The 55916-nt window shown below is 72.9% G+C and carries 51 protein-coding genes, 5 tRNA genes and 1 pseudogene (2 of these 57 cut by a window edge); 25 read left to right on the top strand and 32 right to left on the bottom strand.

The features are described from left to right. From leuC to IE295_RS13305, 3 genes are all read left to right on the top strand, one after another. A protein-coding gene (gene leuC, locus IE295_RS13315; RefSeq protein ID WP_190063803.1) for a 3-isopropylmalate dehydratase large subunit crosses the window boundary here: on the top strand, positions 1 to 881 show its 3' portion. 520 nt of this gene lie to the left of the window's left edge; the window shows 881 of its 1401 coding nt (coding positions 521–1401); the start codon falls outside the window, past its left edge; the stop codon is at positions 879 to 881. 11 nt (positions 882 to 892) lie between these two features. After that, complete coding sequence (gene leuD, locus IE295_RS13310; protein ID WP_190063802.1) at positions 893 to 1507, top strand: 3-isopropylmalate dehydratase small subunit; 615 nt, start codon at positions 893 to 895, stop codon at positions 1505 to 1507. Positions 1508 to 1723: 216 nt separating this feature from the next. Next, positions 1724 to 2653, top strand: coding sequence for a LysR family transcriptional regulator (locus IE295_RS13305; protein WP_190063801.1), 930 nt, complete (start codon positions 1724 to 1726; stop codon positions 2651 to 2653). A gap of 96 nt (positions 2654 to 2749) precedes the next feature. Here the strand turns inward: IE295_RS13305 and IE295_RS13300 are convergent, their stop codons facing one another. From IE295_RS13300 to IE295_RS13290, 3 genes are all read right to left on the bottom strand, one after another. Then, positions 2750 to 3715, bottom strand: coding sequence for an alpha-ketoacid dehydrogenase subunit beta (locus IE295_RS13300; RefSeq protein ID WP_263453359.1), 966 nt, complete (start codon positions 3713 to 3715; stop codon positions 2750 to 2752). Between the two features lie 16 nt (positions 3716 to 3731). Continuing rightward, a complete protein-coding gene (pdhA, locus tag IE295_RS13295; RefSeq protein ID WP_190063799.1) occupies positions 3732 to 4820 on the bottom strand; it encodes a pyruvate dehydrogenase (acetyl-transferring) E1 component subunit alpha in 1089 nt (362 codons plus the stop codon). A 485-nt stretch (positions 4821 to 5305) separates the two neighbouring features. Beyond that, positions 5306 to 7591: an NHL repeat-containing protein gene (locus tag IE295_RS13290; RefSeq protein WP_229922956.1), complete on the bottom strand. Its 2286-nt coding sequence runs from the start codon at positions 7589 to 7591 to the stop codon at positions 5306 to 5308. A 715-nt stretch (positions 7592 to 8306) separates the two neighbouring features. Between IE295_RS13290 and IE295_RS13280 the strand changes: the two genes are divergently transcribed. From IE295_RS13280 to IE295_RS13270, 3 genes are all read left to right on the top strand, one after another. Further along, positions 8307 to 9689 (top strand): family 2B encapsulin nanocompartment shell protein, encoded by a 1383-nt coding sequence (locus IE295_RS13280; protein ID WP_190063798.1) that lies wholly within the window; start codon positions 8307 to 8309, stop codon positions 9687 to 9689. Further along, positions 9676 to 11052, top strand: a complete 1377-nt coding sequence (locus IE295_RS13275; RefSeq protein ID WP_190063797.1) for a cysteine desulfurase — start codon at positions 9676 to 9678, stop codon at positions 11050 to 11052. Before IE295_RS13280 ends, IE295_RS13275 begins: the two co-directional genes overlap by 14 nt. 163 nt (positions 11053 to 11215) lie before the next feature. Then, on the top strand, positions 11216 to 14206 hold the full coding sequence (locus tag IE295_RS13270) for an AfsR/SARP family transcriptional regulator (RefSeq protein WP_190063796.1): 2991 nt from the start codon (positions 11216 to 11218) through the stop codon (positions 14204 to 14206). Between the two features lie 51 nt (positions 14207 to 14257). Here IE295_RS13270 and IE295_RS13265 read toward each other — a convergent pair whose 3' ends face one another. After that, positions 14258 to 14632: an STAS domain-containing protein gene (locus IE295_RS13265; RefSeq protein ID WP_190063795.1), complete on the bottom strand. Its 375-nt coding sequence runs from the start codon at positions 14630 to 14632 to the stop codon at positions 14258 to 14260. Between the two features lie 528 nt (positions 14633 to 15160). Between IE295_RS13265 and IE295_RS13260 the strand changes: the two genes are divergently transcribed. From IE295_RS13260 to IE295_RS13230, 7 genes and pseudogenes are all read left to right on the top strand, one after another. Continuing rightward, entirely contained in the window at positions 15161 to 15325 is a 165-nt protein-coding gene (locus tag IE295_RS13260) for a hypothetical protein (protein ID WP_190063794.1), read from the top strand. A 59-nt stretch (positions 15326 to 15384) separates the two neighbouring features. Next, positions 15385 to 15678: a Dabb family protein gene (locus IE295_RS13255; RefSeq protein WP_190063793.1), complete on the top strand. Its 294-nt coding sequence runs from the start codon at positions 15385 to 15387 to the stop codon at positions 15676 to 15678. 151 nt (positions 15679 to 15829) lie between these two features. Further along, entirely contained in the window at positions 15830 to 16729 is a 900-nt protein-coding gene (locus IE295_RS13250) for an RNA polymerase sigma factor SigF (protein ID WP_372478805.1), read from the top strand. 201 nt (positions 16730 to 16930) lie between these two features. Next, positions 16931 to 17764, top strand: coding sequence for an RNA polymerase sigma factor SigF (locus tag IE295_RS13245; RefSeq protein ID WP_071964858.1), 834 nt, complete (start codon positions 16931 to 16933; stop codon positions 17762 to 17764). Between the two features lie 65 nt (positions 17765 to 17829). After that, positions 17830 to 18603 (top strand): hypothetical protein, encoded by a 774-nt coding sequence (locus tag IE295_RS13240; RefSeq protein WP_190063791.1) that lies wholly within the window; start codon positions 17830 to 17832, stop codon positions 18601 to 18603. A gap of 138 nt (positions 18604 to 18741) precedes the next feature. Then, the gene (locus IE295_RS13235) at positions 18742 to 19191 is read left to right on the top strand and encodes a MarR family winged helix-turn-helix transcriptional regulator (RefSeq protein WP_190063790.1); all 450 of its coding nucleotides are present in this window, start codon (positions 18742 to 18744) and stop codon (positions 19189 to 19191) included. Positions 19192 to 19282: 91 nt separating this feature from the next. Beyond that, positions 19283 to 20887: pseudogene (locus IE295_RS13230) on the top strand (MDR family MFS transporter); the annotation flags it as partial. A gap of 496 nt (positions 20888 to 21383) precedes the next feature. Here IE295_RS13230 and IE295_RS13225 read toward each other — a convergent pair. The 3 genes from IE295_RS13225 to IE295_RS13215 form a co-directional block, all read right to left on the bottom strand. Beyond that, positions 21384 to 22037, bottom strand: a complete 654-nt coding sequence (locus IE295_RS13225; protein WP_308013103.1) for a TetR/AcrR family transcriptional regulator — start codon at positions 22035 to 22037, stop codon at positions 21384 to 21386. 688 nt (positions 22038 to 22725) lie between these two features. Continuing rightward, positions 22726 to 24234: an MFS transporter gene (locus IE295_RS13220; RefSeq protein ID WP_190063787.1), complete on the bottom strand. Its 1509-nt coding sequence runs from the start codon at positions 24232 to 24234 to the stop codon at positions 22726 to 22728. Between the two features lie 84 nt (positions 24235 to 24318). Beyond that, positions 24319 to 25104, bottom strand: coding sequence for a response regulator transcription factor (locus tag IE295_RS13215; protein ID WP_190063786.1), 786 nt, complete (start codon positions 25102 to 25104; stop codon positions 24319 to 24321). A 99-nt stretch (positions 25105 to 25203) separates the two neighbouring features. Here IE295_RS13215 and IE295_RS13210 point away from each other — a divergent pair, with 99 nt between their 5' ends. Continuing rightward, the gene (locus IE295_RS13210) at positions 25204 to 26082 is read left to right on the top strand and encodes a TIGR03620 family F420-dependent LLM class oxidoreductase (protein WP_190063785.1); all 879 of its coding nucleotides are present in this window, start codon (positions 25204 to 25206) and stop codon (positions 26080 to 26082) included. A gap of 83 nt (positions 26083 to 26165) precedes the next feature. Here IE295_RS13210 and IE295_RS13205 read toward each other — a convergent pair whose 3' ends face one another. The 4 genes from IE295_RS13205 to IE295_RS13190 all read right to left on the bottom strand — a co-directional run bounded on the left by IE295_RS13205 (position 26166) and on the right by IE295_RS13190 (position 27586). Next, entirely contained in the window at positions 26166 to 27041 is an 876-nt protein-coding gene (locus tag IE295_RS13205; protein WP_190063784.1) for an amidohydrolase family protein, read from the bottom strand. Between the two features lie 61 nt (positions 27042 to 27102). After that, positions 27103 to 27176 (bottom strand) — tRNA-Met (locus IE295_RS13200). A gap of 29 nt (positions 27177 to 27205) precedes the next feature. Then, positions 27206 to 27278: transfer RNA gene (locus IE295_RS13195), tRNA-Arg, on the bottom strand. A gap of 217 nt (positions 27279 to 27495) precedes the next feature. Beyond that, positions 27496 to 27586, bottom strand: a tRNA-Ser gene (locus tag IE295_RS13190). A 219-nt stretch (positions 27587 to 27805) separates the two neighbouring features. Here IE295_RS13190 and IE295_RS13185 point away from each other — a divergent pair. Beyond that, complete coding sequence (locus IE295_RS13185; RefSeq protein ID WP_190063783.1) at positions 27806 to 28282, top strand: SSI family serine proteinase inhibitor; 477 nt, start codon at positions 27806 to 27808, stop codon at positions 28280 to 28282. 213 nt (positions 28283 to 28495) lie between these two features. Then, positions 28496 to 33133 carry a response regulator gene (locus IE295_RS13180; RefSeq protein WP_190063782.1) on the top strand — a complete coding sequence of 1546 codons (4638 nt, stop codon included), beginning with the start codon at positions 28496 to 28498 and terminating at the stop codon, positions 33131 to 33133. Positions 33134 to 33187: 54 nt separating this feature from the next. Here IE295_RS13180 and IE295_RS13175 read toward each other — a convergent pair whose 3' ends face one another. After that, complete coding sequence (locus tag IE295_RS13175) at positions 33188 to 33784, bottom strand: TetR/AcrR family transcriptional regulator (protein WP_190063781.1); 597 nt, start codon at positions 33782 to 33784, stop codon at positions 33188 to 33190. Positions 33785 to 33892: 108 nt separating this feature from the next. On the opposite strand from IE295_RS13175, the gene IE295_RS13170 reads away from it, so the two are divergent. Next, positions 33893 to 35134 (top strand): MFS transporter, encoded by a 1242-nt coding sequence (locus IE295_RS13170; protein WP_190063780.1) that lies wholly within the window; start codon positions 33893 to 33895, stop codon positions 35132 to 35134. A 25-nt stretch (positions 35135 to 35159) separates the two neighbouring features. Here IE295_RS13170 and IE295_RS13165 read toward each other — a convergent pair whose 3' ends face one another. From IE295_RS13165 to IE295_RS13155, 3 genes are all read right to left on the bottom strand, one after another. Beyond that, positions 35160 to 35507: a DoxX family protein gene (locus tag IE295_RS13165; RefSeq protein WP_190063779.1), complete on the bottom strand. Its 348-nt coding sequence runs from the start codon at positions 35505 to 35507 to the stop codon at positions 35160 to 35162. A gap of 176 nt (positions 35508 to 35683) precedes the next feature. Then, entirely contained in the window at positions 35684 to 35860 is a 177-nt protein-coding gene (locus IE295_RS13160) for a DUF397 domain-containing protein (RefSeq protein WP_190063778.1), read from the bottom strand. Between the two features lie 11 nt (positions 35861 to 35871). Next, the gene (locus IE295_RS13155) at positions 35872 to 36726 is read right to left on the bottom strand and encodes a helix-turn-helix domain-containing protein (RefSeq protein WP_190063777.1); all 855 of its coding nucleotides are present in this window, start codon (positions 36724 to 36726) and stop codon (positions 35872 to 35874) included. 265 nt (positions 36727 to 36991) lie between these two features. Here IE295_RS13155 and IE295_RS13150 point away from each other — a divergent pair, with 265 nt between their 5' ends. Beyond that, positions 36992 to 37411 (top strand): ATP-binding protein, encoded by a 420-nt coding sequence (locus IE295_RS13150; RefSeq protein WP_190063776.1) that lies wholly within the window; start codon positions 36992 to 36994, stop codon positions 37409 to 37411. On the opposite strand, the gene IE295_RS13145 is transcribed toward IE295_RS13150, so the two are convergent. Beyond that, a complete protein-coding gene (locus IE295_RS13145) occupies positions 37406 to 37840 on the bottom strand; it encodes an ester cyclase (protein ID WP_190063775.1) in 435 nt (144 codons plus the stop codon). The two genes, IE295_RS13150 and IE295_RS13145, sit on opposite strands and share 6 nt — an antisense overlap. 89 nt (positions 37841 to 37929) lie before the next feature. On the opposite strand from IE295_RS13145, the gene IE295_RS13140 reads away from it, so the two are divergent. Further along, a complete protein-coding gene (locus tag IE295_RS13140) occupies positions 37930 to 38556 on the top strand; it encodes a TetR/AcrR family transcriptional regulator C-terminal domain-containing protein (RefSeq protein ID WP_190063774.1) in 627 nt (208 codons plus the stop codon). 51 nt (positions 38557 to 38607) lie between these two features. Here IE295_RS13140 and IE295_RS13135 read toward each other — a convergent pair whose 3' ends face one another. Continuing rightward, positions 38608 to 39501 carry a sigma-70 family RNA polymerase sigma factor gene (locus IE295_RS13135; RefSeq protein ID WP_190063773.1) on the bottom strand — a complete coding sequence of 298 codons (894 nt, stop codon included), beginning with the start codon at positions 39499 to 39501 and terminating at the stop codon, positions 38608 to 38610. A 99-nt stretch (positions 39502 to 39600) separates the two neighbouring features. Between IE295_RS13135 and IE295_RS13130 the strand changes: the two genes are divergently transcribed. Further along, complete coding sequence (locus tag IE295_RS13130) at positions 39601 to 40062, top strand: carboxymuconolactone decarboxylase family protein (protein WP_190063772.1); 462 nt, start codon at positions 39601 to 39603, stop codon at positions 40060 to 40062. Between the two features lie 41 nt (positions 40063 to 40103). On the opposite strand, the gene IE295_RS13125 is transcribed toward IE295_RS13130, so the two are convergent. From IE295_RS13125 to IE295_RS13105, 5 genes are all read right to left on the bottom strand, one after another. Continuing rightward, positions 40104 to 40835: an SDR family oxidoreductase gene (locus IE295_RS13125; protein ID WP_190063771.1), complete on the bottom strand. Its 732-nt coding sequence runs from the start codon at positions 40833 to 40835 to the stop codon at positions 40104 to 40106. 176 nt (positions 40836 to 41011) lie between these two features. Next, positions 41012 to 41428 (bottom strand): lasso peptide biosynthesis B2 protein, encoded by a 417-nt coding sequence (locus IE295_RS13120; RefSeq protein ID WP_190063770.1) that lies wholly within the window; start codon positions 41426 to 41428, stop codon positions 41012 to 41014. Further along, the gene (locus tag IE295_RS13115) at positions 41425 to 41685 is read right to left on the bottom strand and encodes a lasso peptide biosynthesis PqqD family chaperone (RefSeq protein WP_190063769.1); all 261 of its coding nucleotides are present in this window, start codon (positions 41683 to 41685) and stop codon (positions 41425 to 41427) included. Before IE295_RS13115 ends, IE295_RS13120 begins: the two co-directional genes overlap by 4 nt. Then, on the bottom strand, positions 41682 to 43544 hold the full coding sequence (locus IE295_RS13110) for an asparagine synthase-related protein (RefSeq protein WP_224323000.1): 1863 nt from the start codon (positions 43542 to 43544) through the stop codon (positions 41682 to 41684). Before IE295_RS13110 ends, IE295_RS13115 begins: the two co-directional genes overlap by 4 nt. 22 nt (positions 43545 to 43566) lie before the next feature. After that, a complete protein-coding gene (locus tag IE295_RS13105; RefSeq protein ID WP_190063767.1) occupies positions 43567 to 43716 on the bottom strand; it encodes a lasso RiPP family leader peptide-containing protein in 150 nt (49 codons plus the stop codon). Positions 43717 to 43963: 247 nt separating this feature from the next. Here IE295_RS13105 and IE295_RS13100 point away from each other — a divergent pair, with 247 nt between their 5' ends. Continuing rightward, positions 43964 to 45616, top strand: a complete 1653-nt coding sequence (locus IE295_RS13100) for a long-chain fatty acid--CoA ligase (protein WP_190063766.1) — start codon at positions 43964 to 43966, stop codon at positions 45614 to 45616. 93 nt (positions 45617 to 45709) lie between these two features. On the opposite strand, the gene IE295_RS13095 is transcribed toward IE295_RS13100, so the two are convergent. The 6 genes from IE295_RS13095 to IE295_RS13070 form a co-directional block, all read right to left on the bottom strand. Continuing rightward, positions 45710 to 46252 carry a SigE family RNA polymerase sigma factor gene (locus IE295_RS13095; RefSeq protein WP_190063765.1) on the bottom strand — a complete coding sequence of 181 codons (543 nt, stop codon included), beginning with the start codon at positions 46250 to 46252 and terminating at the stop codon, positions 45710 to 45712. 116 nt (positions 46253 to 46368) lie between these two features. Further along, entirely contained in the window at positions 46369 to 47211 is an 843-nt protein-coding gene (locus IE295_RS13090) for a DUF1906 domain-containing protein (RefSeq protein ID WP_190063764.1), read from the bottom strand. A 54-nt stretch (positions 47212 to 47265) separates the two neighbouring features. Then, a complete protein-coding gene (locus IE295_RS13085; RefSeq protein ID WP_190063763.1) occupies positions 47266 to 48420 on the bottom strand; it encodes a lipid-transfer protein in 1155 nt (384 codons plus the stop codon). Beyond that, a complete protein-coding gene (locus IE295_RS13080; protein WP_190063762.1) occupies positions 48417 to 48863 on the bottom strand; it encodes a MaoC family dehydratase in 447 nt (148 codons plus the stop codon). Before IE295_RS13080 ends, IE295_RS13085 begins: the two co-directional genes overlap by 4 nt. Beyond that, on the bottom strand, positions 48860 to 49774 hold the full coding sequence (locus IE295_RS13075; RefSeq protein ID WP_224322999.1) for a bifunctional MaoC family dehydratase N-terminal/OB-fold nucleic acid binding domain-containing protein: 915 nt from the start codon (positions 49772 to 49774) through the stop codon (positions 48860 to 48862). Before IE295_RS13075 ends, IE295_RS13080 begins: the two co-directional genes overlap by 4 nt. Before the next feature lie 167 nt (positions 49775 to 49941). Next, entirely contained in the window at positions 49942 to 50253 is a 312-nt protein-coding gene (locus IE295_RS13070) for a hypothetical protein (RefSeq protein WP_190063761.1), read from the bottom strand. A 671-nt stretch (positions 50254 to 50924) separates the two neighbouring features. On the opposite strand from IE295_RS13070, the gene IE295_RS13065 reads away from it, so the two are divergent. From IE295_RS13065 to IE295_RS13050, 4 genes are all read left to right on the top strand, one after another. After that, positions 50925 to 51584 carry a GGDEF domain-containing protein gene (locus IE295_RS13065; RefSeq protein WP_190063760.1) on the top strand — a complete coding sequence of 220 codons (660 nt, stop codon included), beginning with the start codon at positions 50925 to 50927 and terminating at the stop codon, positions 51582 to 51584. A 434-nt stretch (positions 51585 to 52018) separates the two neighbouring features. Then, complete coding sequence (locus tag IE295_RS13060; RefSeq protein WP_190063759.1) at positions 52019 to 52978, top strand: SGNH/GDSL hydrolase family protein; 960 nt, start codon at positions 52019 to 52021, stop codon at positions 52976 to 52978. Between the two features lie 202 nt (positions 52979 to 53180). Further along, positions 53181 to 53867 carry an HNH endonuclease family protein gene (locus tag IE295_RS13055; protein ID WP_372478804.1) on the top strand — a complete coding sequence of 229 codons (687 nt, stop codon included), beginning with the start codon at positions 53181 to 53183 and terminating at the stop codon, positions 53865 to 53867. Beyond that, the gene (locus tag IE295_RS13050) at positions 53864 to 54136 is read left to right on the top strand and encodes a hypothetical protein (RefSeq protein WP_190063758.1); all 273 of its coding nucleotides are present in this window, start codon (positions 53864 to 53866) and stop codon (positions 54134 to 54136) included. Before IE295_RS13055 ends, IE295_RS13050 begins: the two co-directional genes overlap by 4 nt. Before the next feature lie 48 nt (positions 54137 to 54184). Here IE295_RS13050 and IE295_RS13045 read toward each other — a convergent pair. From IE295_RS13045 to IE295_RS13030, 4 genes are all read right to left on the bottom strand, one after another. After that, positions 54185 to 54258 (bottom strand) — tRNA-Lys (locus IE295_RS13045). A 187-nt stretch (positions 54259 to 54445) separates the two neighbouring features. Next, positions 54446 to 54532 (bottom strand) — tRNA-Ser (locus tag IE295_RS13040). Between the two features lie 163 nt (positions 54533 to 54695). Beyond that, positions 54696 to 54911 carry a hypothetical protein gene (locus IE295_RS13035; protein ID WP_190063757.1) on the bottom strand — a complete coding sequence of 72 codons (216 nt, stop codon included), beginning with the start codon at positions 54909 to 54911 and terminating at the stop codon, positions 54696 to 54698. Positions 54912 to 55070: 159 nt separating this feature from the next. Next, on the bottom strand, positions 55071 to 55916 hold the 3' portion of the coding sequence (locus IE295_RS13030; protein ID WP_224322998.1) for a trypsin-like peptidase domain-containing protein. The gene runs 786 nt beyond the window's last position; 846 of the gene's 1632 nt are visible here — the last part of the coding sequence; the start codon falls outside the window, past its right edge; the stop codon is at positions 55071 to 55073.

Raw genomic sequence — 55916 nt, 5'->3', positions numbered from 1 at the left:
TGCCGGCCGGCGTCACGGCCAAGGACGTCATCCTCGCCCTCATCGCGAAGATCGGCACCGCGGGCGGCCAGGGCCACATCATCGAGTACCGGGGCGACACCATCACGGCCCTGTCGATGGAGGCCCGGATGACCCTGTGCAACATGTCCGTCGAGGCCGGCTCCCGGGCGGGCCTGATCGCCCCCGACGAGACGACGTTCGCCTACCTCGAGTCCCGTCCCGGCATGCCCCAGGGCCCCGACTGGGACGCGGAGGTGGCCTACTGGAAGACCCTGCGCACGGACGCGGACGCGGTGTTCGACAAGGAGGTCCACCTCGACGCCGCCACCCTGAGCCCGTACGTCTCCTGGGGCACCAACCCCGGACAGAGCATCCCGCTCGACGGCCACGTGCCCGCGCACACCGACTTCGAGGGCGAGGAGGAGCGCACCGCCGCCGAACGGGCGCTGGAGTACATGGACCTCAAGCCCGGCACGGCCATGCGCGACATCGCCATCGACACCGTCTTCCTCGGCTCGTGCACCAACAGCCGCATCGAGGACCTGCGGGCGGCGGCTGACGTGCTCAAGGGCCGCCGCGTGGCGGACGGCCTCCACATGGTGATCGTCCCCGGCTCGGCGCAGGTGCGCCGGCAGGCCGTCGAGGAGGGCCTCGACCGGGTCTTCGCCGAGGCGGGCGCCGACTTCCGGGCCGGCGCGGGCTGCTCGATGTGCGCGGCCCTCAACGAGGACCGGCTGCGCCCGGGCGAGCGCGCGGCGTCCACCAACAACCGCAACTTCGAGGGACGGCAGGGCAGGGGCTCCCGGACGCACATCGTCTCGCCCCCGGTCGCCGCCGCCACCGCCGTGGCCGGCCGCCTCGCCGCCCCCGCCGATCTGTGAGGTCCACGTTCATGGAGAAGTTCACCGTCCACACCGGCACGGCCGCGCCGCTGCGGCGCAGCAACGTCGACACCGACCAGATCATCCCGGTGCGTTTCTGTGCCAGCACCACCCGCGACGGCCACGCGGACGCGCTCTTCGCCGACTGGCGCGGCGACGACCCGTCGTTCGTCCTCAACCAGCCCCAGCACGCGAAGGCGACGGTGCTGATCGCGGGCAACGACTTCGGCACCGGGTCCTCCCGCGAGTACGCCGTGTGGGCCCTGCAGGACTACGGCTTCAAGGTGGTCATCGCCCCCCGGTACGGGGACATCTTCCGCGGCAACTCGCTGATGAACGGGCTGCTGACCGTCCAGCTCCCGCTCGCCACGGTCGAGGAGCTGTGGGAGACCGTGGAGTCGGCGCCCGAGACGCAGGTGACCGTCGACCTCGAGCGGCTGGAGGTCCGCTGCGCGGACCGCGTCCATCCGTTCACCCTGGACGAGGACGCCCGCGACCGGATGCTCGCCGGACTCGACGCCATCGCCGCGACCCTGCTGCACGAGGAGGCCATCGCGGCGTACGAGCGCGGCCGCCGGCCGGCCCTGCCCACCACCGTCGCCGCCGCGGTGGCTCCCGGCCGCTGAGCGGTAAACGACCCGGTCCACAAAGAATCACGCGATAAAGCCCCTTTTCCCCTTTCGGCTTAAGCCCCGCTTAAGCGGCGCGAAAGATGTTTCTTTCGCGATACATGAGCCTCGCTCACAGATACTCGAGCAGGTATCCTGGACGGGCCGAGCTGAACTTGAGGGGGGTTGGCTCCGTGCGCCGCGTCATCCTGGCGTGCGGAGCCATATCGTTTTATGAAGCTTTCGCAATGCGCCGCCTTTGCAGCGATTATTGACACGGGCAGCTTCACTGCTGCGGCCCGGGCACTGGACATCAGCCAGTCCGCCGTGAGCCATGCCATATCGAGCCTGGAAAAAGAGCTCGGGGTCGGCCTCATGAAGCGGGACAGAACCGGAATCGAGCTTACCGAGACGGGACGTCGCGTATTGGCACATACCCGTGCCGTGCTCATGCACTCGGAGCAGATGCGCCACGCCGCGAACAACTCGCCCGCGGACCTGCGGGGGCGGATCCGGATCGGCACGAGCCAGAGTTTCGCGTGCCGGCTGCTGCCCGCTCTGATGACCGCTCTCCGTACCCGACATCCGCAGCTGGAAATCGAGTTGCGCGACGGCCCGGATATGCAGATCGCCGATTGGCTGCGTGGTTACGCCATCGATGTCGGCATCGTGACGCTGCCCAAGAAGGAACTCTCCACCATCCCGCTGCTGCAGGACCGGATGTACGCCGTCCTGCCCACCGGGCACCGTTTGGCGCAGAATGCCGGACTGCGCGTCCAGCAGCTCTCCACCGAACCGCTCCTGCTGCCGGTGGGCGGAATGGAGGCCATGGTCCGGGCGATGTTCCGCACGGTCGGCCTCGAGCCCGACATCGCCTATCGGGTGCAGGACGTGAACGCCCTGCTCGCCATGGTCGCGGGAGGACACGGCATCACGGTGCTGCCCTCCCTGGCGATGCCCGTCATGCCGGCCGGCCTGCGCGTCGTGCCGCTGACGCCCACGGTCTCCCGGAAGCTGGCCATCGGGATGAGCCCCCGGTCCAACAACTCGCGGGCGGTGGCCGCCTTCATCTCCGTCGCCCAGACCCTCGCCAACCGCGAGGACTGGACCCTGCCGCCCAGCAGGACGGGCCGCCCGGCGAACCCGCTGGCCGCCCGGTCCTAGGGCCCGGCCGTACGGGCCCGCCGCGACCACCCGGCCGCGGCGGGCCCGCAGGCCTGTCCGGGAATCGGCAGCTCCGAGAAGCGGCGTGCCCGCGCGTCAGTACGCGAGCACCTGGTCGACGCTGTCGAGCACCCGGTCCAGGCCCGGGAGGTAGTCGTCCTCCAGCCGGGACGGCGGGTACGGGGCGTGGAAGCCGCCGACCCTGAGGACCGGTGCCTCCAGGTGGTAGAAGCAGCGCTCCTGGACGTGGGCGGCGACCTCGGCACCGGGCCCGACGAAGACGGGGGCCTCGTGGACCACCACCAGCCGCCCGGTCTTCTCCACCGACGCCCGCACCGTGGCGAAGTCGAGCGGGGAGAGCGAGCGGAGGTCCACCACCTCCAGCGAGGTGCCGTCCTCGGCCGCCGCGGCGGCCGCCTCCAGGCCCACCCTGACCGTGGGGCCGTAGGTGACGAGCGTGGCGTCGGTCCCGGGTCTGACGACGCGGGCCTTGTGCAGGGGCGCGGGCGCCGCCGAGGTGTCGACGGGCGCCTTGTCCCAGTAGCGGCGCTTCGGCTCGAAGAAGATCACCGGGTCGTCGCTCTGAATGGCCTGCCGCAGCATCCAGTAGCCGTCCTCGGCGGTGGCGGGCGAGACCACCTTGAGTCCGGCGGTGTGCATGAAGTACGCCTCGGGCGACTCGCTGTGGTGCTCGATCGCGCCGATCCCGCCACCGTAGGGGATCCGCACGACGACCGGCAGCCGGACGGTACCCAGGGAGCGGGCGTGCATCTTCGCCAGCTGGGTGACGATCTGGTTGAACGCGGGGAAGACGAACCCGTCGAACTGGATCTCCACCACGGGCCGGTATCCGCGCAGCGCGAGCCCGATCGCCGTGCCGACGATGCCGGACTCGGCGAGCGGCGAGTCGGAGACCCGGGCCTCGCCGAAGTCCTTCTGCAGGCCGTCGGTGACGCGGAAGACGCCGCCCAGCCTGCCCACGTCCTCGCCGGAAATCAGCACCTTCTCGTCGTCCTCGAGCGCCCTGCGCAGGGAGGCGTTGAGGGCGCCCGCGAGCGTCATCTCCTGGGACACCACGTCAGTTGCCCTCCTCGAACGAGGCCTGGTACTCAGCGAAACGGTTCTGCTCTTCCGTGACGAGCTCGTGGCCGTCGGCGTAGACGTGCCGGAACATCGCCGCGCTGTCGGGGTCGGGCATGGCCCGCACGCCCTCGCGGATCCTGCGCGCGAGCCGCTCGCCCTCCTCCGCCACCTCGGCGTAGAAGGCGGCGTCGGCGTACCCCTCCTGGGACAGGTGCCGCTCGAGCCGCAGGATCGGGTCCTTGGCCTCCCACTCCCGCCGCTCGGCGTCCTCCCGGTAGCGCGTGGGGTCGTCGGAGGTGGCGTGGGCGCCCATGCGGTAGGTCAGCGCCTCGATGAGCATCGGCCCCTGGCCCGAGCGGGCCCGCTCCAGGGCGTCCCGGGTGACCGCCAGACAGGCCAGCACGTCGTTGCCGTCGACGCGCACGCCGGGGAAGCCCCAGCCGGCGGCCCGCCGGTGGATGGGCACCCGGGTCTGGCGCTCGGTCGGCGTGGAGATGGCCCACTGGTTGTTCTGGCAGAAGAAGACGACCGGGGCGTTGTTGACCGACGCGAAGGTGAAGGCCTCCGCCACGTCGCCCTGGCTGGAGGCGCCGTCGCCGAAGTACGACAGGACGGCGGTGTCCGCGCCGTCGTGGGCCACGCCCATCGCGTAGCCGGCCGCGTGCAGCAGCGGCGGGCCGATGACGATCGTGTAGAGGTGGAAGTTGTTCTCGTTGGGGTCCCAGCCGCCGTGGTTGACGCCACGGAACATGCCGAGCAGCTTGAGGGGGTCCACGCCCCGCGTCCAGGCGACGCCGTGCTCGCGGTAGCAGGGGAAGACGTAGTCGTCGGGCCGGGTCGCACGGCCGGAGCCGATCTGCGCGGCCTCCTGGCCCAGCAGCGACGCCCACAGGCCCAGTTCGCCCTGGCGCTGCAGCGTGACGGCCTCGCTGTCGAAGCGGCGCGTCAGCACCATGTCCCGGTAGAGCCCGCGCAGGGCTTCCGGTCCGATGTCCAGGGAATAGCGCGGATGATCGATCCGCTGGCCCTCCGGGCTCAGCAGCTGGACGAGCTCCGGCTCGTCCACGAGGTCTTTCGCACCCAATTCTGCTCCTCCTTATGTCCTGCCGTCGGGATCCGCCGTCGGCAGGGCCCCTGCCGGCGGGCAGGGGAGGCGGCCACCCGGAGCCGGAGAGTCCGCACGGTCTGCGCGCCACACACCGGTCCCGGGCGTTTCAAGGCTCAGGCGAGAGGCGTGGCGCAATGCGCCCCACCCGCACCGTTGGACACTAGCGGAAGAGACCTTGAACTGCGCTTTTGTTCGGCAGTCCTATTAAATTGCCGGTCGTCCAGGACGGCCCGAGCCACCGCCTATCGGGCGGAATAGACCATTCCATGGATCGAATTCGGCCATGCGGGAATCCAGCCCCCGATCACGCCACCGTGCCGGGAAACGATCAACGCGCCACAGGCCGATGCTTTCCGGCCATCTGTCCGGTCCCCACTTCCCCACCGTGCGCAAAGGGAACCGCCCTTGATCCCACGGACCAAGGGCGGTTCCTCAGGCCGCCGTCCCGCGCGGCCGGATCGCTACGGCTCGACGGTGATCGCCGCCTGGCCCGACGCGAAGACCGGGCTGCCCACCTGGATGCCGACCTGCGCGGCGCCCAGCGGGGCGTTCGCGTCGACCTCGAGCTCCGGGTAGAGGACCGCCCACTGGCCGGGCGCCAGGTCCAGACGGACGTCGTCGGCGGTCAGGGTGCGCTGGTCCGCCGAACGCCGGGCCTGGAAGGAGAGCTCGCCGTCCGTGCCCTGCCGCGAGATCACGACCCGGTCCTCGGTGAAGCGCAGCCCCTGCGGGGCGGTGAGGACGATCTGCTGGGCGCCGATCTCGCGCTGACCGGTGTTGGTGACGGTCAGCACGGCCGGGTACACCCACTGCTGGCCCCGGCGCACCCGCGCCTTGTCCTGCTGCGACTGGGTCACCCGCGCGCTGAACTCGCCGGCCGTGCCGGTCACCTTCGCCAGGATCTGCACCGGGGCGTGCTGCCCGATGCTCGCCGAACCGTCGCTCTTCAGCCCGGCCGTGGCGTCCGGCTGCGCCCGCAGCGGGACGGTGTACACGAGGCTGCCGGTGTCGGTCGTGGTGGTGTTGAGGTGCGGGTTGGCACGGATGACGAGGGTGCGCCCGCCGTCGTACACCTCGTAGTCCAGGGCGCCGGAGACCACGCCGCCGGAGGTGTTGTGGTACGTGTACAGCGGCTGTCCGGCGAAGGCGAAGCCAGTGGGCGCGGTGTAGCGCTGGGTGATGACGCCGGGGTTGACCGGCTGGCCGGTCGGCGACAGGAAGCGCAGGCCGATGCGGACGGCCTGGCCGGGGGTGGCCTCCGGGACGGCCTCCTGGTAGATCGTCAGCGCCTTCTCGTTGGCCGGCGGGGCCGGGACGACGATGGTGACGGGCAGGATCTCGGTGTTGTCCTTCAGGTTCAGCTCGCCGCCGTACTGGATCTCCAGCGTCGCCTCGTACGTCCCCGGGGCCGTGGACTCGGGGGCCACCACCCGGAAGACGCCGTCCAGGGAACCGCCGTACGGGGCGAGCTGGATGCCGCGGAAGGTGCGGCTCAGCCGGCTGCCGGAGGCGCCGGGGCCGGGGATGAGGCCGGCCGGCAGGTTCAGCACGACGGTGACGTGCTCGCCGTCGACGGTGGCCGGACCGCGGCTGCGCACCCGCGCGCCGAGCTCGAACTCCTGGCCGCGCTGGGCGATGGCGGGGGCCACCACGTCGCCGTAGAGGTCGGCGAGCGGCGGCACCGGGGGCCGCACCGCGGCCGCGCCGTAGATCCGGCGGATGCGGTGGTTGCTGCCGTCGGCGATGTACAGGCTCCCCGAGGGGGCCACCGCGAGGCCGTTGGGGTAGTAGAGGCTGGTGCCGACGGCGGGACCGCCGTCGGCGATGTACCCGGCGGTTCCGGTGCCCGCGATCGTGGTGATGATCCCGTCGGGGTTGACCCTGCGCACGCGGTGGTTGTGGTTGTCGCCGATGTAGAGGTTGCCGGCGGCGTCCAGCGCGACGCCGATCGGGTAGTTCAGCCGCTCGCCCACGGCGGGGCCGCCGTCGGCGACGTAGCCGGCGGTGCCGGTGCCCGCGACGGTGGTGATGACGCCGGCGGCGCTCACCTTCCGCACCCGGTGGTTGTAGCGGTCCGCGAAGACGAAGCCGCCCTCGCCGTCCGCCACCACGTCGAAGGGGTGGTAGAGCTTCGTGGCGATGGCCGGCCCGCCGTCCGAGACGAAGCCCGCCTGGCCGTTGCCCGCCACCGTGAGGATGTTCCCCTCCGGCGTCACCTTGCGGATGCGGTGGTTGTTGGTGTCGGAGATGAGCAGGCCGCCGTCGGCGTCGACCGCCACGGCCCAGGGGTAGTGGAGCTTGGTGGCGACGGCGGGGCCGCCGTCGGAGACGAAGCCGGCCTGGCCGTTGCCCGCGACGGTGGTGATGATCCCGTTGGTGGTGACCTTGCGGATGCGGTGGTTGTGCCGGTCGGCGATGTAGAGGTTGCCGGCGCCGTCCACCGCCACGCCGGTCGGGTGGTAGAGCCTGGTGGCGACGGCGGGGCCGCCGTCGGAGACGAAGCCGGCCTGGCCGGTGCCGGCCACGGTGGTGATGATCCCCGCCGGGGTCACCTTGCGGACGCGGTGGTTGCCGGTGTCGGCGATGTAGAGGTTGCCGGAGCGGTCCACCGCGACGCCGTTCGGACCGCTGACCGGGGTGCCGGCGGCGGGCCCGCCGTCGGAGATGAAGCCGGCGGCGCCGGTGCCCGCCGTGGTGACGATGGTCCCGTCCGGGTAGGCCGCCGTGGAACTGCCGTTGGAGGTCATGCCTGTTTCTCCTGTCTGGGCAGGGCGCGCCCCCGTCCCGCGGGCACGCCACATGAACCGATGGAGGGGACGTACGAATCGGATGGCGCTGAACCGCCTGGGGCGCCGAGCGGCGTACCCACGGGAAATGCCGGACGAGAAAACGATCACGACAAGGCGCTGAAACGAGGAGGGGGTGCCGTGACGGACGCGATGTCCCGTCCGGAAGGCACGCCGAGCCTACCCACCTGCGGCCACCGGGCTTACAGCGCTCTTCGGACAATCCGACCCCACCTCGCGGGCGGCCGGAACCCGCCCCGGCTTACCGCCGGCCGCGCCGTCTCCCCTGCTCACGCACGGAATATGTGAATCCGGACCCGCCGGATACGCCCCTTCTACGCGCCCCCTGGCGGCCCGAACCGCCCCCTTGCCGCAGAGCCGCACATTCCGGTGGCCGGCGGGGGGATCGAATCCGGTCGAGTCCTGGTACGGACCAAAGCTCCGGGGAGGAGGGCTCGAGCACCTGCCCGACAGGTGCCGGATGCCTGACACACATGTCACGGGCACGCGCATCCGGACGACAAGCCCCCGCATCGGGCCGGTCGTTCAAGATGTCGATCAATTCAGGACCCGCGCCCCGAGCCGGCACCTTGTGGCGGACGACGGCCCGACCGGACGATCGGTTCTCGTTCTCCCGCGCGGCACCTCCGCGCGGGCCCACCGGAGGAGGACACCCGTGAACGATCGCCTCAGTCTCGGCCCGGATGCCGCACGGCAGTTGGCCACGACCACCAAGACCACCCCGCAGATGCGCGGCATCACGCCCCGCTACCTGCTGCGCGCACTGCCCTGGGTCGACGTCGAGGGCGGCGTGTACCGCGTCAACCGCAGGCGGACGTTCATCCTCGGCGACGACCGGATCAGCTGCTACGGCGAGGGCGGCGGCCACCGCGTCGTACCGGAGGACCTCCGGGAGCTGCCCTTCCTCCGGGGCGCCGAGGAGGGCCAGTTAGCGGAACTCGCCGGGGCCTTCACCGAGGTGTCCTTCGAGCCGGGCCAGGTCCTCGCCGATGAGGGCAGCGCCTGCGACAAGCTGTGGGTGATCGTCACCGGCCGCGCGGAGAAGCGCGTGACCGGACGCTACGGCGAGGACGCGCTGCTCGAGGTCATCGGCGACGGGCAGTTCTTCGACCTCGACTCCTGGACCCGATGTCAGCCCTTGCCGTTCCGCGTCAAGGCGCTCACCGCCGGCGTCGCCCTGACCGTCGAGCTCGACACGCTCAACTCCCTGGCCGGCCGCGACGCGTCGCTGCGCGCCGCGCTCGACGCCCACATCGCCGGCGAGGGGCCCGTGCCCGGCTCCGAGGTGCCGGTGGACCTCGCGGGCGGCCACGTCGGCGAGCCCGAACTGCCGGGGACGTACGTCGAGTACGAGGACACGCCCCGCGAGTACCACATGACCCTCGCCCAGACCGTCCTGCGCGTGCACACCCGGGTCTCCGACCTCTACAACGCGCCCATGGACCAGACCAGGGTCCAGGCGGGCCTGACCGTCCAGGCGCTGCGCGAGCGCCAGGAGGCGCTGATCCTCAACCACCCCGAGTTCGGCCTGCTGCACAACATCGCCCCGGGCCAGCGCGTCCAGACCCGCACGGGCGCGCCCACCCCCGACGACATGGACGAGCTGCTGTCGCGGGTGTGGAAGCAGCCCGGCTACTTCGTCGCCCACCCCAGGGCCATCGCCGCGTTCGGCCGCGAGTGCACCCGCCGGGGCGTCCCGCCGGTGATCGACACCCGCTTCGGCAGCCCGCTGCTGACCTGGCGCGGGGTGCCGCTGCTGCCCTCGGACAAGATGCCGTTCGCCGGCCCCGGCGGCGCCGGGGTCACCCAGGTCCTGCTGATGCGCACCGGCGAGGCCGAGCAGGGCGTCATCGGGCTGCGCCCGGCCGGGGTGCCGGACGAGGTCGAGCCGGGCCTGTCCATGCGCGACATGGGCACCGACAAGAAGGCCATCACCTCGTACCTGCTCACGGCGTACTTCAACGCGGCCGTGCTGGTGGAGGACGCCGCCGCCGTCCTGCAGAACGTCGAGGTGTCCAAGTACCATGACTATTCCTGACGTTCGGGCGTACGACGCCTTAGGAGCGACGGGCCCGCTCCCGCCGGGCTCGCCGGCCCTGGCCCCGAGCCCGGCCCCGAATCCGGCACCGACCCCGAGCCCGGCCCCGGTCCCGCCGGCGTCCACCCCGCCCCGGGCCTCCACCGGCTTCGACCCCGAGACCGCCCGCCGCGACGTCCCGGTCCTGCACCGCACGGTCAACGGCCAACCACTGGTCTGGCTCGACAACGGCGCCACGACCCAGAAGCCGCGCCAGGTCATCGAGGCACTGGGCACGTACTACAGCGCCGCCAACTCCAACATCCACCGCGGCGCCCACACCATGGCCCGCGAGGCCACGGAGACCTACGAGGCGGGACGGGCCGCGGTCGCCCGCTTCCTGGGCGCCGAGTCCCCCGACAACATCGTCTTCACGCGCGGGACCACCGAGGCGATCAACCTGGTCGCCCAGACGTGGGGACGGGCGAACATCGGCCCCGGCGACGAGATCCTGGTCCCCCGGCTGGAGCACCACTCCAACATCGTCCCCTGGCAGCAGCTCGCCAAGGAGAAACGGGCACGGCTCGTGCCCGTGCCGCTCCTCGCGGACGGCAGCGTCGACCAGGACGCCTTCGCCGGTCTGCTCTCCTTCCGCACCCAGCTCGTCGCCGTCAGCCAGGCGTCGAACGTGCTGGGCACCGTCCCGCCGGTGAAGGAGATGGCGGCCCTCGCCCACCGCTACGGCGCCAAGGTGCTGGTCGACGGCGCGCAGGCGGTGGCGCACTTCCCCGTCGACGTGCGGGACCTGGGCGCGGACTTCTACGTCTTCTCCGGGCACAAGCTGTTCGCCCCCACCGGCATCGGCGCGCTCTACGGCCGGCCGGAGCTGCTGGAGTCCATGCCGCCCTGGCAGGGCGGCGGCAACATGATCGACCAGGTGGACTTCACGGGCAGTACGTTCGCGCCCGTGCCGCACCGCTTCGAGGCCGGGACCGGGCACATCTCCGGCGTCGCCGGGCTGCTGGCGGCGATCGACTGGCTGACGGGCTTCGACCGCGAGGCCGTGGCCGCGTACGAGCAGGAGCTGCTGGCCTACGCCGAGCGGGCCCTCGGCGAGGTGCCGGGGCTGCGGATCCTGGGCTCGGCGCCCGGCAAGATCGCGGTGCTGACCTTCACCCTCGCGGGCCTGGACCCGGCGGACATCGCCCGCCTGCTCGACCGGGACGGCATCGCCGTGCGGGCGGGGCACCACTGCGCCCAGCCCTCGTTGCGCCACTACGGCCTGGAGAGCGCGGCGCGGGCGTCGCTCGCGCTCTACAACACCCCCCAGGACGTGGACCGGCTGGCGGACTCGTTGCTGCGGATGCGGCAGGACGTCGCCTGATCGGGTGAAACGGGTCCGGGTCGCGCTTCCGGCGCGGCCCGGACTCGCGCTAGTACTGTGCTCTTCAGACAATTCCTATGAGCTCCGGTCAAACCCGGTTGATTCGGTACAGCCTTCAGTACGGCCCCCGAAGGGCACAGCGCAGCGAGGAGCGGAAAGACCCGTGTCCGGCGACGAGGAGACCCAGCGCCTGCGGTTCCATGTGCTCGGCCCCGTACGGGCGGACATGGACGGCCGGCCCCTGCCGCTCGGCTCCCCCGAACAGCGGGCCGTCCTCGCCATCCTGCTGCTGCGCGGCGGCCGGCCCCTCACCACGGACGAGCTCATCGAGGCGCTGTGGGGCGACTCCCCGCCCGCGCGCGCCGTGGACACCCTGCACGACTACCTCGCGCGCCTGCGCGCCACCCTCGAGCCGGAGCGCACGCCGGGCACCCCCCTGCTGGTCAGCGAAGGCGGCGGCCACGCCGCACGGGTCGACCCCGAGGCCGTCGACGCCGCCGTGTTCCACCGGCACCGGGAAGCCGCCGAGGCCGCACGCGCCGCCGGCGACCTCGCCGGGGCGTACGCCCACCTGGGCGCGGCGCTCGCCCTGTGGGAGGGCACCGCGCTGTCCGCGCTCCCCGGCCCGTACGCCGAGCGCGAGCGCGCACGGCTCGCCGACCTGCGCGTCACGGCCCAGGAGGACCTGTTCGCGTGCGCGTTCGCGCTGGGGCGCGATGCCGGCGCCATCGCCGCGCTGCGCACGCTGGCCGCCGAACACCCCCTGCGCGAACGCACCCGCGCCCTGCTCATGCACGCCCTGCACCGCGCCGGGCGGCAGGCCGAGGCGCTGGCGGTGTTCACCGAGGCCCGGCGCGCGCTCGAGCGGGAACGGGGCCGCGGTCCCGGACCCGAACTCACCCGGATGCACGAACAGGTCCTCGCCCGCGACCCCGCCCTCACCACCCCCGCGGCCCCGCCCCCGGCGACCGCCCCCGAAGCCCCCGCCGGGCCGGACCCCCTGCCCTGGAACGACGCCACGGACGCCGACCGCGCCCCGCACCTCGCCGGACGCGAGGAGCTCGCCGCCCGCGTCCGCACCGCGCTCACCGGCCCCGCCGGGCGCCCCGCACCCGTCGTCGTCCTCACCGGCCCCGGCGGCGCCGGCAAGACGGACCTCGCCCTGCACGCCGCCCACGCCCTGCGCACCACCCACCCCGACGGCCTGATCACCCTCGACCTGCGCGGCAGCGGCCCCGAGCCGCTGGAGACCGAGGCCGCCCTCGACCGGCTCCTGCACGCCCTCGGCGTCACCGACGGCGCCCTGCCGGAGGGCACCGCCCGGCGGACCGCGCTCTACCGCTCGCTGCTCGCCGAACGCCGCGCGCTCCTGCTGCTCGACGACGCCGCCGGCACCGGCCAGGTGCTGCCGCTGCTGCCCGGCGCGCCCGGCTGCGCGGTCCTGGTCACCACCCGCGCACCGGACCTCGAGGTGCCGGGAGCCGGGCGCGTCGAGGTGACCGTGCCGGAGGAGAAGGAGGCGCTGGCGATGCTCGCGGCGCTCGCGGGCGACACCGCCGGGGGCGCCGCCGAGGCCGCCCGCGCCGTGGTGGCCGCCTGCGGAACGCTGCCGCTCGCCCTGCGCGTCGCCGCGGCCCGGCTCACCACCCGCCCCTTCTTCACCCCCGCCGACCTCGCCGCGCGGCTGCGCGACGAGCGGACGCGCCTCGAGGAGCTCCACACCGGCGACGCCCACCCGGGCGACCTCGCCACCGAGGCCGCCTTCCGCGTCGCCTACGACTGCCTCGAGGCCGAACCCGCCCGCGCCTTCCGGCTCCTGGCCCTCGCCGACGTGCCCGCCGTCGACGCCGCCTCGGCCGCCGCCGTGCTGGAACTCCCCGACGCGGCCGACGCCGAGCCGCTCCTGGCGGCCCTCGCCTTGGCCGGCCTGCTCCACCCGCCCGGCCCCGGCCGCCACCGCCACCCCGGCCCGCTCCGGGACTTCGCCCGGCGGCAGAGCGAGCGCACCGACAGCCCGCCCGTGCGCGACGCCGCACTGCTGCGGCTGCTCGACCACCACCTCGCCACGGCCGTCACCGCCCTGCTCCGCGTACGCCCCGACAGCCCAGTACCGCGCCACCTGCGCCACCACCTGGTCACCACCGGCCGCCCCCTGCCCGACGCCCACACCGCCCGCGCCTGGCTGCACGACGCCCACCCGCACCTGCTCGCCCTCACCGGCCAGGTCCTGGACCTCGACATCCCCGACGCGCTGCGCCCGGCCGCCGACCTGCTGACCGTCTGGGACCGGCTGACGACGGGCACCGCGCGCCAGCGGGACCTCGAGGCGCCCGCCCGCCGGGCGCTGGAGCGGGCGCGGCAGTGGGAGGACGACGCGAGCGCCGCCCGCGCGCTGCGCGTGCTCGCCGCGCCCCGCTTCGGCCCCGACACCTACGAGCGCGCCGAGCGGGACCTGCGCGCGTGCCTGCGGCTGGCCGAGGCGGCGGACGACCCGCTCGCGCTCACCCTGACCTCCGGCGAACTCGGCGTGGTCCTGCTGTCCCTGGGCCGGCCCGGCGACGCCCTGCCCCTGCTCGTCCAGGCCGAGGAGCACCTGCGCGCCGAGGGGGCGATGACCTCGGCCCTCGAGGCGCGGGCCCACGCGGGGCGCGCGTACATCGGGCTGGGGCGTGCGGAGGAGGCGCTCGCCGCCGCCAACGAGGCGACCGAGGAGGCCCGCGAGGAGGAGCACGCGGCGGTCCTGCCCGCCGTCCTGCACCTGGCGGGCCGCACGCTCCTGGCCGCCGACCGGGCGGCGACCGCCACCGACCGGCTGCGCGAGGCCCTGGGACTGGAGACCGATCCGCGCCGGACGGCGCTGCTGTGGGCGCATCTGGCGCACTGCCGGCTGGACCAGCGTCAGCACCGCGAGGCCGTCACCGCCGCCGACCGGGCGCTGGAGGCCGAGGCCGGGCTCGGCGACGCCTACTGCCGGGGCCTGGCCCTGGCCGCCCGCGGCCGGGCGCTGCCGGCGCTGGGCGAGCCGAGGATCGCGCTGGGCTGCCTGCGGGAGGCGTACGACGTGCTGGAGCGGCGCGGCGCCGCGGAGGCGGCGGACGTCCGGGCGCTGCTGGACGAGGAGTTCCCCGACTGGCGTGTGACGGGCGGCGGCTGACGCGGGGCCGCTCTCCCGCGTGCCGCGCGCGCCCGCGCCCGCGCCGGGGCGTCAGGCCGGCACGCTGCCCACCGCCGACGGCGGGAAGGCGTCCAGCCACGTGAACGCCGGCTCGACGCCGGCGATCCGGATCACCTTCGACACCATCGCCCCACCCCGTACGAGCCGCAGCCGCGCCCCGCACCGGGCGGTCCGACCGCGCGCCCGCAGCAGCAGCCGCACCCCGCTGGCGTCGAGGAACGTCACTCCGCGCAGGTCGATGACGAGGTCCCCGCGGCACCGCCCCGCCAGCGCCTCGAGCGGGGGACCCAGCGTCTGTTCCGCCAAGATGTCGATCTCGCCGAGCAGTTCGACGACCACCGCTCCCCCGGCCACGCGTTCCCGCATGGTGAAGGCGAGCTCGTACACGCCCATGGCGAACCTCACCGCCCTCCCTCATCGGGCATATCGTGTGCCTTTCTGGTGCCCCGGCGGGGGTCCGATATCACCTCCGACACGCACCCGTGATGACAGGAAAGCCCCGGCCCCGGACCTGTGCGCGAAACGGTCCGGAGCCGGGGCTTCCGGCACATGCAGGACGGGGGAGGCGGCATCGGGGGGGCCGGCCGCCTCCCCCGGCGAGGACACGGCCTCCAAGTACGGGCCGCGGTCGGGGGGAAGCGCGCGGCCCGGACCCCGCAGTGAGGTTCCGTGTCCCTGCCCGCCGGATTCCTGCCAGACCCGCGGGCACCCCCCATCCTCCGCCCGGCCGGCGCCCGGAATGGCGGGCGAAGGGCCTTCTTCACAGGGCCGAAGGTCCTTAAAGACGGCGTGAGGGGCGTGAAGAGCCCCACACCGTTCGCCCGGGGTTCGTCCAGGCGACGCGCCCATAGGTTTCGGCCATACGTCCGTTCGCACGCCTGCACGGATAGACTCTCGCGACCGCACAGGGGACAGCAGGGGAGGCAGCGGTTCATGGTGCAGACGAAGAAGGTCGCGCTCTGGGGACTCGCCGTCTTCGTGGCCTACACGATCATCCACTCCCCCGCCCGTGCGGCCGAGCTGGTGCAGATAGGGTTCGAAGGGATCTCGGACGCCGCCAACAACATCGGCGAGTTCATGACCCAGCTGATCAGCTGAGGACCCGGCCCGCCGGGCGCCCGCGGCGGCATCAGCGCGACGAAGCGAAGAGGCAGCCTGTGATCCGCCACCTCGTCCTGTTCAAGCTCAACGAGGGCGTCGAGCGCGACGACCCGCGCGTCGTCGCGGGCGTGCGCGCGTTCGAGGAGCTCGGCGAGCAGATCCCGGAGCTGCGCTCCTGGGAATGCGGCTGGAACATCTCCGACCGGCCGATCGCCTACGACTACGCCATCAACTCCGCCGTCGAGGACACCGACGCGCTCCAGCGCTACCTCGACCACCCCGCCCACCGGGCGGGCGTCGGCCAGTGGCGCGAATTCGCCACGTGGGTGATCGCCGACTACCCGTTCTGACATCGCCGCACGGCCCGTAGGAGCGCCCCTCACCGCCCCGGTGAGGGGCGCTTCTTCACGTCAACACGGTGTTATGCGGTGCTTGCACACAGTGCACATGTCTTGTGATGCTATGACCGCTTTTGCCGGATGAGTTGACCGAAAAGGGGTGGTGACCGTGCCGGCCCGTACAGCGCCCGAAGCCCCCCTCCGGAGCGACAACCCCACCGACGAACCGCACCGGACCGACGACGCCGCGGAGCCCGGCGACGGCGACCTCGCCGGGGCCGCCGCGCGCAGCCGCGAGAGCCGGGGCGCGGACGCCCGGGCCCTGACGCAGGTGCTCTTCAAGGAGTTCGCCGCACTCGAGCCCGGCACGCCCGAGCACGCCCGCGTGCGCGCCGCCCTGATCGAAGCCAACCTCCCCCTCGTGCGGTACGCCGCGGCGCGCTTTCGCAGCCGCAACGAGCCGATGGAGGACGTGGTCCAGGTCGGCACCATCGGCCTCATCAACGCCATCGACCGCTTCGACCCCGACCGCGGGGTGCAGTTCCCCACCTTCGCCATGCCGACGGTCGTCGGGGAGATCAAGCGGTACTTCCGCGACAACGTCCGCACCGTGCACGTCCCGCGCCGCCTCCACGAGCTGTGGGTGCAGGTCAACGGCGCGACCGAGGACCTCACCGTGCTGCACGGCCGGTCCCCGACCACCGCCGAGATCGCCGAGCGCCTCAAGATCGCCGAGGACGAGGTGCTGGCCTGCATCGAGGCCGGCCGCTCGTACCACGCGACCTCCCTCGAGGCCGCCCAGGAGGGCGACGGCCTGCCCGGACTGCTGGACCGGCTCGGCTACGAGGACCCCGCGCTCGCGGGCGTCGAGCACCGCGATCTCGTGCGCCACCTGCTCGTACAGCTGCCGGAGCGGGAGCAGCGCATCCTGCTGCTGCGCTACTACAGCAATCTGACGCAGTCGCAGATCAGCGCGGAGCTGGGGGTGTCGCAGATGCATGTGTCCCGGCTACTCTCACGAAGCTTCGCCCGGCTGCGCTCCGCAAATCGAATCGAGGCCTAACCCTCCCGGGTGACCCTCCCCCCGGTGTCGTGGGGAAGATAAGTCGACTTGACGCTACAGCGTGTTGCCGACATGTGACATTCTGCAGGAACTGCGTTTGCCACAGCGCAGCCTCCGGTATTCAGGTGGAGGCTGAAACCCCCGGCCGTACTCTCGACCGGGGTGGCCGCTGTGACCCGTCCGCGACCTCAAGGGGGTGGCATGTCCGTAGACCTGGGCAGCGCGAAGGTGCTCGCCAACGACGCACCGCACGCCGTGCTCGACGACTGCGAAGCCATCGACACCCGCACCCTCTCCCGCTCCCTCTTCCTGCGGCTGGCCACGCTCGAGCGGGACAGCGCCGAACGTACGTACGTCCGCGACACCCTCATCGAACTCAACCTCCCCCTCGTGCGGTACGCCGCGGCCCGCTTCCGCAGCCGCAACGAACCCATGGAGGACATCGTCCAGGTCGGCACCATCGGCCTGATCAAGGCGATCGACCGGTTCGACTGCGAACGCGGCGTCGAATTCCCGACGTTCGCGATGCCCACCGTCGTCGGCGAGATCAAACGCTTCTTCCGCGACACGAGCTGGTCCGTGCGCGTGCCGCGCCGGCTGCAGGAGCTGCGCCTCGCCCTCACCAAGGCCAGCGACGAGCTCGCACAGAAGCTCGACCGCTCCCCGACCGTCCCGGAACTGGCCCTGTGCCTGGGCGTGTCCGAGGAGGACGTGGTCGACGGCCTCGCCGTCGGCAACGCCTACACCGCCAGCTCCCTGGACTCCCCCTCCCCCGAGGACGACGGCGGCGAGGGCTCGCTGGCCGACCGCCTCGGCTACGAGGACACGGCCCTGGAGGGCGTGGAGTACCGCGAGTCGCTCAAGCCCCTGCTGGCCAAGCTGCCGCCGCGCGAGCGGCAGATCATCATGCTGCGCTTCTTCGCCAACATGACGCAGTCCCAGATCGGCGAGGAGGTCGGGATCTCGCAGATGCACGTCTCCCGGCTGCTCACGCGCACGCTGGCGCAGCTGCGCGAGGGGCTCATCGCCGACTGAGCGGACGGAGGGCACATCGGCCCGGAACCATGTACAGCTGACGTACCGTCAGAGACACTGGGCCGATGCGACGGAAGACGCTCGCCTGTGCCACGGCGTTCTGCGCGCTCGCTCTGGGCGCGTCGCTCACGGGCTGCGGCGGCGGCGAACGCGACGGCTACGTCGCCACGGGGGCCGCCGGACGCGGCGCGTCCGGGCCCGGCCCGGTGCCGCCGAGAGGCGGCGTGGATCTCGTCCCCCTGGAGGGCACGAGGCCGACGCCCCCGCCCACGCGGAGCCCGGGCACCACCTCTCCCTCCGCTCCGGCGACGAGCACGAACGGTACGAGCGCCACGCACAGCCCCCGCCCGGCCCCCGCCACAAGCGAGGCCGCGGCCACCCCGAGCGGCAGCGGCGGCATCCCACCCACTCGCCCGCCGCGCCCCTCGTCACTCCCCGCGCGACCGCCGGCCACAGGCCCGGCCACGCCGCCGCCCCCGCCCTCGCGCCCCTCGCCGCCTTCGCCGCCCTCGCGGCCCACACCCGCGCCCGCGCCCGCCGCGCTCGGCGTGAGCGAACCGCGCCGCGAGCCCGCCGAGGACCGCTGGTGCGAGCGGGTCACGCTCATCTTCACCAACACCGGCGGCAGCCCCGTGACCGGCGGCACCGTCACCCTGGGCACCCACATCACCGACCTCCTCGGCATCGACTGGTGGACGGTCTCCTCCACCCACGCCCTCCCGGCGCCGATCCGCCCCGGGGAGTCCGTGCAGCAGACCTGGACGGTCTGCGCCGACGCCTGGCGGGTGCCGCCGGGCATGCGCGTGGAGACCCGTGACGTCGCCGTGGACTGGGTCTGACCTGCCGTTTTACGGCCTCGCAAGCAACCCTTGAGCCTTCCTTTACCCGTTTTGCGCAATTTTCGTTTGCCTTCAGCAACCAATTGTCTCTATGGTTGCCCTAAGCAACCTAACTCCGGAGTCGAGGAGCCAAGGCCGGTGGCGGCACAGGAACAGTACGAAGAGCTCGCCAAGCAACTCAGCGCCATCGGCGCGGTCAAGCGCGGCCTGGGCCGCGCCCTGCCGCACGACTGCCCGCCCGCGACGGCCATGCTCCTCGCCCTGCTCAAGCAGCACGGCGGCATGCGAATGAGCCGGCTCGGCGAGCTGATGGGCATCGACGCCTCGGTCACCAGCCGGCACGTCGCCCACGCCACCGACCGCGGCTGGATCGACCGGCAGCCCGACCCGCTGGACAAGCGGTCCCGGCAGCTGAGCCTGACCCCCAGCGGCACCGACAAGCTGCAGGAGGTGAGCGGGCGCTACACCGACGCGCTCGCCACCTGCCTGCGCGACTGGTCCGACGACGACGTCGGGCAGCTCATCGACCTGATGAAGCGACTCCGCGAAAGCTTCGGCGAATGCCGGATCCCCCGTACATCAGCCTGAAAACCCGAGCGAGAAAAGGAAGTCCATGGCCAAGTCCACACCAGCGGGTGTGCGGGACGCCGCCGAAGCGGAGGCGCCCATAGCCGCGCCCATGACGCACCGTCAGATCATGGAGGCGCTCTCCGGACTGCTGCTGGGCATGTTCGTGGCGATCCTGTCCTCGACGATCGTCTCCAACGCCCTGCCGGAGATCATCCACGACCTCCACGGCAGCCAGTCCTCCTACACCTGGGTCGTCACGGCCTCGCTGCTCGCGATGACCGCCTCCACCCCGCTGTGGGGCAAGCTCTCCGACCTCTTCAGCAAGAAGCTGCTCGTCCAGCTGGCCCTCGTGGTCTACGTGGCCGGCTCGGTCGTCGCCGGCCTGTCGCAGAACACCGGCATGCTGATCGCCTGCCGCGTCGTGCAGGGCATCGGCGTCGGCGGCCTGTCCGCCCTCGCCCAGATCATCATGGCCGCCATGATCTCCCCGCGTGAGCGCGGCCGTTACAGCGGCTACCTCGGCGCGACCTTCGCCGTCGCCACCGTCGGCGGCCCGCTGCTGGGCGGCGTCATCACCGACACCGACTGGCTCGGCTGGCGCTGGTGCTTCTACGTCGGCGTGCCGTTCGCGGTCATCGCGCTCATCGTGCTGCAGAAGACGCTGAAGCTCCCGGTCGTCAAGCGCAAGGTCAAGGTCGACTGGCTGGGCGCGTTCTTCATCACCGCCGCCGTCACCCTGCTGCTGATCTGGGTCACCCGGGCCGGCAAGGGCAAGGACTACGACTGGATCTCCTGGCAGACCGCCGTCATGGTCAGCGGCTCGCTGGTCCTCGCCGCGCTCTTCATCCTCACGGAGTCGAAGGCGTCCGAACCGATCATTCCGCTGCGGCTGTTCCGCAACAAGACCATCGCCCTCTCCTCGCTCGCCAGCCTCTTCGTCGGCGTCGCGATGTTCGCCGGCACGGTCTTCTTCTCCCAGTACTTCCAGCTGGCGCGCGGCGAGTCGCCGACCATGTCCGGCGTGCTGACCATCCCGATGATCGCCGGCCTGTTCATCTCGTCCACCGTCTCGGGACAGGTCATCACCAAGACCGGCCGCTGGAAGGCCTGGCTCCTCAGCGGCGGCATCCTGCTCACGGCCGGCCTCGGCCTCCTCGGCACCATGCGCTACGACACCGCGTACTGGCAGCTCGCCGTCTACATGGCCCTCACCGGCCTCGGCATCGGCATGATGATGCAGAACCTCGTGCTCGCCGCACAGAACCAGGTCGAGCCCAAGGACCTCGGCGCCGCGAGCTCCGTCGTCACCTTCTTCCGCTCCCTCGGCGGCGCGGTCGGCGTCTCCGCGCTCGGCGCGGTGCTGGCCACCCGGGTCCCCGACTACGTCAAGGACGGCATCACGGCCCTCGGGCCGAAGGCCGCGGCCGCGATGGGCCACGGCGGCACCGGCGGGGGCGGCATCCCCGACCTCGACGCCCTGCCGGCGCCGATCCGGACCGTCGTGGAGAGCGCCTACGGGCACGCCGTCGGCGACGTCTTCCTCTACGCGGCGCCGTGCGCGCTGATCGCCTTCATCGTGACCCTCTTCATCAAGGAGGTCGCGCTGAAGTCCAACGCGGACGGCGGGCCGAAGTCTTCTTCCGCCGCCTCCGCCTCCGCCTCCGCGGAAGCGGAAGAGGCGCCGTCGGGCGCCGCCGCGTCGGCCCGGCAGGCCGGCTGACCGACCCAGACCCCGGCCGGCGGGGGGCGCGCTACGAGCGGAAGCGCGCCCCGCGTCGCCGGTGGCCCCGGATCTGAACGGCATGAACGGTCCGTGGGCCTTGGCCCCGGTAGTGGGACGCACGCTTGATGAGGCAGGGGACGGCCTCGTGCGGACCGGTACCGGGGCTTTGCCGTTTGTGTGGTGCGGGGTGCGTTGTGGTGGGGGCGGGGCCGGGGCGGGATGGGCCGGGCCCTTACGGGGCTGGATTATTTACGGCCCGGAGCCCCGAGATGGGGTCGTGCCCGGTACTTGGGCCGCAAATAACCCTGACGCCCCTTCCAGGGCCCGGCCCATCCCACCCCGGCCCCTCCCGCCGGAACGCCGCCCGGGGGTGGGTGGGTGGGGGAGGGGGTGGGTGCCACTCCCGCCGGAACGCCGTCTGCTGGAGTGGTCTCCATACAAAACGCCGCCCCACGCGCCGAAGGCGCATGGGGCGGCGGGGTGTGGCTCACGCAGCGGCGGCCCGCATGGCTTCCATACCGGCGATCATCATGTCGAGGGCGTAGGTGAAGTCCTGGTCCCGGAGGGTCGCGATGGACTCGGCGCTGCGGGCTTCGACCATCTCGACCGCTTCCTTGTACTGGGTGGAGAACTCGGGCCGGTCGGAGATCACGCCCATGACCTGCTGGAGGTACTCGTCCTCGCTCACTCCGGCCTCACGGCAACGCTCCCGGTAGAGCACTTCGATCGTCGCGAAGCCGTAGACGAACTGGAAGACGGCGTTGAGCGCACCGGTCACTCCCCGGTCCCCCAGCCCCATGCGTCGGATCACCGTCAGCGCGGCTTCGGAGAAGGCCATGGAGTGGGGGCCGATGTTGAGGTACCGGCCCACCAGCTGGGCGACCCAGGGGTGGGCGACGAGCATCTTGCGGTACTCGGTGGCCAGCTCACGGACCTGATCGCGCCAGTCGGCGCTCTCGTCGGACACATCGGGGACGCCCATGTCGGCAGACGCCTGGTCCATCGCCAGCTCGAGGAGGTCGTCCTTGTTGTCGACGTACCAGTAGACCGACATGGCCGTCACACCCAGCTCGGCCGCCAGCCGGCGCATCGAGAACTTCGCCAGCCCCTCGGCATCGAGCATCCGGACCGTGGTGGCCACGATCCGATCCCGATCCAGCCCCCCAACCTCCGCCCCCTTGCGCTTCGGGGCCTTGGCCTCTCCCTCACCGGCCAGCCACACACTGGTCCGCAGGCTGCTTGCCATGGGGATCTCTCACTTTCCGACGGCTGTGGATGGAGCGGTGTGCACAGCGGGATGCGTCCGGTGCGCGCTGTACGCAATCGAGCAATTGCGATGATGCTAGACGGGGCCCGGGGCCCGGGGCCCGGGGCGCTGGGCGCGGGGCGCGGGGCGCGGGGGCGGGTGCAGGAGCGCGGGGGCGGGACGCGGTTCGGGGCACGCCCGGAACAGACAGCCACCGGCCGGCGGGCCGGAGAGCCGCCCCGTACGGGGTAACCACCCCCAGACGGAGATCCGGCCGGGCACAGCGCCCACCCACTCGCGGGCGAGAACCAGCCCGTACGGGGCACCCACCCGCGGGCGAGGTTCGGCGAGCGGGGCACCCACCCCCGGACGAGGTCCCGGCGGGAGGGGCCGGGGTGGGATGGGCCGGGCCCTGGAAGGGGCGTCAGGGTTATTTGCGGCCCAAGTACCGGGCACGAATCCCGTCTCGGGGCTCCGGGCCGTAAATAATCCAGCCCCGTAAGGGCCCGGCCCATCCCACCCCGGCCCCGCCCCCACCACAACGCACCCCGCACCACAACGCACCCCGCCCCACAACGAACCGTCAGCGATCCACCCGCTCCGCCCGCCACAACAGCACGGCCGCCACCACACCACCAGCCAGCACAGCCCCCGCCCCCACCAACTGACTCGCCTGCACCCCAGAAGCGAACGCGTCCGAGATCGTCGCCCGCTCCTCCTCCGATCCCGCCCGCGCCAGAGCCTCCGGCAGGGACCCCGCCCCCGCCGCAACAGCCGGCAGCAGCGCGGCGAAGCGGGAGTTGAGGACGGCACCCAGCACCGCCACGCCGAGCCCGTTGCCGCATTCCTGGAGGGTGCCGTTGACCCCGGCCCCCACGCCCGCCTTCTCCGGCGGAATCGCGGACATGATCGCGTTGGCCATGGCCGGCATGGACAGCGCGATGCCCATGCCCATGAGGATCAGCCCCAGCAGCATCCCGCCGTACCCGTCGGCGCCCAGCACCGCGATCGCCGCGAGGCCGGCCGCCAGCAGGCCCATGCCGCCCGCGATCGCACCGGGCGTACCGATCTTCGGCAGCAGCCGGGCGCCCACGCCCGTGAAGTTGAGGACGACGATGACCAGCGCCAGCGGCGTCATGCGCAGGCCGGTCTCGAGCGGGTCGTAGTGGAGCACCAGCTGCAGGTGCTGGCCGAGCAGGAAGAACGAGCCGCCCATGCCGAAGGCGACGAGGATGCCGCCGGAGACCGCACCGACGAACCGGTTGTTGCGGAAGAAGTGCATGTCCAGCATGGGGTACGGGAAGCGCCGCTCCCACAGGGCGAAGAAGGCCAGGGTGACCAGGCCGACGAAGGCGGAACCCAGTACCCGGCCGGAGGTCCACCCGTGGCCGGGGCCGGAGATGATCGCGAAGACGACGCCCGTCATGCCGATCGTCGACAGCAGCGCGCCGAGCAGGTCGGGCCGGTCGCCGGAGGGGTTCTTCGACTCGGGCACCCACTTGAGGACGGCCAGCAGGCCGAGGACGGCGACCGGCAGGTTGATGAGGAAGATCGAGCCCCACCAGTAGTGGTTGAGCAGCGCGCCGCCGATGAGGGGTCCGGCCGCGAAGCCGAGCGAGCTGACCGCGCCCCACAGCCCGATGGCCTTGGGCCGTTCGTCGGCGTCGAAGACCTGGACGACGACGGCCAGCGTCGTGGTCATCAGCAGGGCGCCGCCGACGCCCATGCCGGCCCGGGCGGCGATCAGCTGCCCGGTGGTCTCGGAGAGCGCCGCCCCCAGCGAGCCGATGCCGAAGAGGGCGAGGCCGACGGCGAGCAGCTTCTTGCGTCCGTAGCGGTCGGCGGCGCTGCCGGCGGTGAGCAGCAGACCGGCCTGGACCAGCGAATAGGCGTTGATCATCCACTGGATGTCGGAGGTCGCGGCGCCGAGGTCCTCGGTGAGGGAGGGGATCGCGACGGTCAGGACGGTGTTGTCCAGCAGCACGGTGAGCTGGGCCAGGCAGATGACCGCGAGGATCAGCCACCGGGTGGGAAGACGGTGTTGCCCGCCGCCGGTGGCGCTGGGTGGTGAGTCGGTGGTCGTCGCAGCCATGGGAGCCCCCCTTGTACGGTGTACGTCTGGTGTCGCTGTACACCGTACAAGAGACCTTCTACGCCGTACAAGGGAATTTCGGCGTCACTCTCCCCCGGCCGGTTTGATGAGGTATCCGGCCCCGCGCCGGGTGTGGATCATCGGCGGCCGGCCGGCGTCGATCTTCCGGCGGAGGTAGGAGATGTAGAGCTCGACGACGTTGACCCGGCCGCCGAAGTCGTAGGACCACACCCGGTCGAGGATGAGCGGCTTGCTGAGCACCCGGCGCGGATTGCGCATGAGGAAGCGCAGCAGCTCGAACTCGGTGGCGGTCAGGTGGATGTCCGCGCCTCCCCGGAAGACCTCCCGGCTGTCCTCGTCCAGGACGAGGTCGCCGACGGTCAGGACGGCCCCGCCGCGCGAGGCCGTCGTCCGCGACCGGCGCAGCAGGCCGCGCAGCCGGGCGACGACCTCCTCGACGCCGAACGGCCTGACGACGCAGTCGTCACCCCCGGCGGTGAGCCCGGCGCCGACCCGGCCCCCGCCGGAGACCACACCGGAGACCGCACCGGAACCACCGGAACCACCGGAACCGGCAAGGAAAAGCACCGGCACGCCCGGCAGCTCCCCCCGCAGCCGCCCGAGCGCGGCCGCGCCGTCCGGCCCGGGCAGGCGCGCGTCCAGGACGACGGCGTCCGGCCGGAAGGTGCGGGCACAGCGGACCGCTTCGGCGCCGTCGGCGGCCGCCCGTACGTCCCAGCCCTCGCAGCGCAGGGCGTGGGAGAGCCGTTCGGCCGGCACGGCCTCGCCGTCGACGACCAGGACCCGGACGGCGGCGCTCGTGTCGTCGTGCAGCAGCTGGGGACGCCTGTGCGGCGTGGCGGTGGTCATGCCGAGATCGTGGGCGGGAAGGCTGAGAGCGCTCTTTCGGCATCCTGTGAAACACCTGAGAATCGGAATAAGCGGAAGCCGCCTCCGATTGGAGTGATCATGGATCTCACTTCTGACCTCGGTACGTTCGGCATCTGGAGCGCGGGCCTCCACTCGGACGACCCGAACCGGCTCGGCGAAATCCGCGAGGCGGCCGCCGAATTGGAGGAGCTCGGCTTCGCGGCCCTGTGGATCGGCGGCAGCCCCGGCTTCGAGGGGGCCGCGCACGTCCTCGGGGCGACGCGGCGCGTCGCCGTGGGCACCAGCATCCTCAGCATCTGGGAGCACGAGGCGGCCGACGTCGCCGCCCGGTACGCCGCGCTCCCGCCCGGGGCGCGCGAGCGCCTCGTCCTCGGACTCGGCGTCAGCCACACCGCGCTCACCCCGCGCTACTCCCGCCCGTACTCCGCCATGCGGGACTACCTGACGGCCCTGGACGACGCGCCCGTGCCCGTGCCCGCCGAACAGCGCGTGCTGGCCGCGCTCGGCCCCAAGATGGCCGGCCTCGCCCGGGACCGCTCGGCCGGGGCGATTCCCTACCTGGTCACCACGGACCACACCGCGCGGACCCGCGAGCTGCTGGGCGAGGACGCCTTCCTCGCCCCCGAGGTGAACGTCGTCCTCGACACCGACCTCGGCCGCGCCCGCGAGACCGCCCGCTCGTTCCTCGCCCGCTACCTCGCCCTGCCGAACTACACCAACAACCTCCTGCGCCTCGGCTTCACCGAGGACGACTTCAAGGACGACGGCAGCGACCGCCTGGTCGACGCGCTCTTCGCCCTCGGCGACGAGCAGCGCGTCCGGGACCGGCTCGACGAGTACGTGGCCGCGGGCGCCGATCACCTGGCCCTGCAGGTGGTCCTCCCCCAGCGGAAGGAACGACTCCGCGACCTGTCGCGGCCGCAGTGGCGCGAGCTGGCGCAGATCCTGCCGCTCTGAGGGGCACGAGCGGACTCACAGAACGGGCCGGCTCAGGGAATGGGTCGACTCACAGAACGGGCCGGCTCGGCGAACGGGCCGGCTCACAGCCCGAACAGCCGCGCGGCGTTGTCATGGCACACGCCGCGCAGCCACGCCTCGTCCTGCCCCAGCCGCGTCAGGGACTCGAGCGCGTGCCCGTAGCCGTACGGGATGTTCGGGAAGTCGCTGCCGAAGAGGATCCGGTCCCCCAGCGCCGCCAGGCGCCCCCGCTCGGCCGGCGGGAACGGCGCGATCCGCTCGGAGAAGTCCGTGAACGCCATCGTCGTGTCCAGGTGCACCCCGGGATGCCGCTCGGCCAGGTCCAGGAAGTCGGCGTACTCCGGCATCCCCATGTGGGCGATCACCAGCCGCAGCCGCGGATGCCGGGCCAGCACCCGGGCCACGGGAGCGGGCCCGGTGTGCTTGCCGGGGACGGGGCCGGAGCCGCAGTGGATCACGACGGGCGTCCCGGCGTCCGCGAGCGTTCCCCACACCTCGTCCAGCAGCGCGTCCTCGGGGTCGTACGCGCCCACCTGCACATGCGACTTGAAGATCCGCGCCCCGGCGTCCAGCGCCCGGCGCACGTAGTCCGCGGCCTCCGGCTCGGGGAAGAACGTCGCGGTGTGCAGGCAGTCGGGCGTACGGGCCGCGAAGTCCGCCGCCCAGCCGTTGAGCCAGGCGGCCATGCCGGGCTTGTGGGGGTAGATCATCGAGGTGAAGGCCCGCACGCCGAAGCCGCGCAGGATCCCGAGCCGCTCGAGCTCCGCGTGCCGGTAGGTGATCGGCCAGGGGCGGCCGACGAGCGGCCCGGCGGCGTCGAAGTACGCCCAGACCTTGTCCAGCACCCGCTCGGGCATGAAGTGCGTATGGATGTCGATCAGGCCCGGCAGGCCCAGAGCCCGCCGGAAGGCCAGGACCCCGTCGTCGCTCACCCGCACACCCTCCCGCGCCGGAAACGCCACAGGCCCGGTACCAGTGGTACCGGGCCTGTGGTTCTAGTAGCGGGGACAGGATTTGAACCTGCGACCTCTGGGTTATGAGCCCAGCGAGCTACCGAGCTGCTCCACCCCGCGACGGACGGAAGTCCGAGGACCTCCGACTGTGCGCTCGGCAGGATTCGAACCTGCAACCTCTTGATCCGTAGTCAAGTGCTCTATCCGTTAAGCTACGAGCGCTCGGCTTTCCGGCGATTTTCTCTGCCGGTCGGCGTTGCGTGGACAACATTACATGACCTGCGCCGGGACACGAAATCCATTAGCCGCACCGGCGCTGACCTGCGAAAACACCCGCGACAAGATCGCTCACCGGCCGAGCGGGAGCACCCCCGGAGGCCTGGGACACACCGGGAACGCAAAAGCCCCGGTCGTATCGAATACGACCGGGGCCCGGCTGCGGAGGCGGAGGGATTTGAACCCTCGATGGGCTTTAAGGCCCAAACCGCATTAGCAGTGCGGCGCCATAGACCGGACTAGGCGACGCCTCCAGCACACCCGCGCGAGCGCGAGTGTTGCGTGCAGATGATGACACAGCCTTGCGGCTGCTCACCAATCGCACCCTACGGTACCGGGCTTTGGGTGCCTCGGGCAAAGGCGTTCGCGGCGCGCAACGCGGGGCGCTCCGGAGCGTTAGTTCGGAAGAGGGGCTCCGCCGGCGCTTCCGGCGCTCCCCCTGCCCCGTACCGCCGCACCTCAGGAGCTTTGGCATGTCACTCCGCAGCCTCGCCCTCGCAGCAGCGCTGGCCCCGGCGCTCCTCGTCGCCCCCGCCGCCACGGCGTCCCCGCTCCCGCTCGGCGGGGCGGACGCGCTGGAGAGCGGCGGCGACCACCTCACGATCACCGTCACGGACAGCGGCGGCCACGAAGGCAGCAGGTACGAGCTGTACTGCCACCCGGCCGGCGGCACCCACCCGAACGCCAAGGAGGCGTGCGACCAGCTCGACACCCAGACCAAGTGGGGCAAGGACGTCTTCGCGCCCACGCCGAAGGACGCGAGCTGCACCCAGATCTACGGCGGCCCCGAGCGCGCCCATGTCGTCGGAACGTGGGCCGGACGCCCCGTCGACGCCCACTTCAGCAGGACCAACGGCTGTGAGATGGCCCGCTGGAACCGTTTCTCCACTGTGTTCGGACAGTCGAAGGGCTCGCCGAAGAAAACGCCTGCCGAGAGTGGTCGGAGCTGACCGCGAGGTCACCACGAAGGCGGACACGAGGGGCATGTCCGGCCTGCCCGAGACGCCCTGGAGAGGCCCGTCGGAGGGTGTCGCCACACCCGTCATCCGCAGTAGCGCCCGTATCGGCAGCCCGTAGACTTCCCCTCAATGACACGCCGAGGGGCGGCGCAAACCCGCCCCAAGCGGTCGGCAAGGTGCGGTAACCAGGGAGGAAGCGTCGTCGTGAGCAGCAGGCCATCCCGAGGCGCTGCTCGCCTCGCAGCCATACTCGACGCCCTGCCCGACGCCCTGTTGCTCGTCAACTGCAACGGCACGGTCGTCAACGCCAACCACATCGCGCTCGAGACGTTCGAGGTGCCCGGCACCGGGCTCGTCGGGCGCGGTCTGCTCGACCTGCTGCCGGAGTTCGACTCGCGGCGCATCCCCGGTGGGCTGCGGCTGCGGGACAATCCGGACGGCGGGCGCACCCGGCCCACCCGGATGATCGCCCGGCGCACGGACGGCACCCAGTTCCCCGTCGAGGTCACCAGCGCCAACCTCGACGGCCGCACGCCGTACGCCGAGCCGAGCGCCTCCTACGACGACGAGCTGCTGATGCTCGTGGTCCGCGACCTGACCGGCACGCTCGACACCGAGGCCGAGCTCGCCCGTTCGCAGCGCCAGACCGAGATGATCCTGCGCGCGGCGGCCGAGGGCGTCGTCGGCGTCGACACCGCCGGCAAGGTCGTCCTCGTCAACCCCTCCGCCGCGCAGATCCTCGGCTACCGCGCGAGCGACCTCGGCGGCCGCGAGCTGCACCCCCTCATCCACCACTCCCGCGCGGACGGCACGCCCTTCCCGTACGAGGAGTCGCCCATCGCCGACACCCTGCGCTCCGGCCGCAAGCACCGGGTCCGCGGCCAGGTGCTGTGGGCCAAGGACGGCCGCGCGGTGGCGGTCGACCTGACCACGGCTCCGGTGCGCGACGGCGACCAGCTCGTCGGCGCGGTGATGACCTTCACCGACCGCCGCCCCTACGACGCCCTGGCCGCGCGCCACGCGCAGCTGGTGGCCATGCTGGACGAGTCGCTGCGCGGGCCGCTGGACCAACTCCGCGCCGAGCTGGGCACGCTGGCCGACGACCCGGCCGGGCAGCTGTGGCCCGAGGCCAACCAGATTCTTCACCACTTGGCCGCCGGTTATGCCCGGATGACCACTCTTGTCGACAATGTGCTGGCCTATCAGCGCCTGGACGCCGGACACGACAAGCTCGCGCGGGAGAAGGTCGCGCTCGACGAGGTCGTGGCGGCCGGCGTCGAGGGCGCGGTCGAGCTGATCGGGCCCGGGCGGGCCCAGTTCGCCGTGCACGCCCCGGCGATCGAGGCCGAGGTGGACCCCGAGCGGTTCGCCCAGGCGCTGGCACACCTGATCGCGGACGTGGCCGGCGTCGACGCCACGGGTTCCACATCGGCTTCCGCTTCTGGTTCCTCTTCCGGTTCCGGCGACTCGACGATCGTGGTCGCGGCCGCGCAGCGCGGCGAGGTCGTACGCATCGAGGTGCGCGGCCCCTTCCCGGGCGGCGACCCGGTGCACGGCCCCCTGGTGCGCGGCATCGTCCGCCGGCACGGCGGCGTGCTGCAGACCCACGACCTGCCGGGCGCGTCCGGCGGCAAGGCGTACGTGCTCGAGGTCCCGGTCTCGGCGGACGCGGGCCCCGTCCCGCCGTCGGCCGAACGGCGCGGGCCCGACACCGAGAACCTGACCACGGTCATGCCGATGCCGACCCAGCGCGGCCGGGGCACCAACCCCGACCCGGCGGCCGAGCCCACCCGCCCCCAGGGCGGCGGCCGGCGCGCCCGCCGCGACGCGGCGCCGGACGGTGCTGGTTCGGGAGTGGCCGGTCCGGGCGGCGCCGGTACGGGTGCGGCCGGTACGGGCGGCGCCGGTACGGGCGTGGAGGCGGGCACGGAGGCGGCGGCCGCGCCGGCCGCGGGTGCGACGGCCGCAGGGACGAACGGCGCGGGTGCGCCTTCGGGTACGCACGCGGGGACGGACGGCGTGGGTATGCCGTCGGGTGCGCACGCGGGAACGAACGGCGTGGGCATGCCTGCGGGCACGCACGCGGAGACGAACGGCGTGGGCATGCCTGCGGGCACGCACGCGGGAACGAACGGCGTAGGCATGCCCGCCGCTGCCGTCGGTGCCGGCGCCTCCCCGGGCGCGGCGCCGCAGCCCACCGGGCGCCGGCGGGGCCCCGCGCGCCCCGAGGAGGAGTCCGCCGACGACGCGCGGGACAACCGCCCAGGGACCGGCCTCGTGCCGCCGCAGGCCACCGGCACCGCGCCGACCGGCCGCCGGGCGCGCCGCGAGGCCGCGACGGCCACAGCGCCCGAGGGCGCCGAGGGGGCCCGCACCGCGTTCGCACTGCCCCCGGCCGACGCCGACCGGACGGCCGGCGCGCCCGCCGACTCCGGCCGTCCGACGGGCCGCCGCGCCCGCCGCGCGCTGGCCGAGGCCGAGCACCCGCACCAGATCCCCGGCCAGGCGACCGACGAACCGTCCATGCCGCGCACCGCGTTCGCCCTCCCCCCGGCGGACTCCGACCGCAAGTCCCCGCCGGACGCCGCCGCCACGGTTCCGCCTTCTGTTCCGGTTGCGGTTCCGCCGCAGGGGGCGGGCACGGGTACGGGTGCGGGCACGAGTGCGGGTGCGGGCACGAGTGCGGGTGTTGAGGCCGCCGACGGATACGGCCCGGACGGCACGCCGGTGGCTCCGGGCGGCCCCACGGCTCCGGTTCCGGTTCCGGGTACGCCCGGCCCGAACGGCCCCGGCCCCCACGGTCGGCACGGCCCCCGGCCGGCAGGCGCCGACCCGGCCGTGACCGCCGGCCCCGGCGGCCTCGCGGGCCAGGGTGCCCCCGGCCCCTACGGCCCGCACGGCCACCAGCCCGACGCCGCCAACCCGGCCGCGGGCGCTGCCCCCGGCGCACCTGCGGGCCAGGGCGGCCCCGGCAACCCCGGTGCGTACGACCAGCAGAGCCCCCGGCCCGAGGGCGCCAACCCGGCCATGCCCGCCGTCCCCGGCGGACCCGGCAACCCCGGCCCGTTCACCCCGCACGGCCCCCGCCCGGAGAACGCCAACCCGGCCACGGCCCCCGCCCCCGGCGGACCTAGCGGACCCGGCGGCCAGGACGGCCCGGGCAACCCCGGTCCGTTCACCCCGCACGGCCCCAGGCCGGCAGGCGCCGACCCCGCCGTGACCGCTGTCCCCGCCGGGCCCGGCAACTCCGGTCCGTTCAACCAGCCGGGCCCCCGCCCGGAGGGCACCGACCCGGCCCCGGTCACCCCCGGCCCCGGCCACCAGCCGGAAAGCGGCACCGCGCCGGGCGCGGCAATGGCCCCCGGCGCGCCCGCCGGTCAGTCCCTCGGCACCCCCGGTGCGTACAACCAGCACGGCCCCCGGCCGGAGAACGCCGACGGACCCGCAGGCCGAAGCGGCGGCCCGGACGCCCCCGCCGGTCCTGTCGCCACGGGCGGCCCCGGCGGCGGGCACACCGGCCAGATGCTCGCGCAGGGACAGGCGAACGCGGGCGCCACGCCCGCGCACGGCACACCGTTCGGACCGCACCCGGACCCGGCGGCCGACAACGCGTCGAACACCGCGGGCAGCGCCCAGGCCGCACCCGAGACCGAAACCGCCCAGCCGCAGGCACAGGCACAGGCAGCCGGCGTGCCCACCGGCCGCCGCCGCGCGCGCCGCGCCCTCGCCGAGGAGCCCGGCGCGGCCGGCCAGGGGGCGGCAGCGACGGCCGAGGGGCCGCGTCCGATCAGCGTGCGCACGCTGGGTCAGAGGCCCGGCACGAGCGACACCCCGCCCGGCGGCACGCCGTCCTCCGGTTCCGGCCGGCGCCGGAAGCTGGCCAACCCCGCCGAGGGGGAGCGCGAGGCGCAGGCCCAAGCGGCGGCGGCAGCCGCCGGTGCCGCGCGCCCGCCTGCCCCCACGCATCCGCACCCGCAGCCGTCGCTCGGGGCGCCCGAGGTCCGCGCGTTCGCCATAGGAGCACCGGACGAGGGCGCGGAGGGGCCGGAGCCGCTCGACGGGCCGAACAGCGCGGTCGAGGTCGTGGAGACCGCGCGGCCGCCGATGGACGACGAGTTGCCGCCCGAGCCGCTCGACAATCCGCGCCGGCTGCTCGTGTGGCCCGCGCCGGACGAGTCCACGGAGAAGGCGCTGACCGAGCGCGGCTACCGCCCGGTGATCGTGCAGTCGCGCGAGGAGGTGGACGAGCAGATCTCCGCGTACCCGGCGGCGCTGTTCGTCGACCCGCTGACCGGTCCGATCACGCGTGCCGCGCTGCGGTCGCTGCGCGAGGCGGCGGGCGCGGCCGAGGTGCCGGTGCTGCTGGCGGCGGGGCTGGGGCACGCCACGCGGGAGGCGGCGTACGGGGCCGACCCGGCGCTGCTCCTGAAGGCGCTGGCGCCGCGCGACAGCGAGATGCACCCGCCGCGCGTGCTGCTGGTCGAGGAGCACGAGCCGATCGCGAACGCCCTGACCGCGACCCTGGAGCGGCACGGCATGCACGTGGTGTGCGGGGCGACCGACTCCGAGGCGGTGACGCTCGCCGCGCAGACCAGCCCGAACCTGGTGGTGATGGACCTGATGCAGGTGCGCCGGCGCCGCGCGGGCATCGTCGACTGGCTGCGCGGCAACGGCGCGCTGAGCCGTACGCCGCTGGTCGTCTACACCTCCGCCGACATCGACCCGTCCCAGCTCCCGCGCCTGGCGTCGGGCGAGACGGTGCTGTTCCTGGCGGAGCGCTCGACGAGCACGGAGGTGCAGGGCCGGATCGTGGACCTGCTGGCGAAGATCGGTACGAACTGAGCGGCGCGGGTCGGCCGGTAACGGTTATGTCGGTGCCGGTCCGGCTCCCGTCGGTCAGGGCTCCTGTCGGTCCAGGCCCGTGATGCGGCGGGCCGCCGTGCGCACCGACGCGCGCAGCCGGGCCCGGTCCTCGTCCGTCTCGCCGGTGAGGATGCGCTGCATGTGCGGCTGCACGGTCGGCCAGGAGGCGAGGGCGGTCAGCATGAACAGCAGGTCGCCGGCCGGGATCGCGGAGTCGATGATCCCCTTCCGCTGGGCCTCGGCGAACGCGGCGGTCTTGCTGGCGTAGTGGCGCCGGCGTTCCTCCTCGTGCGGGATGCCTCCGGTGCCGTACTCCAGGCCCTCCCAGAAGACCAGCCGGATCAGCTCCGGGTTGGCGGCGTGGTAGTCCATGAGGCGGTCGATCCAGCCGTCGACGTCCTCGGCGTCGACGGGGTGGGCCGCGGCGAGTTCGATGAGGCGGCACTCGAGGACCTGGGAGAAGAGCTCGGCCTTGTTGCCGAAGTAGGCGTAGATCAACTGCTTGTTGGCGCAGGCCTCGCGCGCGATGCGGTCGATGCGCGCGCCGGCGATGCCGTGCGCGGCGAACTCGGCCGTCGCCGCCTTGAAGATGCGTGCCCTGGTGGCCTCGGGATCCCTGACTGCTGCCATGCCGGACAGAGTAACCAACCATTTGGTTGACAGTCGCGCGCTCTTTCTGGGACCTTGCAACCAACCAGTTGGTTGCAAGACTGTTCCACGCAGGGGGCCTCCACCGTCATGACCACCACCACGCACCCGGACGACCGGGCCGCCCGGTCCTCCGTACGCCCCGAGCCGGCCCCCGGCCCCCGAACAGGCCTTCTGCTCGGCGTCATCGCCCTGTGCACGGGCGTCACCGCCGCCAACATCTACCTCGCCACCCCGCTCCTCGGCCTGATCGCCCAGGACCTCGGCGCCTCGACCTCCGCCGCCGGCTGGATCGCCTCCATATCCCAGCTCGGCTACGCGATAGGCCTGCTGTTCTTCGCCCCGCTCGGCGACACCGCCAACCGCCGCCGCCTCGTCGCCGTCCTGACCGGCGTCGCCGGCGCGGCCCTGGTCGCCGGCGCGCTCGCCCCCGGGCTCCCCGCCCTGGCCGCCGCCGTGCTCGTCGCCTGCGCCGCGACGGTCGTACCCCAGCTGCTCGTGCCCCTCGTGTCCGAGCGCGCCCCCGCCGACCGGCGCGGGCGGCACGTGGCCGCGGTGGTGGCCGGCCTGTTCACGGGCATCGTCGCCGCCCGCGTCCTCGGCGGACTCGCCGGCCAGGCCTACGGCTGGCGCGCGGTGTTCACCGGCGCGGCCGTACTGACCGTGGCCGTCGGCCTGCTGACCGCCCTCGTCCTTCCGGCCGAGACCCGCCCGCGCGGCACCGCCGCCAACCCCTTCAGGACCATCGCCGGCCTGCCCGGCCTGCTCGCCTCCGCGGCCCCGCTCCGTGCCGCCTGCCTGCGCCAGGGCGGCATCTTCGGCGCCTGGAGCGCCCTGTGGACCACGCTCACCCTGCTGCTGACCAGCACCACCGGCGCCTACCACCTCTCCCCCGGCACGGCAGGCCTCTTCGGCCTCTTCGGCCTCGTCTCCACCGCCGTCGCCCCCGTCTCCGGCAGCCTCATCGACCGCTTCGGCGCCACCCGCGTCGTCAGCACCGGCTTCGCCCTGACGGCCGCGTCCCTCCCCTTCTTCTGGCTCGGCGCCCACCACCTGTGGGCCCTGTGCGTCGCCGCCGCCCTCATCCACGCGGGCCTCATGGCGGGCCAGGTCGCCAACCAGACCCGCGCCCTGGCCGCCACCCCGAAGCCGGCCGCCGCCAACACCGCCTACGTCGTCTGCGGCTTCATCGGCGGCGCCACCGCGTCGGCCATTGCGGGCCCGGCCTTCGACCACTGGGGCTGGACCGGCGTCTGCGTCATCGCCGCGCTGTGGCTCGCGGTGGGCTGGGCCGGCGGCCTGCTGGCCGCGGGGCGCGGCCGGTCCGCGTAGGAGCGCCCTGGGTCCCGTACGCGCCTCAGGCGGCCAGCCCCAGCACCAGCGAGCCGACCACCGGCGCCGCGTACACCATCGGGAACGGGACGTGCGCGTACGACCGCGCCCGGATCACGGTGACCACGGCCCCGGCGAAGTACAGCACCAGGCCGATCCCCGCCATGACCCCGATGACCGGCACGAACAGCCCGGCCAGCAGCCCCAGCGCCCCCGCCGCCTTTGCCGCACCCAGCCCCACCCACCACGAGCGGGGGACGCTGTAGTCGGTCAGCGACTGCACGACCCACTTGGCACCGGAGAGGACCGCGTAACCGGAGTAGCCCGCCATGGCAGCGGCCAGGATGGTGACGACGATGTAGGCGGTGGACATTGGTGCTCCTCATCAAGCGGATGCCGGGAGGAGCTTGCGCGCGCCGCTCCGGCCGTGTCGTGTGCGGTTGGTCCGTCGCTCTATCGACCCGGCGCGGCGCGAGGATGTGACAGGACGGCCGAAAGTTTTTTTCGGCCGTGCCTGTGCCCGCCGGGGGCGGGCGGGGTGGTGGGGTGTCAGGCCCGTCGCAGGTGAGCCAGCAGCGCCCGAAAGCGGGGCGGGGTGGTGGTGAGTACGGTGCCGGGGGCGGTGCTCTCGCGGAGGGCGACGCCGTCGACCCGGTTCGCTATCTCCACGCAGTTGTTTCCTCCTCCCGAGTAGGAGGACTTCTGCCAGATGATCTCGGATCTCATGATGGGAGCTCTCACAGTTCCCGCGCGATGTTGTGGATGACCTGCTGGGACTCTGTCGGCCCGAGCGCCACCTGATGCGCGAAGTCGAGGAGCGCCTGGTATCTGTCCAGCTCTGCACCCGCGTCCAAATAGAGCCCGCCCCAAGGCGTATCGAGCTGGACGGTGTCGAGCTGCGGGACGACACCGCCTGCATACAACACGGTTTGAGTGACGTCAACGAAGTCGTCGTTCACGAAGGGGATGACGCGCAGGGTCACATGCAGCCATGTGCACGCCTCAAGGAGGTGCGCAAGTTGCTCGCGCGCCACGTCCCGGCCGCCGACCCGCATGCGCAAGGCCGCCTCGTGGATCACCACTTCAACCTGGGGCGGCACCTCGCGCTCGAAGATCGCACGGCGTCTGAGCCGGTGCTCCACGCGGTTCTCCACCTCGGCGACCGGAAGCCTTGGAATGACGCTGCCGAACATCGCCCGCGCATAGCCCTCGGTCTGGAACACGCCGGGAACCGTCACTGGCTGCAGATAGCGGATGTACGCCGCATGGTGCTCCAACTCGGCGACGTCCAAGAAGCTGGGAGGAAGGACACCGCGATACTCGTCCCACCACCCCTTCCCTCGGTGCTCGCGCGAGATCGCGCACAGCGCCTCGATCAACGCCTCGTCGTGGCACGAGTAGAACGTCGCCAGCCGTCTGATCCGCTCCTCGCCGACGCCGACGCGCCCAGCCTCGATATGGCTGATCTTCGCCTGGTCGATCGCCAGTAGACCGGCGGCCTCGCGGGCCGTCTTGCCCGCGCGTTCCCGCAACTTGCGCAACTCCGTTCCCAAGCACACCTGCCGGGCACTCGGGTTGTCCCTCGGCGGCATGTCACCTTCCCCTGTCGCGCGGTGGATTCCGCGTCACCGTCCCATGGTTCCACCCGTTAGAGCCAGTTTCCGGCGACAAGCTTGCTCCGGGGCAGGATTGACCCCTACGGTCCTGCTAGTACCGCGCAGCGCGTGCCGGGAAGACCCGAAGTGCAGCCATCCGAACGCCTGTTGGGGCATACGGGAACGGCCGAGCCACGGACGGCAGTGACCGCGCGGACGGTAGAAGCTGCCCGCGTTGGGAGACGCCGCCATGACATCGGCCATGCTCAGCACCCCCCGCCACCACACCACCGCCAGCTATCACCTGTCCGCGCCGGCGGACGTCACCACACCCAGACTCGCTCGCCAGTTCGTCACCGGCGCGCTGCAGGCGACCCGGCACGCCACCCTCATCGACAACGCGTGCGTCTGCGTGTCCGACGTCGTGACCAACGTCGTTCAGCACGCCCGCGTCACCGATCTGTCCGTCGAACTCACGGCCTACGCCGACCGCGTCGTCATCGGCGTTCGCGACGCGGACCCCACCAGGCGGCCCGCCCGCCGTCGCGCCCGCCCCGACGACGAACGCGGGCGCGGACTCGCCCTCGTCCAGACGCTCGCCGACAGTTGCGGCATGGCGCTGGTCTGGGACCGCCTGACCGTCACCGGCAAGCTCTTCTGGTTCGAGCTCCGCGACTCATGACGCCGTCGGCCAGTCCCAGCCCAGCTGCAGGAACAGGCCCAGCCGGTCGGACACGCCACGGATCTCGCTGATCCGGCCGGCCTCCTGGGCCACGGTGAAGACGAAGACGGCCTCGTTCTCGAAACGACGACCGGTCGGCACCGGCATCCGGGGGTGGGCGCCGGAGCTGATGCCGGTCTGGGTGATGCGGGCGACGACCTTGTCGCCCTCGGCGATCAGTTCGTCGACGCGGGCGCGGTACGGGCTCAGTGCCGTCAGCTGCTGTTCGATGGCTGCGAAGGCGGCACCCGGCTCGTCGGGCTCGCCGTGAATGATCTTGTTGTGGTCGATGACGTCCTGCGCGAGGTAGTCGCCCAGGTCGGCCGTGCGGCCCTCGTTGAGGGCGGTGAAGAAGCCGCTGACCAGCTGCTTGTTGCGGTCGATGCTCATGCTCGGGACCTTTCTTACGCCGTAAGGGCGCGACAGGCGGTACTCTGTCCTTACGGTGTAAGAAAGTCAAGAACGTACGGGAGAAGCCGATGAACGCGACCGCCAAGCGGGCCGGACTCACCCGGGAGAAGGTGTTGGGGGCGGCCTTGGAGCTGGTCGACCGCGACGGCATCGAGAAGCTCTCCATGCGCAGGCTCGGCGCGGAGCTGGGCGTCGAGGCCATGACGCTGTATCACTACGTGCCCCACAAGGCGGCCCTGCTGGACGGCCTCGTCGAACAGGTGGTCTCTGCCGTCCGGCCGGACTTCGACGGATCGGCCGACGAATGGCCCGCCCGGCTGCGGGAGTTCGCCGTCGCGTTCCGGGACGAGCTGCTGCGTCACCCGGGGGTCATTCCGCTGGTGGCCACGCGCCCCGCGCGTTCGGCCACCGCCCTGCTGGCGGTGGAGGACGCCGCCGCCGCGCTGGGCGAGGCGGGGATCGGCCCGGTCCAGGCGCTGCGGATCGTCAACGCGGTGTCCACGCTGGTGATCGGCCACTGCCTGGCCGAGGCCGCCACCACGCCCGGTCATCCCGAGCAGCCGGGCGACGACCTCGACCTCACCGCCTTTCCCACCCTGGCCGCGGCCGTCGCGGGCGGGCTCGGCAGCCCCGCCGATCACCAGGCCCGCTTCGACCTCGCCCTCGACGCCCTGCTGACCGGACTCCAGGCCTGAGCCGACCGGGCTCCAGGCCTGAACCGGGACCGCCCCGCCCTCACGCGTTGATCAGATCCCGAGACCGCTCAGGTCGAGGCACGCGAGGCGCTCGGGGTCGGTGAGGATGTCGAGGGCGGTGATGCGGTCGCCCTGGATGGTGAACGCCATGACGGACATCGGGCGCCCCTCCGCGAACGCGACGAAGCCGGGGGTGCCGTTGACCAGCACCGGATGGCCGGCCTCGGCGAACCGGGCGAACATGATTGCCTGGGACGCCACCTCGGCCGCACCGCGGCGCAGCGCGCTGGGGAGCAGGGTGCCGCCGTCGGAGCGGGCCACGATGTCCGGGTCGAGGACGGCGACCAGGGCGTCGAAGTCCCCGCCGCGCGAGGCGGACAGGAAGGCGTCGACGACCTGGCGGCTGCGGCTCAGGTCGGTGTCGGGGGCGGGTGCCGCTCCCTGGACCCGGCGGCGGGCGCGGCTGGCGAGCTGCCGGGTGGAGGCGGGGGTGCGGCCGAGGACGGTGGCGATCTCGTCGAAGGGCACGGCGAACATGTCGTGCAGGACGAAGGCGAGCCGTTCGGCGGGGGCGAGGGTCTGCAGGACGACCATGAGGGCGACGCCGACCGAGTCGGCCAGGAGGATCTCCTGCTCGGGGTCGAGCCGGTCGGGGGCGCTGATGACCGGATCGGGGAGGCGGACCTGCCCGTTCTGGTCGTGGAGGGGCTCCTCGCCGCGCGTGGAGCGGGAGCGCAGCATGTCGAGGCAGACCCGGCCGACCACGGTGGTCAGCCAGCCGCCCAGGTTCTCCACCGCGTCCGCGTCGGATCGGCTCAGCCTGAACCACGCCTCCTGCACGGCGTCCTCGGCCTCGCTGAGCGAGCCCAGCATCCGGTAGGCCACCGCCCGCAGGTGGGGGCGGTGCTCCTCGAAGCGCTGTGCCAGAAAATCTTTTTCGCTCACCTGTCACATCCTCGCGTCCTGATCCGTCAGTGGAGTGTCGGCCCCACCGAGCGGGCGGCGCGAACGGCGCCGGCCGCACAACGGACGGAGAATATGATCATGGAAGCTCGCATGAAGAACCCCGCGATGATTCTGCCCGACGCGATGAAGGGCATCCAGAACCTTTACAAGGCGATGCACCAGGGCGACGTGCCGCAGCAGATCATGGAGCTGGTCCACCTGCGCGCCAGCCAGATCAACGGCTGCAGCGCCTGTGTGTTCGCGGGGGTGGCCGGCGCCAAGAAGGCCGGTGAGACCGACGAGCGGCTCCACGCGGTGGCCGCCTGGCGCGAGGCCCCCTTCTTCACCGACGCCGAGCGGGCGGCCCTGGCGCTGACCGAGGCCGCCACCCGGATCGCCGACCGCTCGGGCAAGGCGGTGCCGGACGACATCTGGGACGAGGCCGCCGACCACTTCGACGAGAAGCAGCTGGCCGCCATCATCCTGATGATCGCGACGACCAACTTCTTCAACCGCATCAACACCACCATCGAGGAGCCGGCGGGCACCACCTGGGGCTGAAGGGCCCGGTTCCCCTCAAGCCCCTTACCGTCCCCTGGCCGCTATGCCGCGTGGCCGCCGTCCACGGCGATCTCGGCGCCGGTGACGTAGCGCGCCTCGTCGCTCGCGAGGTAGGCGACCATCGAGGCGACCTCCTCGGGCGTGCCGAACCGGCCGAGGGCGGTCATCGCGCTCTGGCCTGCCGCGTACGGGCCGTCGGCCGGGTTCATGTCGGTATCCACCGGGCCCGGGTGGACGATGTTGGCGGTGATCCCGCGTTCGCCCAGCTCCCGCGCGAGCGCCTTGGTCAGCCCCGTCAGCGCGGCCTTGCTCATCGCGTAGAGCGTGCCGCCGGGGCCGGGCACCCGCTGGGTCATGCAGGAGCCGATGGTGATGATCCGTCCGCCGTACGTCATCAGCGGGGCCGCCGCCTGGGTGGCCAGGTAGCCGCCGCGTACGTTGACGGCGAGGACCCTGTCGACGTCGGCCGGGGCGATCTGCTCGAGCGGGCCGAGCACGCCGACGCCCGCGTTGTTGACCAGGACGTCCAACCGGCCGAAGGCCTCCGCTGCCCGCCGCACCGCGTCGGCCGGGGCGGTCGCGTCCCCGGCGTCGGCGTGGATCGCCAGACCGCGCCGCCCCTCCCCCTCTATCTTGCGGACCACGGCCTCCGCCGCCGCCCTGTCGGACACGTACGTGATCGCCACATCCGCGCCCGCCGCCGCCAGCCGCAGCGCGATCGCCGCGCCCATGCCGCGGCTGCCGCCGGTCACCAGAGCCACCTTGCCGTCCATGTGCCCTCCTCGCATCGCCGGATCCCCGGGTTCCCGGATCCATGGGTTCCGAATTCCCTGAACTTCGTTGCTTGTTCAATGAAACTCGGGCGGGCAGGTGGCGCGCTGGCGGGAATCAGACCTCGCATTCGGGCGGCAGGTCGGGGTGAGGGACAGGGAACAGCGCACAGGGCGGGCTAGGGCTTGGCCATCGGCCCCACCGTCAGCGTCGGGGTGTAGTAACCCGGCGGCTCGGCCTCGCCCACCGGCCGGCCCTCCGCCTCCACCCACGCATGGGCCCGGAACGGGGACGTACGGATGCCCGTGCACCACGTCGGCCACGAACCCCCCATGCGGCACAACAGCACCACCGCCAGCGACCGTTGGAGGCACGCGCGCCCCGCGCACCGCGTGCTGACGTACACCACGGCGTCGCGGGCGGCGCCCGCCTGCGCGGCCGTGGCCGGCGCGGCGCCCCGGCGGAGCGCGCGCAGCACGGCACGGATGCGGCACGGCGGCATCAGGGCCAGCAACCGGGCCGCCGCCACGGCCAGATGGGCTCCCGTGCGGGTGCGGGCGGGCAGGGGCTCCCAGAGAGCGAGCGGCGTGGTCATCGCTCCGCCAGCCGGGTCGTCCGCAGGGTGTCGACCAGCGATGCCACGTCCGCCTCCGCCCGCGCCGCGGGGATGCCGTACCGCTCGCACAGGGCCCGCGCCGCCCCCTGCGGGCCGCCGCCGTCCAGCAGCGCGCGCAGGATCAGGGCTCCCGTGGGGTTCAACTGGTAGTACCTGCCGCGGCGCTGGTCGAAGAGGACCGTCGCGTGCTCGGTCTCGGTCGCCGTCACATGCCGGCGCAGCGCGAACGCGGTCATGGGGTCGCTCCTTCGCGCGGCCGGCCGGCGGCCAGGGTGCGCAGCCAGGCCTCGCAGGCCAGGGTCGGCTCCAGGGCGAGCAGCGGGCCGACCGTGGCGGGTGTGGTGCGCAGGGCGGCGCGGACGGCGGCGTCGTCCACCAGCCCCATCCGGCCCAGCTCCGAGCCGTCGAACAGCTCGAGCAGCGCCCTGCGGTGGCGGCGCATGCCGTCCATGACGTCCTCGCCGTAGTGGCCCCGGGGCGCGCGGCCCAGGACGTCGTCCGGGGCGAGGTCCCGTACGGCCGCGGCGAGGAGCGGCTTGCGGCGGCCGTGGGGCGCGGCGCGTTCGCAGGGGCGTACGGCCAGGGCGGCCTCGATCACCCGGTCGTCCAGGAAGGGGGCGGCCAGGTCAACGCCGTGGGCGGCCATCTGCCGCGTGGCGTAGCCGGTGGCGGCGCCGGCCCGGCGGATGGCGTCGAGGGCGCTGTGGGCGCCGCGGTCCGGGGCGAGCGGTTCGTAGGAGGCGTCGGTGATCATCTCGTGCACGGCGTCGACGGCGTCGGGCGTGGCCCAGCGCGGCATCCGCAGCTCCGCCGTCCATCCCAGCTGGGGGTGACAGGGGCGCGGCGGGGGCGCGGTCAGGCGCAGCGCGCTGTGGGTGAGCCAGGCCGGGAAGCCCCGGGAGTCGGCGAGGGCCCGCCAGGTGGCGCCCAGCGGCCAGCGGGTGAGCGCTCTTCGGCCCCGGATCCGCCGGAGGGCGGCCAGGGGGCGGGAGCGGGCGAGGGTGTGGAGGTAGGGGGCGGGGGGTGCGAACAGCTCGTCCCCGCCGTGGGCGCACAGATACAGCCGTGCGCCCCGGGACGCGACCTCGCGCGCGGTGTGCTCGAGGCGGGCGCCCGCCCGGACCCGGTGCGGGGGCTCGGCGGGCAGGACGCCGGCGCCGCGGTCCAGCCCGGCGTAGAGGGCGGGGGCGTGGGCGTACTCGAGGACCACGTGCTCCGTACGGGGCAGGCGGGCGGCGATCCGGCGCGTCCACGGGGCGTCGTCGCCGCCGGGGTCGAGGCGCGCGGTGCGCACCGTGATCAGGCGGTGGTCGCCGGAGGCGGCGAGGTGGGCCAGGACGGCGGACTCCATGCTGCCGGGCAGGGCAACGCCGATCGCGGGCGCGCCGCTGCCGCCGTCGCCCTCCCCGAGGGCGCGCAGGCGCGTGCGTACCGCGTCGGTGAGGGCGTCGCGCACCGCCGGCGCGCCGTCCTCGAGGCCGAGCTCCGGGGCGGGCGGGGTCCACCAGCGGACCGTGCGCGCGGTGCCGTCGGGCTCGATCGTCAGATAGCTGCCGGGGGGCACGGCGGCCACGCCGCACCACGGCGTGCGCTCCCTGAGGGGGTGGGGCACGGAGGGGGTCAACAGGCGCAGGCCCACGAGGCGTTCGTCGACGGCCGAGCCCGTCGCGGAGGAGAGGGCGTCGGGCCGGTCGGCGGCGACCGTCACGCCGGCGATCCGGGCGCGGTAGACCGAGCGGACGCCCGCCACGCCGCCCTGCACCCGGACGCGGCCGCCGACGGACGCCATCAGATGCGCGCTGCCGCGCAGGCGCCGGGCCAGGTCGTCGAGTCCGGCGACGCCGCCCGTCAACCGGGCCGCGCAGGCGGCCAGTTCGGCGGTGGTGAGCGGGCAGAAGCCGGCCACCACGACGCGCGCGCGCCCGGCCGTGACGACCTTGACCGCGTCGGCGGGCCAGCGGCCCATCAGCCACGGCCGGCCCGAGGCGTGGTTGATGACCCGGGGGCCGGGGGCCGGCACGGCGGCCGCGGCGGCGCTGCCCGCCGCGCTGTCCGGCAGCGCGACGAACGACACGTCGGGGGAGACGGGGGTCATGGCGGACACCGGGCCGTGACCCTCAGTCGTCCATGCCGAGGAGCGCTTCGGGGCCGGCGTCGCCGCCACCGAGCGTCAGCTCGGCGAACGTGCCGACTTCGATCAGCTCGGGGGGTTCGTAGTCGCCGGGATCCGGGGCGGTGGCGGGGGCGTCGTCGGCTCGCTGCTCCATGGCAATCACTCTACGTAATCGACTGATTACGCGACAACACGAGCCGGGGGCGCGCGGGGTCTCGGCGCGCACTACGGCGAACGTCGCGCGCCCCCCGGCGCACACGCCCCGCAGCACCCGCCAACGCCGCCCGGAATTCGAAAGTGTGGCGGACTCGTTTCGTCCGGGTAGTGACTTACCAGCGGATACCCCAGCACAATCGCCGGGAACTACCCTCGCGCACGCGCGCAGATTGGGAGGCCCCCCGGTGCAGAGCACGATGCAGGACGTCCCGCTGACCGTCACACGGATCCTCGCCCACGGAGCCAAGGTCCACGGCAGCGCGCAGGTCACCACCTGGACGGGCGAAGGCGAGCCGCAGCGCCGCACGTTCGCCGCCGTCGGCGGCCGTGCCACGCAGCTGGCGCACGCCCTGCGCGCGCTCGGCGTCGCCGAGGGGGAGCCCGTCGCCACGCTCATGTGGAACAACGGCGACCACCTCGAGGCCTACCTCGCGGTCCCGTCCATGGGCGCCGTGCTCCACACCCTCAACCTCCGCCTCCCTCCCGAGCAGCTCGCCTGGATCGTGCGGCACGCCGCCGACCGCGTCGTCATCGTCAGCGGCTCCCTGCTGCCGCTGCTCGCGCCGCTGCTGCCGCACCTGGACTGCGTCGAGCACGTGATCGTCTCCGGGGCCGGCGACACCTCCGTCCTCGACGGCCTCCACCCCCAGGTGCACGACTACGAGCAGCTCATCGCCGGCCACCCCGCCGACCACTACACCTGGCCGGCGATCGACGAACGGCAGGCCGCCGCCCTCTGCTACACCTCCGGCACCACCGGCGACCCCAAGGGCGTGGTCTACAGCCACCGTTCGATCTATCTGCACGCGATGGAGGTCTGCAACCCGGCCTCCTTCGGCCTGACCCCGGCCGAGACCTGCCTGCCCGTCGTGCCGATGTTCCACGTCAACGCCTGGGGCCTGCCGCACGCCGCGTTCATGGCGGGCACCTCGCTGCTGATGCCCGACCGGTTCCTGCAGCCCGCGCCGCTGGCCGAGATGATCGAGTCGGAGCGTCCGACCGTGACGGCCGGCGTACCCACCATCTGGCAGGGCCTGCTGGCCGAACTCGACGCCAGGCCGCGCGACGTGACCTCCCTGCGGACCGTCGTCAGCGGCGGCTCGGCCTGCCCGCCCGCGCTGATGAAGGCCTTCGAGGAGCGGCACGGCCTGAACGTCGTCCAGGCCTGGGGCATGACCGAGACCTCCCCGCTCGGCTCCGTGGCCTTCCCGCCGGCCGGACTGAGCCCGGAGGAGGCGTGGCCGTACCGCGTCACGCAAGGACGCATGCCCGCGTCGGTGGAGGCGCGGCTGATCGGCCCCGGCGGCGAGATCCTGCCCTGGGACGGGACGTCGGCCGGTGAGCTGGAGGTCCGCGGCCCCTGGATCGCCGGCGCGTACCACGGCGGCGCGGGCAGCGAGCCGGAGCGCCCGGAGGACAAGTTCAGCCCCGACGGCTGGCTGCGCACGGGCGACGTCGGCACGATCACCCCCGACGGCTTCCTGACGCTCACCGACCGCGCCAAGGACGTCATCAAGTCGGGCGGCGAATGGATCTCCTCGGTCGAGCTGGAGAACCACCTCATGGCCCACCCGGAGGTCGCCGAGGCCGCCGTGGTGGCCGTCCCCGACGACAAGTGGGGCGAGCGCCCCCTGGCGGCGGTCGTCCTGCGCGACGGCTCGTCCCTCGACTACGAGACCCTGCGCGCCTTCCTCGGCGAACGCGTCGCCCGCTGGCAGCTCCCGGAGCGCTGGACGCTGATCCCGTCGGTGCCGAAGACGTCGGTCGGCAAGTTCGACAAGAAGGTGCTGCGCAGGCAGTACGCCGACGGCGAGCTCGTCGTCACCATCCTGGGCTGAGCCTTCTGGGCCCGGATTCTGGGCTGAGCATCCCGGGCCTGGCCGGCGCGGGCGGGCGCGGGGCCCGCGGGTGCCCTGGGGGCGCCCTTGGCCCTACGCCGCGGCCGCCAGGTCCGGGTCCTCCCGGAGCTTGCCGAGGGCGCGGGAGACGGCGCTCTTGACCGTGCCGACCGAGACGCCGAGCAGCTCGGCGGTCTGGACCTCGGTGAAGTCCTCGTAATACCTGAGGACGACCATGGCCCGCTGGCGGGCGGGGAGCCTGTGGACCGCGCGCCACATCGCGTCGCGCAGGGCCTGCGCCTCGGCGGGGTCGGTGGCGGGGCCGCTCTCGCGCTCGGGGAGCTCCTCGCAGGGGAACTCGTCGACGCGGCGCTTGCGCCACTGGGAGGTGCGGGTGTTGACGAGGGCACGGCGGACGTAGCCGTCCAGCGCGCGGTGGTCCTCGATGCGGTCCCAGGCCAGGTAGGTCTTGGTGAGGGCCGTCTGCAGCAGATCCTCGGCGTCGCACGGGTTCGAGGTCAGGGAGCGGGCGGTGCGCTGCAGCGCCTGGCCGCGGACCCGTACGTACGTGGAGAACGACGGGTACACGGCGGCGGTGGATGCGCTGGTGCACACAGACGTCGTGGTTGCTGTCATGCCTCCACGCTAGGAGCGCGCGCCCGCCCCGCGGATCGGCCGGAGGTGCCGAAGAACCGTACCCCTCAGGTCGTACCCCGGGGGACTGCCCCACCTCCCGCAGGGGGAGGGCGGCGTCAGTCCCGGATGACCGCCACCGGGGCGTCGACGAGGTTGCGGTCGATGGTGAGCTTCCGCCCACCGTGCGTCTCGGTCACGTTGCCCGCGTACTGGTGGATGCGGCGGTGCGGACCCCAGGACCCGGCGGAGAGCACCTGCTCGCGATCGGTGGAGGCCGGCACCCGCCAGCGCGCGAACCACAGGATCTCCGGCAGGTCCCGCTCGCCGGCCCGCCGGGCGATCTCCATGTGGCGCACGCCGGAGGCGGCGCTGCTGTAGAAGCCGGGGATGTAGCCGTTGCGCTTGACCGTGGAGCTCCAGCCCTGGATGAAGGCCAGGGTGACGTCGGCGCACTCCTCGTCGCCGTAGTCGTACGCCTCCATGTCGTAGTAGAGCGGGCTGCCGGCGGCGATGCCCAGGTCGGCGGCGGTACGGACCGCCTCGCGGCCCTCGTCGGTGCCCTGCCCCCAGGGATCGTCGCCGATGGGGAAGCCCTGCTTGGAGGAGGCGCCGACGCACGGCGACTGGGAGCCGACGAAGACCGGCAGCACCCGCCAGCCCAGGTCGCGCGCGCCGGTCAGCCAGCGGTGGCTGAGGTAGCGCTGGCGGGGGCAGGCGCGGGCGCGGCCCCCGTAGTAGACGCCCACGGCTCCGTAGGTGGTGGCCGCCCCCCAGGCGCTGAGCGTGGTCAGCGGCGGGGCCTGACAGGTGTCGAAGCCCCGGCCCCGGTAGACGCTGGGCCCGGCGGCCTCGGCGGCCGGGACGGGTGCGGCGGGGGCGGGCAGTGCGAGGACGACCACCTGGGCCAGCGCCGCCAATAGGGCGACGAGATATCCGATGATCTTCTTCCGTGGGTCCATACGGAGGAGTCAAGGTGCCGGGACACCACCGCTATGCGATGACACGCCCTGGTTTCATCCGTCTGCGCCGAGAATGAGCCCCGAGGTGGGAACGCCCGTACCCGCGGTGACGAGCACGCGCGCGGCCCCCGGCACCTGGTTCACCGAGGTGCCGCGCACCTGCCGGACGGCCTCGGCGATGCCGTTCATGCCGTGCAGATAGGCCTCCCCCAGCTGCCCGCCGTGGGTGTTGAGCGGCAGCGCGCCGGAGGCGACGAAGGCCCCGCCCTCGCCGGGGGCGCAGAAGCCGAACTCCTCCAACTGCATGAGCACGTACGGCGTGAAGTGGTCGTAGAGGATGCCCACGTCGATGTCGGCCGGGCGCAGGCCGCTGTCCGCCCACAGCCGCCGGGCGACGACGGCGGTCTCGGGCAGGCCGGTCAGCGCGTCGCGGTAGAAGCCGGTCATCTGCTCCTGACCGCGGCCCGCCCCCTGCGCGGCGGCGGTGATCACGGCGGGCGGGTGGCGCAGCGTACGGGCGCGCTCGGTGCTGGTGACCACGAGGGCCTGGCCGCCGTCGGTCTCCTGGCAGCAGTCGAGCAGCCGCAGCGGCTCGGCGATCCAGCGGGAGGCGGCGTGGTCGGCGAGGGTGATGGGCCGGCGGTGGAAGTACGCGGCCGGGTTGGCCGCGGCGTGGCGGCGGGCGGTGACGGCGACGTGGCCGAAGACGACGGGCTCCAGGCCGTACGCGTGGAGGTAGCGGCGGGCGGCCATGGCCACCCAGGAGGCGGGGGTGAGCAGGCCGAACGGCATGACCCAGCCGAGCCCGACCCCCTCGGCGGTGGGTTCGCGCCGCGCCACCCCGGCGCCGAAGCGGCGGCCGGAACGCTCGTTGAAGGCGCGGTAGCAGACGACGACCTCGGCGACGCCGGCCGCGACGGCAAGGGCCGCCTGCAGGACGGTGGCGCAGGCGGCGCCGCCGCCGTAGTGGACGCGCGAGAAGAAGGACAGTTCGCCGATGCCGGCGGCCTGGGCGACGGTGATCTCGGGGCTGGTGTCCATGGTGAAGGTGACCATGCCGTCGACGTCGCCGGGCCCGAGCCCGGCGTCGGCGAGGGCCGCCCGTACGGCCTCGGCGGCCAGGGAGAGTTCGCTGCGGCCGGAGTCCTTGGTGAACGCGGTCGCGCCGATGCCGGCGACGGCCGCCCTGCCGCCGAGGGTGCCGGTCATGAAACCTCCCGGGCGGGGCGCGTTCCGGGCAGTGCGACGGTGACCGTTCCCGTGACGTGACGGCCGAGGCTGTTGGTGCCCACGACGGCGACTTCGGCGAGGCGGGCGGCGCCTTCGGCGAGGCGTTCGTCCGCACATATGGAGTTAATGCTTCCGGTCAAAAGCAGGGTGTCCCCGGGGTAGTTGGGCACGCCGAGCCGGATGGACACCTTACGGAGGACGGCGCCCGGACCGAGACGATCGGTGATGTAGCGGCCGACGAGGCCGTTGGTGGTGAGGATGTTCATGAAGATGTCCGGGGCGCCCTTGGCCCGTGCGGCCTCGGCGTCGTGGTGCACGTCCTGGTAGTCACGCGACGCGATGGCCCCCGCGACGATCAGGGTGCGGGTGACGGGCACCGTGAGGGACGGGAGCACGTCGCCGGGCTCGGGGGCGGGCGTCATGCGGCCTCCTCTCCGGCGGGCCGGAAGAGCGGCAGCACAAGGTCGTCGTCCACCCGTACAAACTCCAGCACCACCGGCATCCCCACCCTCACCCGTTCCGGTTCCACCCCGACGACGTTGCTGATCATCCGTACGCCCTCGGCGAGTTCGATCAGCCCGACCGCGTACGGGGGATCGAAGGCCGGGAACGGCGGGTGGTGCATGACGACGTACGAGAAGACCGTCCCGGCGCCCGAGGCATCGACGGCCGTCCACTCGGGCGATCCGCAGTCGCCGCACCCCGGCAGCCAGGGAAAACGCGGCCTTCCGCAGGCGTCGCAGCGCTGCAGGAGCAGCTTGCGGGCGGCGATGCCGTCCCAGAAGCCGGCGTTGTCGCGGTTGATCACGGGGCGCGGGCGGGCGGGGCGGTCCCCGGCCCGCCCGGCGGGCGCGTACTTCAGGAAGCGGAAGAGATGCGTTCCCGCGAGCTCGCCGTTCGCCCGGATCTCCGTGCGCGTGGTGACGAAGTGGCCCGCGCCCAGCCGGGTGGTCTTGCGGGGCGACACCGAGGCGATGACCGAGTCGAACGTGATCACGTCGCCGGGCCGCAGCGGCCGCAGGTACTCCTGCTCGCAGTCGGTGGCGATGACGGCGGTGCAGCCCGCGGCGTCGAGCAGGGCCATCAGTTCGCGGTACGGACCGGTCCGGCCCGCCGCCTCCCCGCCCGGCCCGCCGAGGCCGGGGAGGGTCCAGGCCTGGAGCATGGTGGGCGGGGCGACGGGGCCGGGGCCGGCGTAGGCGGGGTCGGTGTCGCCCATGGCCTCGCACCAGTGCCTGATCATCGGGACGTTGACGGGGTCCGGGCCCCGGCCCGAGACGGCGGCGGGGCGGCCCTCGTACGTCTTCAGGAGGTCGTGGAGATCGTCCCTCACATATCTGACTCTCCGTCAGGTCGCTGTGTCTGTCAACGGTGTCGGGGCGCGAACGCCGAGCGGCGGCGCCCGAAGGCGCCGCCGCTCGGTCCGTACAGACCCAGTCCACATCTCACCACGTCACCTGTGGGCCACCCCGGGAACGGGGAGCCGCACAGGGCCCCGGCTCACCAGACCTGAGTGAAGGTGATCCGGATGTTGTCCTGCCGGATCGCCGTATGGCCGGAGCCGTTGACGCTGGCCGTATTCGCCTGGTTCGTAGCGTTCCTGCCGGTGGCCTGCTGCAGCGTGGTGGTGCTGTTGCCGTGGTTCTTACCCGTGATGCCGCTGCCGACGATGCCGGCGGCGGCCGCGTTCGAGCCGCGGTTGGCCAGCTGGCCGCCGTCATCGGCCGTGGCGACGCCGGAGAAGAGCATGGCCGCCATCGGAAGGGCCACGAGGGCGGCGAAAACGCGGGCGGCAGTGCGGGTGCTTGCCATGTCGAATCCTCCAGTGGGAACTACCGGTTTCTGCCAGGGGGTTGGCCGACCGCCCCGGCGCTTCTTTCGACGTCGCGCCTCCAGACTTGCCCACCGAATCTCCACCGAACCCCCAGCCTGTCCCCATTCCCTCGCAAGCATGACGTCACGGACTTAAACCACTACCTCACAGAAACACCGTGTATCGACCGTAACGGTGCTCTCTCGACACCCTCCGGCCCCCTGTGCCCCACAAGGCGAACCGTTTCGGCAGATCTGTGCACCCCCGGCGGCGGCCCGGCACTTCCCGGCGCCGGCACGGCTGCCGCTCGCCGGAAAAGGGGGACGTCCTTGCTTGACGGCCCGATCCACCGCCCGGTCCCGCCCGGCCCGTCGCCGGCGGGTTCCGCGACGGCGCGATCGGGCCGCCGGTCCGCCATGGGCGCCCCATACGGCACTGCTGTCACGGAGTTCACCGGATGTCACGCGTGATCTGTCCGGTCACCGACGCCCCTCGCACCACTGGCGTCCGCTGGACCACTGGTGTCTGCCAGACCACTGGTGTCCATCGCGCCATCGGTGCCCATCGCATCACCAGCATTCACCGGCGTCCGCCGGACCACTTGCGTCCACCGGACCACCTGGACGCGCTCAACCGCTCAACTGCCCCGGAAATCACAGGAAGGTACCCGATGAACCTCATACTTCAGGCCCTCCCCGTCGCCGCCCCCACCATCGGCTGGGCCGTGCACGCCCTCTTCCTGACGCGCCGGCTGCGCAGCGCCCGTACCGACCGGCTGACGGGCCTGATGCGACGCGAGGAGTTCACCGCCCGCGCGCTGCGGGCCATGCGGCACCCGCACACGGCCGTCCTGCTGCTGGACCTCAACGGCTTCAAGCAGATCAACGACACGCACGGGCACGAGGCCGGCGACCAGGTCATCGCGGCCGTCGGCCGGCGCCTGGGGGCCTGGAGCCGGGAGCGCGGCGGGTTCGCCGCGCGGCTGGGCGGCGACGAGTTCACCGCCCTCGTCCGCCTCGCCCCGGACGCCGACGCGGACGCCGAGATGACCCACCTGTCGTCCCGGCTGTCGCAGCCCCTCGACACGGGCCGGGTCACCCTGGCGCCCCGGGCCTCCATCGGCCTGTGTCACACCAGTTACCGCCCGGGCGCCGGGCTGTCGGACCTGCTGCGCGGCGCGGACGAGGCCATGTACGCGGCGAAGCGGTGCGGCGACCACTGGCGGCCCGCCGGAGCCGCCGGTGCGCGCCACACCGCTCATGGCCGCCGCGCCGGCCGGCCGGGTCCGCATCTGACCCTGCTCACGCCGGTGTGGCGGAAGGCGTCGTAAAAGGCGCCGTGAAACGCGTCGCGAAACGCGACGTGAGCGGCGCGGCGCGATGGGCGTCGTGAGCGGCCGGTCCGGCCGTCGGGGTCCGGCTGTCGGCCGGCCCCGGCAGCCGGACCCCTACGGTCCGGTCACCGGCCCGTGGATGACGCCCGGTCGTCGCCGCGACTCTCAGTGGGGAGATTAGGTGCTGATGCGGTCATGCCAGGCCGTTCGCCTGTTTCCGGAATGCGCCTGATGCGCGTTCGGTGCGGTCCGGTGAAGTACGTGACAGGAGTGGAACGTTCCGGCACCTTCGTCAAGCCCGCACAGCCGGACGCCGGGGTCCGATATCCGGTCACATGCATCCGACATCCCGGACATCGCATTGACGGCCGGACCGGCGGGCCCGAGTCTGGCGCCCGCATCCACGGAACCTTTCTCTCGAGGAGCAGGAAATGGTCCGTACCGGACGAAACAGAATCCGATTAACTGCCGCCGCGTTCGCCACCACGGCCGCCCTGGCGACAGGCGCCGCCGTCACCCCCGCCACGGCCGCCACGCCCCAAACGCAGACGCAACCCGAGGCACAGGCACAGCTCCAGGCACAGGCACAGTCGCTGCCGTTGGAACGCAACCAGCGCTACGTCGCCCTCGGTGACTCCTACGCCTCGGGCCCCGCCATCCCCCGGCAGACCGACCTCACCTGCCTGCGCTCCAGCGCCAACTACCCCTCCCTCATCCGCAAGGAACTGGGGGTCACGGACTTCCAGGACGTCTCCTGCATGGGCGCCAGGACCGACGACATGTGGCGGCAGCAGCGCGACACGCGCAGGCCCCCGCAGCTCGACGCCGTCCGCGGCGACACCCGCCTCGTCACGATCAGCGTCGGCGGCAACGACATCGACTTCGACGGCATCCTCAAGCGCTGCACCCATCCCTCCAGCCCCATCCCCGACGGCAACCCCTGCCAGCGGCACTTCTCGCAGCGCGGCACCGACGAGCTCGACAAGCGGATCGACGACACCGCCCCCAAGGTCGCCGCCCTCCTGAAGGCCGTCCACAAGAAGGCCCCGCGCGCCCGCGTGGCCGTCGTCGGCTACCCGGCGATCATCGGGGACGACGCGCGGGGCTGCCGCGAGTCCCTGCGGGTCGCCGACGGCGACGTGCCCTACCTGCGCGGCACGCTGCGCCGCCTGAACGCGATGCTGCGCCGGGAGGCCTTCGCCCAGGGCGACCTCTACGTCAACACCAACGCCACGACCGCCGCCCACTCCGCCTGCCGGCCCTTCGCGGACCGCTGGATCGAGGGGATCCGCTCCACCCGGGCCTCGGCCGCCTTCCACCCCAACGCCAAGGGCGAGAAGGCCATGTCCGAGGCCGTGCTCGACGCGCTGGTCTTCGGCCCCAAGCGCTGACCCAAGTGCTGAGGTCCCAAGCGCTGACCCCGAGCGCCGAGGCGTTCCCCGTTCCGGCCGGCACCCGGGCTTCCCGGCACCCCGGCCCCCGGGGAACACCTCGACTCACCCCCATTGCGGTCAATCACGGCATATCCGGCATGCCGCCTGCAGGTGACGGTCCCCGCCCGACCGCCCGGACACCGGTATCGGTGGGCGTGTGATCAGACGTAACCGGTGGCATCGCGCCACCCTCGCCGCCACGGCGGCCCTGTGCCTGTGGAGCACCGCCGCGGCCCCCGCCGTCCCCGCCGGCAACCTCACCGGAAGGCCCGCCACTCAGACCCTCCGCCGGGACCTGCCGGAGCCGCCCCCGGCGTCCGTCGCCCGCGAAGAGCTGGCGGAGCTGGTCGTCGAGGCGCCACACTCGATGGATGGCTACAGCCGCGCGAAGTTCCCGCACTGGATCAAACAGATGGGCAGCTGCGACACCCGTGAGGTGGTCCTCTCGCGCGACGGCAAGGACGTGAGGACCGACAGCGAGTGCCGGGCCGTTTCCGGCACATGGACCAGCGCCTACGACGGCAAGGTGCTGAACGCCGCGAGCCAGGTGGACATCGACCACATGGTCCCCCTGGCCAACGCCTGGCGCTCGGGCGCCGACGGCTGGGACACCGACAAGCGCAAGGGGTTCGCCAACGACCTGACGAACTCCCAGCTGATCGCCGTGTCCGCCTCCTCCAACCGCAGCAAGGGCGACCAGGGCCCGGACCAGTGGCAGCCGCCGCTGGCCTCGTACTGGTGCACGTACGCCCGGGCCTGGACCCATGTGAAGCACCTCTACCGGCTCCACGTCACCCAGCCCGAACAGACCACCCTCGTCAACATGCTGGACACCTGCGACCAATGACCGCCGAACGGTACGTGGACGAGGTCACCGCCGGCCCGGGCGGCGCCATGACCGACGAGGTCGGCGTCATCACCGGCGACCTCACCATCGCCACCTCCGCCGCCCCCGGCGAGCCCCGGGCCCGCGTCGACATCCAGTACACGGGCGCCGAGGAGTGGTACGTCCTGACCGGCAGCCCGGCGCCGGTCCCCCCGGAGGGCCTCGCGGCCCTGCACGCCGAGGTCGTGAGCCGCGTGCGCGCGGGCGGGGCGGCGGAGGCACCGCGCTGAGCAACGCGAAAAGGGTGTCCCTTGTGCAGGGACACCCTTTTCGTTCTGTGCGCCGCCAGGGACTCGAACCCCGGACCCGCTGATTAAGAGTCAGCTGCTCTAACCAACTGAGCTAGCGGCGCGGGAGAAATATTACACGAAGGTGTCAGTAGTCATGTCATGGCCGGGCCCCGACGGAAGCACGGCCGGCAGTGGACGACGGAGCCGACCGCAGCCGCCTCGCCGTTCGAGCCGCCGGGACGGCTTCAACGCGAAAGGGGCACCCCACACCAGGGGCGCCCCTTCTCATTCGGCCGGATGGCCACAAGGCGGAGGCTGAGGGATTTGAACCCTCGGTGACATCGCTGCCACGACGGTTTTCAAGACCGTTCCCTTAGGCCGCTCGGGCAAGCCTCCCCACGTCGTCCACGAGGGATGACGCGGAGACCAGCGTACCCGGTGCCGGGGGCGTGGTCGGCTGGCGGCCGGGGCTAGTGGCCGTAGGGCGGGCCGGGTTGGGTCTTCGGGCGGCCCGGGGGCCGGGGAGGGGACGCGGCGTCAGGGCGGGGCGGTTGGGACGTCAGGGGAGGTTCTGGACGACCCGCTCGGCCGCCTCGCTCTCGGCGGCGGCCGGGGAGAGTTCGCTGAGGGTGTCGAGGTCGGTGTCCTCGGCCAGCTCGGCCTCCCACGCGGCGGCGAGCTTCTCCTGCTCTCCCGCCGGCAGCTGCCGGATCTTCTCCCGGGCGGCCGGGCTCAGGGCGTTCAGAAACCGCGTCACGGTGTCGTCGGTCGGCATGGGCGGGGCCTTCGCTCGTCGTCGGTGGTCCGGCTGGGGTCCGGGCGTCCACCCGTACGTCTTCCAGCCCCGCACCCCCAGGGATCGCCCGGCGGGCCGACGTCACCTGAAAGATGCACGCCGGCCCCCGTTCCGCCGGGCCGTCCCGGCGGCCCGGCGTCAGCTGTTGTCGCCCCGGCGCTCGCCCAGGACGATCTGCGCCGTGGAGGTCTTGCCGTCGCGGACGTAGGTGACCGTGACCTTGTCGCCGGGGCGGTGGGTCCAGATCTCGCTGATCAGCGTCGGGCCGCTGTCGATCTTGGTGTCGTCCAGCTTGGTGATCACGTCGCCGGCCTTGAGGCCGGCCTTGTCGGCCGGGCCGCCCGGGGTGACGGCCTCCGAGCCGCTGCCGTCGATCTTGGCGCCCTGGCCGGTGTCCTTCATGTTCACCGTCGCCTGGATGACCGGGTAGACGGGCGTGCGGTACTTGATCAGCTGCTCGGCGACGTTCTTCGCCTGGTTGACCGGGATCGCGAAGCCGAGGCCGATGCTGCCGGCCTGGCCCTGGCCGCCGCCGAAGCCGCCACCGCCGCCGCCCGCGGACTGGATGGCGGAGTTGATGCCGATGACCGCGCCCTGGGCGTTGAGCAGGGGGCCGCCGGAGTTGCCCGGGTTGATCGACGCGTCCGTCTGCAGGGCGCTCATGTACGAGGCCTTGCCGTTGCCGCCGTCGCTGGAGGCCACCGGCCGCTTCTTGGCGCTGACGATGCCGGTGGTGACGGTCCCGGACAGGCCGAACGGCGCGCCGATGGCGACCGTCGCGTCGCCCACGGCCGTCCGGTCGGAGTCGCCGAGCGGAAGCGGCCTGAGCTTCGCGCCGGAAGGATCCTTCAGCTTGATGACCGCGACGTCGTAGCCCTGCGCACGGCCGACCACCTCGGCGTCGTACTGCTTGCCGTCCGAGAAGGTCACCGCGAGCTTGCCGCTCTCGGCGGCCGAGGCGACGACGTGGTTGTTGGTGAGGAT

This window comes from Streptomyces griseocarneus, assembly GCF_014655595.1.
GTDB classification, from domain to species: Bacteria; Actinomycetota; Actinomycetes; order Streptomycetales; family Streptomycetaceae; genus Streptomyces; species Streptomyces griseocarneus.
Note: the sequence above shows the minus strand (reverse complement) of the source record. Positions and strands in the feature narration are given on the sequence as shown.

What these genes read in the sequence shown, in the direction of transcription:
- IE295_RS13170 (WP_190063780.1), top strand. Translation starts at nt 33,893, where the DNA reads ATGACCACCACCACGCACCCGGACGACCGGGCCGCCCGGTCCTCCGTA.
- IE295_RS13035 (WP_190063757.1), bottom strand. Translation starts at nt 54,911, where the DNA reads ATGCCGACCGACGACACCGTGACGCGGTTTCTGAACGCCCTGAGCCCG.
- IE295_RS13165 (WP_190063779.1), bottom strand. Translation starts at nt 35,507, where the DNA reads ATGTCCACCGCCTACATCGTCGTCACCATCCTGGCCGCTGCCATGGCG.
- IE295_RS13275 (WP_190063797.1), top strand. Translation starts at nt 9,676, where the DNA reads ATGACTATTCCTGACGTTCGGGCGTACGACGCCTTAGGAGCGACGGGC.
- IE295_RS13220 (WP_190063787.1), bottom strand. Translation starts at nt 24,234, where the DNA reads ATGGCTGCGACGACCACCGACTCACCACCCAGCGCCACCGGCGGCGGG.
- IE295_RS13130 (WP_190063772.1), top strand. Translation starts at nt 39,601, where the DNA reads ATGGAAGCTCGCATGAAGAACCCCGCGATGATTCTGCCCGACGCGATG.
- IE295_RS13260 (WP_190063794.1), top strand. Translation starts at nt 15,161, where the DNA reads ATGGTGCAGACGAAGAAGGTCGCGCTCTGGGGACTCGCCGTCTTCGTG.
- IE295_RS13090 (WP_190063764.1), bottom strand. Translation starts at nt 47,211, where the DNA reads ATGGACCCACGGAAGAAGATCATCGGATATCTCGTCGCCCTATTGGCG.
- IE295_RS13150 (WP_190063776.1), top strand. Translation starts at nt 36,992, where the DNA reads ATGCTCAGCACCCCCCGCCACCACACCACCGCCAGCTATCACCTGTCC.
- IE295_RS13210 (WP_190063785.1), top strand. Translation starts at nt 25,204, where the DNA reads ATGGATCTCACTTCTGACCTCGGTACGTTCGGCATCTGGAGCGCGGGC.
- IE295_RS13085 (WP_190063763.1), bottom strand. Translation starts at nt 48,420, where the DNA reads ATGACCGGCACCCTCGGCGGCAGGGCGGCCGTCGCCGGCATCGGCGCG.
- IE295_RS13305 (WP_190063801.1), top strand. Translation starts at nt 1,724, where the DNA reads ATGAAGCTTTCGCAATGCGCCGCCTTTGCAGCGATTATTGACACGGGC.
- IE295_RS13110 (WP_224323000.1), bottom strand. Translation starts at nt 43,544, where the DNA reads ATGACCCCCGTCTCCCCCGACGTGTCGTTCGTCGCGCTGCCGGACAGC.
- IE295_RS13145 (WP_190063775.1), bottom strand. Translation starts at nt 37,840, where the DNA reads ATGAGCATCGACCGCAACAAGCAGCTGGTCAGCGGCTTCTTCACCGCC.
- IE295_RS13240 (WP_190063791.1), top strand. Translation starts at nt 17,830, where the DNA reads ATGCGACGGAAGACGCTCGCCTGTGCCACGGCGTTCTGCGCGCTCGCT.
- IE295_RS13290 (WP_229922956.1), bottom strand. Translation starts at nt 7,591, where the DNA reads ATGACCTCCAACGGCAGTTCCACGGCGGCCTACCCGGACGGGACCATC.
- IE295_RS13080 (WP_190063762.1), bottom strand. Translation starts at nt 48,863, where the DNA reads ATGACGCCCGCCCCCGAGCCCGGCGACGTGCTCCCGTCCCTCACGGTG.
- IE295_RS13215 (WP_190063786.1), bottom strand. Translation starts at nt 25,104, where the DNA reads ATGACCACCGCCACGCCGCACAGGCGTCCCCAGCTGCTGCACGACGAC.
- IE295_RS13105 (WP_190063767.1), bottom strand. Translation starts at nt 43,716, where the DNA reads ATGGAGCAGCGAGCCGACGACGCCCCCGCCACCGCCCCGGATCCCGGC.
- IE295_RS13140 (WP_190063774.1), top strand. Translation starts at nt 37,930, where the DNA reads ATGAACGCGACCGCCAAGCGGGCCGGACTCACCCGGGAGAAGGTGTTG.
- IE295_RS13050 (WP_190063758.1), top strand. Translation starts at nt 53,864, where the DNA reads ATGACCGCCGAACGGTACGTGGACGAGGTCACCGCCGGCCCGGGCGGC.
- IE295_RS13160 (WP_190063778.1), bottom strand. Translation starts at nt 35,860, where the DNA reads ATGAGATCCGAGATCATCTGGCAGAAGTCCTCCTACTCGGGAGGAGGA.
- IE295_RS13065 (WP_190063760.1), top strand. Translation starts at nt 50,925, where the DNA reads ATGAACCTCATACTTCAGGCCCTCCCCGTCGCCGCCCCCACCATCGGC.
- IE295_RS13060 (WP_190063759.1), top strand. Translation starts at nt 52,019, where the DNA reads ATGGTCCGTACCGGACGAAACAGAATCCGATTAACTGCCGCCGCGTTC.
- IE295_RS13125 (WP_190063771.1), bottom strand. Translation starts at nt 40,835, where the DNA reads ATGGACGGCAAGGTGGCTCTGGTGACCGGCGGCAGCCGCGGCATGGGC.
- IE295_RS13185 (WP_190063783.1), top strand. Translation starts at nt 27,806, where the DNA reads ATGTCACTCCGCAGCCTCGCCCTCGCAGCAGCGCTGGCCCCGGCGCTC.
- IE295_RS13115 (WP_190063769.1), bottom strand. Translation starts at nt 41,685, where the DNA reads ATGACCGCGTTCGCGCTGCGCCGGCATGTGACGGCGACCGAGACCGAG.
- IE295_RS13070 (WP_190063761.1), bottom strand. Translation starts at nt 50,253, where the DNA reads ATGGCAAGCACCCGCACTGCCGCCCGCGTTTTCGCCGCCCTCGTGGCC.
- IE295_RS13095 (WP_190063765.1), bottom strand. Translation starts at nt 46,252, where the DNA reads ATGACAGCAACCACGACGTCTGTGTGCACCAGCGCATCCACCGCCGCC.
- IE295_RS13300 (WP_263453359.1), bottom strand. Translation starts at nt 3,715, where the DNA reads ATGACGCTCGCGGGCGCCCTCAACGCCTCCCTGCGCAGGGCGCTCGAG.
- IE295_RS13120 (WP_190063770.1), bottom strand. Translation starts at nt 41,428, where the DNA reads ATGACCACGCCGCTCGCTCTCTGGGAGCCCCTGCCCGCCCGCACCCGC.
- IE295_RS13245 (WP_071964858.1), top strand. Translation starts at nt 16,931, where the DNA reads ATGTCCGTAGACCTGGGCAGCGCGAAGGTGCTCGCCAACGACGCACCG.
- IE295_RS13175 (WP_190063781.1), bottom strand. Translation starts at nt 33,784, where the DNA reads ATGGCAGCAGTCAGGGATCCCGAGGCCACCAGGGCACGCATCTTCAAG.
- leuD (WP_190063802.1), top strand. Translation starts at nt 893, where the DNA reads ATGGAGAAGTTCACCGTCCACACCGGCACGGCCGCGCCGCTGCGGCGC.
- IE295_RS13155 (WP_190063777.1), bottom strand. Translation starts at nt 36,726, where the DNA reads ATGCCGCCGAGGGACAACCCGAGTGCCCGGCAGGTGTGCTTGGGAACG.